This is a genomic window from Bacillus sp. B1-b2 (assembly GCF_009183415.1).
In the GTDB taxonomy this organism is placed as follows: Bacteria; Bacillota; Bacilli; order Bacillales; family Cytobacillaceae; genus Niallia.
In genome coordinates, this window is the sequence record NZ_WEHU01000006.1 from 115,344 (window position 1) to 173,014 (window position 57,671).

The 57,671-nt window shown below is 34.2% G+C and carries 50 protein-coding genes (2 of these 50 cut by a window edge); 24 read left to right on the top strand and 26 right to left on the bottom strand.

The features are described 5' to 3' along the window. The 8 genes from F9279_RS07760 to F9279_RS07795 form a co-directional block, all read left to right on the top strand. On the top strand, positions 1-702 hold the 3' portion of the coding sequence (locus tag F9279_RS07760) for a hypothetical protein (protein ID WP_152112225.1). It extends 36 nt beyond the left edge of the window; 702 of the gene's 738 nt are visible here — the last part of the coding sequence; its start codon lies beyond the left edge, outside the window; it ends in the stop codon at positions 700-702. Between the two features lie 19 nt (positions 703-721). Further along, complete coding sequence (locus F9279_RS07765) at positions 722-1,168, top strand: hypothetical protein (protein WP_152112226.1); 447 nt, start codon at positions 722-724, stop codon at positions 1,166-1,168. 356 nt (positions 1,169-1,524) lie between these two features. After that, complete coding sequence (locus F9279_RS07770; protein ID WP_152112227.1) at positions 1,525-2,964, top strand: FAD/NAD(P)-binding protein; 1,440 nt, start codon at positions 1,525-1,527, stop codon at positions 2,962-2,964. Positions 2,965-3,228: 264 nt separating this feature from the next. Further along, complete coding sequence (locus tag F9279_RS07775; protein ID WP_319020750.1) at positions 3,229-3,558, top strand: MarR family winged helix-turn-helix transcriptional regulator; 330 nt, start codon at positions 3,229-3,231, stop codon at positions 3,556-3,558. Positions 3,559-3,572: 14 nt separating this feature from the next. Then, positions 3,573-4,787, top strand: a complete 1,215-nt coding sequence (locus F9279_RS07780) for an MFS transporter (RefSeq protein ID WP_152112230.1) — start codon at positions 3,573-3,575, stop codon at positions 4,785-4,787. Between the two features lie 135 nt (positions 4,788-4,922). Next, complete coding sequence (locus F9279_RS07785) at positions 4,923-5,585, top strand: SIMPL domain-containing protein (RefSeq protein WP_152112231.1); 663 nt, start codon at positions 4,923-4,925, stop codon at positions 5,583-5,585. Between the two features lie 594 nt (positions 5,586-6,179). Further along, complete coding sequence (guaC, locus tag F9279_RS07790; protein ID WP_152112232.1) at positions 6,180-7,163, top strand: GMP reductase; 984 nt, start codon at positions 6,180-6,182, stop codon at positions 7,161-7,163. Positions 7,164-7,350: 187 nt separating this feature from the next. Beyond that, positions 7,351-8,160, top strand: a complete 810-nt coding sequence (locus tag F9279_RS07795; protein WP_193224508.1) for a hypothetical protein — start codon at positions 7,351-7,353, stop codon at positions 8,158-8,160. Positions 8,161-8,236: 76 nt separating this feature from the next. Here F9279_RS07795 and F9279_RS07800 read toward each other — a convergent pair whose 3' ends face one another. Continuing rightward, positions 8,237-10,183 (bottom strand): carbohydrate-binding domain-containing protein, encoded by a 1,947-nt coding sequence (locus F9279_RS07800; RefSeq protein ID WP_152112235.1) that lies wholly within the window; start codon positions 10,181-10,183, stop codon positions 8,237-8,239. Between the two features lie 240 nt (positions 10,184-10,423). On the opposite strand from F9279_RS07800, the gene F9279_RS07805 reads away from it, so the two are divergent. The 3 genes from F9279_RS07805 to F9279_RS07815 all read left to right on the top strand — a co-directional run bounded on the left by F9279_RS07805 (position 10,424) and on the right by F9279_RS07815 (position 13,170). Next, complete coding sequence (locus F9279_RS07805; RefSeq protein ID WP_152112236.1) at positions 10,424-11,122, top strand: polyphosphate polymerase domain-containing protein; 699 nt, start codon at positions 10,424-10,426, stop codon at positions 11,120-11,122. A 24-nt stretch (positions 11,123-11,146) separates the two neighbouring features. Next, positions 11,147-11,830 (top strand): DUF4956 domain-containing protein, encoded by a 684-nt coding sequence (locus F9279_RS07810; protein ID WP_152112237.1) that lies wholly within the window; start codon positions 11,147-11,149, stop codon positions 11,828-11,830. A 203-nt stretch (positions 11,831-12,033) separates the two neighbouring features. Then, positions 12,034-13,170, top strand: coding sequence for a fused response regulator/phosphatase (locus tag F9279_RS07815; RefSeq protein ID WP_152112238.1), 1,137 nt, complete (start codon positions 12,034-12,036; stop codon positions 13,168-13,170). A 56-nt stretch (positions 13,171-13,226) separates the two neighbouring features. On the opposite strand, the gene F9279_RS07820 is transcribed toward F9279_RS07815, so the two are convergent. The 8 genes from F9279_RS07820 to F9279_RS07855 all read right to left on the bottom strand — a co-directional run bounded on the left by F9279_RS07820 (position 13,227) and on the right by F9279_RS07855 (position 25,705). Then, positions 13,227-14,084 carry a CheR family methyltransferase gene (locus F9279_RS07820; protein WP_152112240.1) on the bottom strand — a complete coding sequence of 286 codons (858 nt, stop codon included), beginning with the start codon at positions 14,082-14,084 and terminating at the stop codon, positions 13,227-13,229. 10 nt (positions 14,085-14,094) lie between these two features. Continuing rightward, complete coding sequence (locus tag F9279_RS07825; RefSeq protein ID WP_152112326.1) at positions 14,095-16,851, bottom strand: ATP-binding protein; 2,757 nt, start codon at positions 16,849-16,851, stop codon at positions 14,095-14,097. A gap of 229 nt (positions 16,852-17,080) precedes the next feature. Continuing rightward, positions 17,081-19,567 (bottom strand): helicase-related protein, encoded by a 2,487-nt coding sequence (locus F9279_RS07830; protein WP_226793352.1) that lies wholly within the window; start codon positions 19,565-19,567, stop codon positions 17,081-17,083. A 231-nt stretch (positions 19,568-19,798) separates the two neighbouring features. Continuing rightward, on the bottom strand, positions 19,799-20,731 hold the full coding sequence (locus F9279_RS07835; RefSeq protein ID WP_152112241.1) for an ABC transporter ATP-binding protein: 933 nt from the start codon (positions 20,729-20,731) through the stop codon (positions 19,799-19,801). 2 nt (positions 20,732-20,733) lie between these two features. Beyond that, positions 20,734-21,783 (bottom strand): ABC transporter ATP-binding protein, encoded by a 1,050-nt coding sequence (locus F9279_RS07840; protein ID WP_152112242.1) that lies wholly within the window; start codon positions 21,781-21,783, stop codon positions 20,734-20,736. Positions 21,784-21,800: 17 nt separating this feature from the next. Next, positions 21,801-22,955, bottom strand: coding sequence for an oligopeptide ABC transporter permease (gene opp3C / locus F9279_RS07845; RefSeq protein ID WP_152112243.1), 1,155 nt, complete (start codon positions 22,953-22,955; stop codon positions 21,801-21,803). Between the two features lies 1 nt (position 22,956). Continuing rightward, positions 22,957-23,886 carry an oligopeptide ABC transporter permease gene (opp3b, locus tag F9279_RS07850; protein ID WP_152112244.1) on the bottom strand — a complete coding sequence of 310 codons (930 nt, stop codon included), beginning with the start codon at positions 23,884-23,886 and terminating at the stop codon, positions 22,957-22,959. 154 nt (positions 23,887-24,040) lie between these two features. Further along, positions 24,041-25,705 carry a peptide ABC transporter substrate-binding protein gene (locus F9279_RS07855; protein WP_152112245.1) on the bottom strand — a complete coding sequence of 555 codons (1,665 nt, stop codon included), beginning with the start codon at positions 25,703-25,705 and terminating at the stop codon, positions 24,041-24,043. A 387-nt stretch (positions 25,706-26,092) separates the two neighbouring features. Between F9279_RS07855 and F9279_RS07860 the strand changes: the two genes are divergently transcribed. The 3 genes from F9279_RS07860 to F9279_RS07870 all read left to right on the top strand — a co-directional run bounded on the left by F9279_RS07860 (position 26,093) and on the right by F9279_RS07870 (position 29,569). Continuing rightward, a complete protein-coding gene (locus tag F9279_RS07860; protein ID WP_152112246.1) occupies positions 26,093-26,458 on the top strand; it encodes a DUF3899 domain-containing protein in 366 nt (121 codons plus the stop codon). Between the two features lie 175 nt (positions 26,459-26,633). Continuing rightward, positions 26,634-28,352 (top strand): acetate--CoA ligase, encoded by a 1,719-nt coding sequence (acsA, locus tag F9279_RS07865; protein ID WP_152112247.1) that lies wholly within the window; start codon positions 26,634-26,636, stop codon positions 28,350-28,352. 299 nt (positions 28,353-28,651) lie between these two features. Then, entirely contained in the window at positions 28,652-29,569 is a 918-nt protein-coding gene (locus F9279_RS07870; RefSeq protein WP_152112248.1) for an aldo/keto reductase, read from the top strand. A gap of 61 nt (positions 29,570-29,630) precedes the next feature. Here F9279_RS07870 and queF read toward each other — a convergent pair whose 3' ends face one another. The 8 genes from queF to F9279_RS07910 form a co-directional block, all read right to left on the bottom strand. Continuing rightward, a complete protein-coding gene (gene queF, locus F9279_RS07875; RefSeq protein ID WP_152112249.1) occupies positions 29,631-30,131 on the bottom strand; it encodes a preQ(1) synthase in 501 nt (166 codons plus the stop codon). A gap of 234 nt (positions 30,132-30,365) precedes the next feature. Next, positions 30,366-30,743, bottom strand: coding sequence for a monovalent cation/H(+) antiporter subunit G (gene mnhG / locus F9279_RS07880; RefSeq protein ID WP_152112250.1), 378 nt, complete (start codon positions 30,741-30,743; stop codon positions 30,366-30,368). Next, positions 30,724-31,005 (bottom strand): Na(+)/H(+) antiporter subunit F1, encoded by a 282-nt coding sequence (locus tag F9279_RS07885; protein ID WP_152112251.1) that lies wholly within the window; start codon positions 31,003-31,005, stop codon positions 30,724-30,726. The genes mnhG and F9279_RS07885 overlap by 20 nt, the downstream gene beginning before the upstream one ends. After that, positions 30,998-31,480 (bottom strand): Na+/H+ antiporter subunit E, encoded by a 483-nt coding sequence (locus F9279_RS07890; RefSeq protein ID WP_152112252.1) that lies wholly within the window; start codon positions 31,478-31,480, stop codon positions 30,998-31,000. The genes F9279_RS07885 and F9279_RS07890 overlap by 8 nt, the downstream gene beginning before the upstream one ends. Before the next feature lie 84 nt (positions 31,481-31,564). Beyond that, a complete protein-coding gene (locus F9279_RS07895; RefSeq protein WP_152112253.1) occupies positions 31,565-33,046 on the bottom strand; it encodes a Na+/H+ antiporter subunit D in 1,482 nt (493 codons plus the stop codon). Then, on the bottom strand, positions 33,039-33,377 hold the full coding sequence (locus F9279_RS07900) for a Na(+)/H(+) antiporter subunit C (RefSeq protein ID WP_152112254.1): 339 nt from the start codon (positions 33,375-33,377) through the stop codon (positions 33,039-33,041). Before F9279_RS07900 ends, F9279_RS07895 begins: the two co-directional genes overlap by 8 nt. After that, positions 33,377-33,802, bottom strand: coding sequence for a Na(+)/H(+) antiporter subunit B (locus tag F9279_RS07905; RefSeq protein ID WP_152112255.1), 426 nt, complete (start codon positions 33,800-33,802; stop codon positions 33,377-33,379). Before F9279_RS07905 ends, F9279_RS07900 begins: the two co-directional genes overlap by 1 nt. Next, positions 33,789-36,203, bottom strand: a complete 2,415-nt coding sequence (locus F9279_RS07910) for a Na+/H+ antiporter subunit A (RefSeq protein WP_152112256.1) — start codon at positions 36,201-36,203, stop codon at positions 33,789-33,791. The genes F9279_RS07905 and F9279_RS07910 overlap by 14 nt, the downstream gene beginning before the upstream one ends. Positions 36,204-36,416: 213 nt before the next feature. Here F9279_RS07910 and F9279_RS07915 point away from each other — a divergent pair, with 213 nt between their 5' ends. Further along, positions 36,417-37,106, top strand: coding sequence for a universal stress protein (locus tag F9279_RS07915; protein ID WP_152112257.1), 690 nt, complete (start codon positions 36,417-36,419; stop codon positions 37,104-37,106). A 50-nt stretch (positions 37,107-37,156) separates the two neighbouring features. Here F9279_RS07915 and F9279_RS07920 read toward each other — a convergent pair whose 3' ends face one another. After that, on the bottom strand, positions 37,157-37,714 hold the full coding sequence (locus tag F9279_RS07920) for a tyrosine-type recombinase/integrase (protein WP_152112258.1): 558 nt from the start codon (positions 37,712-37,714) through the stop codon (positions 37,157-37,159). 558 nt (positions 37,715-38,272) lie between these two features. Here F9279_RS07920 and F9279_RS07925 point away from each other — a divergent pair. Further along, entirely contained in the window at positions 38,273-38,914 is a 642-nt protein-coding gene (locus F9279_RS07925; RefSeq protein ID WP_152112259.1) for a copper homeostasis protein CutC, read from the top strand. 123 nt (positions 38,915-39,037) lie between these two features. On the opposite strand, the gene F9279_RS07930 is transcribed toward F9279_RS07925, so the two are convergent. Both F9279_RS07930 and F9279_RS07935 read right to left on the bottom strand, forming a co-directional pair. Further along, positions 39,038-40,060: a polysaccharide pyruvyl transferase family protein gene (locus tag F9279_RS07930; RefSeq protein WP_152112260.1), complete on the bottom strand. Its 1,023-nt coding sequence runs from the start codon at positions 40,058-40,060 to the stop codon at positions 39,038-39,040. A 70-nt stretch (positions 40,061-40,130) separates the two neighbouring features. Continuing rightward, on the bottom strand, positions 40,131-40,601 hold the full coding sequence (locus tag F9279_RS07935) for a hypothetical protein (RefSeq protein WP_152112261.1): 471 nt from the start codon (positions 40,599-40,601) through the stop codon (positions 40,131-40,133). A 582-nt stretch (positions 40,602-41,183) separates the two neighbouring features. Between F9279_RS07935 and ahpC the strand changes: the two genes are divergently transcribed. The 7 genes from ahpC to F9279_RS07970 all read left to right on the top strand — a co-directional run bounded on the left by ahpC (position 41,184) and on the right by F9279_RS07970 (position 47,983). Next, positions 41,184-41,747 carry an alkyl hydroperoxide reductase subunit C gene (gene ahpC, locus F9279_RS07940; protein WP_152112262.1) on the top strand — a complete coding sequence of 188 codons (564 nt, stop codon included), beginning with the start codon at positions 41,184-41,186 and terminating at the stop codon, positions 41,745-41,747. A gap of 11 nt (positions 41,748-41,758) precedes the next feature. Beyond that, a complete protein-coding gene (gene ahpF, locus F9279_RS07945) occupies positions 41,759-43,288 on the top strand; it encodes an alkyl hydroperoxide reductase subunit F (RefSeq protein ID WP_152112263.1) in 1,530 nt (509 codons plus the stop codon). Between the two features lie 219 nt (positions 43,289-43,507). Further along, positions 43,508-44,338, top strand: coding sequence for a sensor histidine kinase (locus F9279_RS07950; RefSeq protein ID WP_152112264.1), 831 nt, complete (start codon positions 43,508-43,510; stop codon positions 44,336-44,338). Between the two features lie 44 nt (positions 44,339-44,382). Then, on the top strand, positions 44,383-44,850 hold the full coding sequence (locus F9279_RS07955) for a hypothetical protein (protein ID WP_152112265.1): 468 nt from the start codon (positions 44,383-44,385) through the stop codon (positions 44,848-44,850). A gap of 82 nt (positions 44,851-44,932) precedes the next feature. After that, on the top strand, positions 44,933-45,568 hold the full coding sequence (locus tag F9279_RS07960; RefSeq protein WP_152112266.1) for an accessory gene regulator ArgB-like protein: 636 nt from the start codon (positions 44,933-44,935) through the stop codon (positions 45,566-45,568). Beyond that, positions 45,552-45,680 carry a cyclic lactone autoinducer peptide gene (locus F9279_RS07965; RefSeq protein WP_152112267.1) on the top strand — a complete coding sequence of 43 codons (129 nt, stop codon included), beginning with the start codon at positions 45,552-45,554 and terminating at the stop codon, positions 45,678-45,680. Before F9279_RS07960 ends, F9279_RS07965 begins: the two co-directional genes overlap by 17 nt. A gap of 200 nt (positions 45,681-45,880) precedes the next feature. Then, complete coding sequence (locus F9279_RS07970) at positions 45,881-47,983, top strand: RNA degradosome polyphosphate kinase (protein WP_152112268.1); 2,103 nt, start codon at positions 45,881-45,883, stop codon at positions 47,981-47,983. Between the two features lie 51 nt (positions 47,984-48,034). Here the strand turns inward: F9279_RS07970 and F9279_RS07975 are convergent, their stop codons facing one another. Further along, positions 48,035-49,567 carry a Ppx/GppA family phosphatase gene (locus F9279_RS07975; protein WP_193224509.1) on the bottom strand — a complete coding sequence of 511 codons (1,533 nt, stop codon included), beginning with the start codon at positions 49,565-49,567 and terminating at the stop codon, positions 48,035-48,037. Positions 49,568-49,931: 364 nt separating this feature from the next. Beyond that, the gene (locus F9279_RS07980; RefSeq protein ID WP_152112270.1) at positions 49,932-50,390 is read right to left on the bottom strand and encodes a GNAT family N-acetyltransferase; all 459 of its coding nucleotides are present in this window, start codon (positions 50,388-50,390) and stop codon (positions 49,932-49,934) included. A 298-nt stretch (positions 50,391-50,688) separates the two neighbouring features. Here F9279_RS07980 and F9279_RS07985 point away from each other — a divergent pair, with 298 nt between their 5' ends. Continuing rightward, positions 50,689-52,353 carry a peptide ABC transporter substrate-binding protein gene (locus F9279_RS07985; protein ID WP_152112271.1) on the top strand — a complete coding sequence of 555 codons (1,665 nt, stop codon included), beginning with the start codon at positions 50,689-50,691 and terminating at the stop codon, positions 52,351-52,353. 24 nt (positions 52,354-52,377) lie between these two features. Here the strand turns inward: F9279_RS07985 and F9279_RS07990 are convergent, their stop codons facing one another. From F9279_RS07990 to F9279_RS08005, 4 genes are all read right to left on the bottom strand, one after another. Continuing rightward, positions 52,378-54,276 (bottom strand): diguanylate cyclase, encoded by a 1,899-nt coding sequence (locus F9279_RS07990; RefSeq protein ID WP_152112272.1) that lies wholly within the window; start codon positions 54,274-54,276, stop codon positions 52,378-52,380. 297 nt (positions 54,277-54,573) lie between these two features. Continuing rightward, positions 54,574-55,449 carry an N-carbamoylputrescine amidase gene (gene aguB, locus F9279_RS07995; RefSeq protein WP_152112273.1) on the bottom strand — a complete coding sequence of 292 codons (876 nt, stop codon included), beginning with the start codon at positions 55,447-55,449 and terminating at the stop codon, positions 54,574-54,576. A 21-nt stretch (positions 55,450-55,470) separates the two neighbouring features. Further along, positions 55,471-56,505 carry an agmatine/peptidylarginine deiminase gene (locus F9279_RS08000; RefSeq protein WP_152112274.1) on the bottom strand — a complete coding sequence of 345 codons (1,035 nt, stop codon included), beginning with the start codon at positions 56,503-56,505 and terminating at the stop codon, positions 55,471-55,473. 329 nt (positions 56,506-56,834) lie between these two features. Further along, positions 56,835-57,671, bottom strand: partial view of a BglG family transcription antiterminator gene (locus tag F9279_RS08005; protein ID WP_226793355.1) — the 3' portion only. 1,080 nt of this gene lie beyond the right edge of the window; the window shows 837 of its 1,917 coding nt (coding positions 1,081-1,917); its start codon lies off the right edge, out of view; the stop codon is at positions 56,835-56,837.

Consider the following 57,671-nt stretch of genomic DNA (forward strand, 5'->3'; position numbering starts at 1 on the left):
AGTACAGCTGGTATTACTCATCTCATGGATCATAATCCATATATGATAGCATGGTGGTCTGCTGTATTTCCAGGTTTTGGACACTATATGCTCAATCAATACTTGCGTGCAACTTTACTTACATTAGTAGAAGTAACCATTAATACTTGTGCACATATTAATGAAGCAATGGTTTATTCTTTTTGTGGAGAAATAGAATTAGCCAAATTAACACTCAACATAGATTGGATGCTTGGTTATTTAATTATTTATCTTATTACAATCGGAGATAGCTTTCGAAGTGCAGTAGAGCTTAATAAGCTAAATGCTCTAGCAAAACCAACTATTACAAACTTAGAAATATTTCCTAGTGAGGTCCACTATTTAAAAAAGAAGAAGCCACTTATTGGTGCATTATATTCTTTTCTATTTCCTGGATTTGGGCAGTTCTACACCCACAGAATATTTCTTGCCTTTTATGCTATTTTTTGGTGGTGGGTCTACATATTACTTTCTCATTCCCATCGTTCTATTGTTCTCTTATTATTAGGAGAAATAGAGCATTCCATAACTGTTCTTCACCCACATTGGCTTTTATTTATGCCTTCTGTCATAGGTGGGTCTATATATTTCGCACATCTTACCTGCCGCAGTCACAATGAATTACTTTTGGAATCACAAAAAGTAAGATTAGGCAATAGATATGCTGGTTCCAAACTTTAACTCTTAAGAGGTGCCTTTTATGTTTCTTGTCGGTTCTTTTAATCAATCAGTTGAGTTAGAGATAGCTCTATCTAAAATAGAAGAATTGGGTGTTACTCCTGAAAAGATACTTATTGTTTTCATGAATGACCATCTGCCTAGTAGATCTAAAAAAAAGTCCTTAGAGGAGGTCCAATCCACTGCATTTGAAATAGGGATTGCAATTGCTACAGGATTGTCTGTAATTGGCGCAAGTATCGGCTTCAAGCTTCCTATTGGTCCCATTTTCACAGGATTATTATTCGCTTTGGTTGGCTTCCTACTTGGCTTTATCACTTATTATTTCACCAATCGAAAAAAATCTTTAAAGCATCCTAAAGGTGGGCATGATGTAATATTAATTATTCAATGCCCTAAAGAACACTTAAACGAAATAAAGGAAATATTATGGAAGAACCACGCATTGAGCATTGGGGTAAGAAATTAATTAGACTTTTCGTATTCTTTCAAACAACGTATAAACTATCTGATAACGCCATTCCCTTTCCAAAGCACCTTATTACTATCCTTGAAAATGGAAGAACCACGCTTAACGACTAATTATGACCTATATCCCCCTAAAAAAAATTTTTTACATTATATCCACAGATGCCTTTTTACATCAGTGGGTATTAAACATATAACCAAAAGTTTTTAGAAAATTTAGATATATTAACCATACAATAAGAAACATAACATGATACTATATTGACATGACATGAATTGTAATAAAACATAACATAAACTTATAATTGCAGAGCCACGAAAGGAATAAATGATAAGTAGAAAGGAAGGAATTTATATATGAGTTTAAGTAAATTAAATAAAAGAGTTGAAACAGATCTTTCTTATCTAAATTTTGGTGGTCCAGATTGGGTAACTCCAACAGAACATCCTGAGGGACATGTTTATGATGTGGTTATCATCGGTGGTGGTCAGTCTGGTTTAGGCTTAGCCTTTGGCTTATTACGTGAAAGAGTCTCTAATATCTTGGTTCTTGATGAAAATGAAGAAGGCTTGGAAGGTCCATGGGAAACATATGCAAGAATGATCACCCTTCGCACTCCTAAACACTTATCATCTATCGATCTAGGCATTCCATCTCTAACGTTCCGCTCGTGGTGGGAAGCACAGTTTGATGCAGAAGGCTGGGAGCAAATAGATAAAATTCCAAAGGGCGACTGGATGAATTACTTAAAATGGTATCGCCAAACGCTTCGAATACCTGTACAAAATAAAGTTAAGCTTACCAAGATTGAACCAATTCAAAAAGGGCTACACCGCTTGCATATTAAGGGCGATGGTACATCTAGTAACACACTTTTAACTCGTAAGGTGATTTTAGCAACAGGAATACAAGGTGGCGGAGAATGGCATGTACCATCCATGATAACAGATAATCTTCCGAAAGACTTATATGCCCACACATCAGAATCCATCGATATAAATAGATTAAAAGGAAAGACAATCGGTATTCTCGGCGGCGGTGCATCTGCCTATGATAATGCCAACTACGCCTTATTAAATGGAGTACAAGAAGCTCATGTATTTGTACGAAGAGAAAAATTACAACGCATTAACCCTATACGTCAAATGGAGGTTTCTGGCATGATTGAACACTTCCCAGCACTTAGTGATGAAGAGAAATACGCAGGAATCGCTCATTTTCTTCAACATAATCAGCCTCCAACAAATGATACCTATACACGCGCATTCTCCCAGCCTGGTTTCCATTTACATTTGGGCTCTCCTTGGCTAAATGTCGAGGATGATGGTAGTAAAGCTGTTGTAACAACACCTAAAGGAACTCACTATTTTGACTTTCTCTTCATAAGCACAGGTTTATTAACAGAACCTAAGTTGCGACCAGAGCTAAAGTTATTAGAAAAACACATAGCCAGATGGTCAGATAAATATTCAGCTCCTGAAAATATAGCATCTCCTATTCTAGATGCTCACCCCTACTTAAGTTCTGGCTATTCCTTTATTAGCCGAACAAAAGAAGGGGAGGATTTATTACATGGTGTTTATGCTTATAATTATTCAGCCTTAATCAGTTGTGGTTTAACTGCTTCTGCGTTATCTGGTATGAGATACGGAATACCTAAAATTGTTTCTGCTATAACAGATGAGTTATTTCTTGACGATAAGGATCAAAAGCTACAGGATTTCTTTGACTATAAGGTCGAAGAATTTATAGGAGATATACCTACTGCAGAAAAAGATTCCTCTAAAGTTGGATAATCGTAGCTTCTTCAAAAGAAAGTCTAGAATGTAATTTCCACATTCTAGACTTTTTCTTATCTATTATCCCCTGTATGTTTTAACCTTCGTAGACAACAGTGCTATTCTTCTGTTATAGTATTAGTTATCATGAGTAACAGTTATCATCAGTAACTATTTATTGGAGGGATTCCTATAAAAAATTCACAACGCTTTTTCCATCAATTTTTATTACTCTATCGCCCATTTGAAAATAAGCTTATTCAGGTTCTTGCAACACATAATATTCAAAGAGCTCAATGGACGATCCTTTTTTATTTGTACGAAAAATCGTCCGCAACCCTTGTTGAACTATCTCAATACCAAGGTGTGGAGAAGCCTACTATCACAAGAACAATCCAACAATTAGAAAAGCTAGGCTTGGTAGAACAAGTATTAAGTAAAGATAAAAGAGAGAAAAAAATGCAACTTACAGAATATGGAGAAAAAGTATATTTAGAAGTTCGTATAGCAGTAGATGAGTTTGAAGAAAGAATATTACAAGGATTGTCAGAAAAAGAAGTAGAACAGACTACAGACATTCTGAGTACTATTCGAAATAATTTATTACAGTAGGAGGATTATCTATTGTGAACCAATCAAAGACGAAGTTATGGACGAAGGATTTCATCATTGTTTCCGCCGTTAATTTCTTTTTAACACTTGTATTTTACTTATTGATGGTTACTATTGCTGTATATGCTGTTCAAGCGTTTCATGCATCCACTAGCCAAGCTGGACTAGTAACGGGTATTTTTATAATTGGTACATTAATTGGGCGGTTATTTATTGGGAGAACTATTCATATGATTGGAAGGAAGCGAACTCTAATCTTTGGACTGATTCTATTCAGCATAACTACTAGCTTTTATTTTATAAATTTAGGCATTGGATTTTTGCTCTTCAATCGCTTTCTGCATGGAATTATGCTTGGTATTGCTAGTACCGCATCTGGAACCATTATTGCCGATCTTATTCCTAGTTCTAGAAGAGGAGAAGGCATTGGGTATTTTAGTATGAGCACTACCTTAGCAACTGCAATTGGACCTTTTATAGGCCTTTTCATGAGCGAACATACTACTTTTCCAGTTATATTTAGCTTTTGTGTTATTTTAGGTCTTCTTTCTCTTTTTATTGGATTATTAGTAAAGGTACCTGAAATAGAGCAGATCAAAGCACTAAGCTCTCACTCGGCAAAGAGCGGCTTCCATGCTTCTTCATTCATTGAACCAAAGGCATTGCCAATTGCTATTATCATTCTTTTCGTTTCTCTTAGTTATTCTGGAGTACTATCCTTTATTAACTTTTATGCAAAAGAAATTCATTTAGTAAATACAGCTAGCTTCTTCTTTATTGTTTATGCATTAGCCATATTGATATCTAGGCCATTTACAGGGAAATTAATGGATGCTAAAGGCGCTAATTATATTATGTATCCTGCGATTATTCTTCTAAGCTTAGGTCTCTTCTTATTAAGTCAATCTCAGAGTAGCTTTACTTTTCTTTTATCCGCTATATTAATTGGACTGGGATTCGGTAATATGCAATCCTGTGCACAAGCAGTTGCTATCAAGCGAACTGCAGCACATCGATTAGGGCTTGCTACTTCCACCTATTTCATCTTCTTAGATGCAGGCTTAGGTTTTGGACCATATTTACTAGGATACGTGATACCTATAACAGGTTACGCACATCTTTATATGATACTTGGAATCTTTTCCTTTGCTGTCATTATCCTATACTATTTATTACACGGAAGAGTGGAAACCAAAACGAGAGAACCTATATCTCCTTCCTCTCTGTAAACAAACAAGTAGTCTTAAAGGCTGCTTGTTCTCTTTTTTTTTCATTTCACAAAAACAATACAATAAATAAAAGTAGCTTATCATATAATGGTAATACTAAATTATTTTCATTACATTAAATGAGGTGACGATTAGATGCAAATGTATAGAGCGAACACTGTAGTGCCTACACCCCCAAGTAAAAATAGCATCACTGTCTTTGGCAATGGCTCCATTCAGGTTGAACCTGAATTAAGCAAAGTAACCATTGGCATTGTTACTGAAGATGATAACTTAACCACAGCTCAAAGTGAAAATGCCGCTATTCAACAAAGAGTTAGAGACAGCCTAATACGGTCTGGCATAGAAAACAAAGACATTCAAACAGTTGATTACACCATTTATCCTAAGTATGACTATATAGATAATAAACAAGTCTTTAATGGATATGAGGTTACACATATGTTAACAGTTCAAGTAAACAATATACAGCAAACCGGGAGCATAGTAGACACCGCCACACAAAGTGGAGCTAATCGTATTACATCGATAGAGTTTGATGTAATAAATCGGAATGTCTATTATCAACAGGCCCTTCAAATAGCATTACAGGATGCTCTACAGAAAGCAATTACATTAGCAAATACTTTACAAATCAACTTGAACCAAATACCAACAAAAATTTTAGAAATCCCTCCAACTACAAATCCCGTACCATTAGCCAAATATAATGTTACAGCAGTAAATGCTTCCTCAACAAATATCGAAGCCGGACAATTGATAATAGAAGCAAAACTTGAAGTCAGATTTCAATATTAAGTTATATGACAACTTTAAAAATGTAATGGAACTTAAACACCCTTACATACAGGAGTTATTAAGGGATCATATACTTTCAAACATTTTCAATTAAAATATGTAGAAAGTCATTAGCTCTTCTAAACGATACTGAATCAGCTTTCATGCTTAGGCGTCTATATTAATAGACGCCTAAGCTTTTTGACAAAAATGATATAGGAAGAATAAAAGAAATTTTTATACTGCTGATTGAAGTGGAAGGGGTGAGACTCCTACGGGATTAGCGAGACAACCCTAAACCATACAGGCTTTTAAGCCGAAACAGCCCAGCTCAAGCTCCACGGAAAGCGAACCCCTGGTAGCGGAAATTATCCCCCTATTCAGTTAGTTCATTACCTATACAAGAGTTCGACACACTGATCCCACAAATATTAGTGACATTTTCATGGACATAATTTTTTTATACTACAAAAACTTCCGCCCTTGCTATGAAAATAATGATACATACATAAAAAAGAAAATCTTTGACATACTGATAAAAATGCTGTAAAGTACCTAATGGTCGAACATTTTCAATCAAATCGACCTTAATATTCGTGTTTGGGAGTGTATTTAATGGATAACGTGTTTGATTACGAAGATATTCAATTAATTCCGGCTAAGTGTATTGTAGATAGCCGTTCAGAATGTGATACAACTGTAAGTCTTGGAGGCCATACATTTAAGCTTCCAGTAGTACCTGCCAATATGCAAACTATTATTGATGAAAAAATTGCCCTTTATTTAGCTGAAAATGGCTATTTCTATATTATGCACCGCTTTCAACCTGAAACACGCGAAGCATTTATTCGCGATATGCAGTCACGTAAGTTAATCGCATCTATCAGTGTTGGTGTAAAGACGGAAGAATATGATTTTGTTTTACAATTAGCAGAACAAAATTTAGTACCTGAGTTTATTACTATTGATATTGCACATGGACACTCTAATGCGGTTATTTCTATGATTAAGCATATTAAACAACACTTACCTAACAGCTTTGTCATCGCTGGAAATGTTGGAACTCCAGAAGCGGTGAGAGAATTAGAAAATGCTGGTGCTGATGCAACTAAGGTTGGAATTGGACCAGGAAAAGTGTGTATTACAAAAATTAAAACTGGATTTGGAACAGGTGGCTGGCAGTTAGCAGCTCTTCGTTGGTGTGCAAAGGCTGCTAGTAAACCAATCATAGCAGATGGTGGAATTCGCACAAATGGAGATATTGCCAAATCTGTACGTTTTGGCGCATCCATGGTTATGATTGGTTCTCTATTTGCTGGTCATGAGGAATCACCTGGTGAAACAACAGAGAAAGACGGAAAGTTAGTGAAAGAATATTTCGGTTCTGCATCTGAGTTCCAAAAAGGCGAAAAGAAAAACGTAGAAGGAAAGAAAATGTTTGTTGAGCATAAAGGTCATTTACAAGATACTTTAACAGAAATGGAACAAGATCTTCAATCTTCTATTTCTTATGCAGGTGGCAAGAAACTAGATGCTATCCGCAATGTTGATTATGTTATTGTAAAGAACTCTATCTTCAATGGTGATAAGGTTTATTAATAGGTGCCTCCCTCTCATATTTCATGAGGGGGATTTTTATTGCAAGAATGGTTAAAAAGTTAGTGACTTTGTCTTGGAAAGCCCATTATAATAAAGATAACCTCTAGAATTTCTCATCCCCAGATGCACCTTCATTACTCCCACTATAGAAAGGTTTGATTTCCACATGAAAAGTAACCCATTTTTTATGAACCAACAAAAGAAATTTTCTCCCGTAAAAGTTCGATTGATTCCTCTTGATGGTACACAAAATAGGAGCCAAATATTAAAGAAGATTGAAATTAGTTCCTCTTTTAATATGAAGTATAAAGCTCTTTTTGAATACTATGGAGATGATCTCATCGAATATAAAAAGCTAGACTTAGATAATAAACAACGTAATGATTTTCTTCGCATTTTCTCTAGCTATTTAACCGATTTTTTAGAGGATACTATGCCTACTTCTTGGAAAAAATGTTCTACCTCCTTCCTCAAGCAACTTTGCTACTTGTACTTACCTTCAACCGTTCAAATTTCACAAAACAAGAACCACATAACCCTTTTTCTCGAAGAATTTAGACACTTTGCCACATGGCTTGATAAAAAAGAAAATACGAAATGGATGGAGTTTATAGATAAGCATCTTACTACTCTTCAAACATTACAAACATGTGAAGATTTGCACCATACCCTTTTCCTACAACTCTATCCAACATACCTTCATTCCACTAGAAATGATCAAAAACACATGGAAAAAGTAAAACAATTACTAAATCAATGTCAAGAAGTAGAGGATGGACTCTTTCAAATTAGAGCTATAAACACTCAAACTGTCTCGATATCTAATATATTTACTAATAGAATATATGACATTCATTCTACTGAAATACAAGAGAAGCATCTTGGTATAATTCTCGATGTCTCTATTGGTATTTATAAAAATCATTCCACTTGGACTATACTCGTCCCCCTAGGTATCTACCCAAAAGAAGCAAAGAGTTGCTTTACTAACCTTTAATCATTATAAATAAATAAGAGCACCATCTAATTCTTGTAGATGGTGCTCTTAAACTATTTACATAAAAATATAAAGATTAATTGTTCTGAGATGTATTATTAGAAGAATTTCCGTTTTGTCCCCGATCTCTACCAAAACCGCCACTAGGAGGTGTTCCACCACCACCAGGAGCCATTTGGTTTGTAGGAGCTTCTGTCACACCAGATTCATCTACATAAGTTACTGAATTTGATATAGTAAACTCTACTACTTTCTCTCCTTTTGCATATGTTCCATCCGATAAGCCATTGCTTTCTACTTCTAATACACTACCACCAGAATAGATAGAATACATGGTATCCTTACTAATGGATGGGGAGCTGATAAGGACAGATTGATAATCTTTAGTAGGTGTAAAGGTAGCTACCGTATTTCCTTCACTATCCTCAATATGAATAATGGTTCCTCCAATTTGTGCTTCTGAGTAGGTCATTAAAATGGCGTTTTGTGTAGAAGTATCAGAAGTTGCCTGTGCCATGCCTGAACTTCCTGCAGCAATTAAAGTACCTCCACTTATATTTAATGTTCCATCATAATCAAGGGAACCATTTCCATCATTTGTCGGACCGTTAACAATTGTTGTTCCACCTGTAACAACAATTGAACCATTCGAATCTAGTCCGTCCCCACCTGCATTGACTAAAATAGTACCGCCATTGATAGTTAGTAAGGCGTTCCCAGCAGATTCCATTCCCATTCCGCCACCAGTTTCTTTACCACTTGTTCCCTCACTAGCATTAATTCCATCATCACTAGTAGCTAGACTAATATTTCCGTCGTTAATTGTTATTGCAGCAGCTTCTAACCCTTCATAGCTTTTCGTTACATCTACTGACCCTCCTGATATATATACATTGTTTACTGCATCTAATCCATCATCACCAGTAGCAACCGTTATGTCCCCACTCATAATCATGATATTTCCGTCACTCTTCATTCCATCTCCTAAAGCATCTAAGTCATAGGTTCCTCCACCAATAGCAATATCTAGATTTGCTTTAAGACCTCTAGTACTTAGAGTATCCTCTTCTGTTTCCACTTCCTCATTATCTCCCCAAGGCTGACCTCCCATCATGCCTTCTTGAACTTGGACAGTTTCTGGACTACCTCCACCAGCATTTATGTTAAAAGTGCCATTAGCTATATAAAGAGAGGATTCTGCTTGAATGCCATCTGTTCCTGAAGTAATAGTAAAGGTTCCTGATTCAATTGCTACTATCCCTTTTTCTTCATTGGTATTTGTCGATTTAATTCCATCTCCTCCGACTTCCAAATCGAAGGCTCCATCTTTAATAGCCACTAAATCTCTACCTAATATTCCATCATCAACAGCTGTTACTTTAATATTCCCATTTATAATTCGAAGATCATCTTTTGAAACAATTCCGTTATCATAATTTCCAGTTACCGATAATGTTCCTGTACCATTAATAGTGAGATCATCTTTACTGAAAATGGGCGCATTAGGTTCTCCAGATCCATCATCTTCTGTATAAGTCTGTCCATCTTCTACTGAATTCTCTGTTCCATCAGCAAGTGTAATAATGGTATTTTCTGCTTCTTTAATAAAGATAGCCGAAGACTCACTATTTGTTATATCCACTCCATTTAATACTAATTTAACTGTTCCCGTATCAGGAGCATCTACAACTACTTGCCCATCATTTATTTCGCCACTTAGAACATATACCCCACCAGAGCGAATGGTTACAGTAGAGCCTGATGTCATGATAGATGCCGATTCATCATACGTGATATTTTCACCGTCTAATGTAATATAGATGGGATCTTCATTCTCCCATTCTGTTGTTAAATCTTCTTCCTCATAACTAATATTTTCACTAATATATGCGCTAACATTTATATCTTTTAATGTACTTGTATTACTTGTTGTAGAATCACTTGTATCTTCCTTACTGCATGCAAATAAAAAGAGAGTGCAGCAGATAGGTAGAGCAAGCTTTTTATATTTTGAGAAGTTCATTCTAAGTACCCCTTTCCTAACTCTTGCATTCATTATGAAAGAGAAACCTTAATAATTCCTTTAAAAAACATTTACAATCCCATATTGAATTCTTTTAGTCAAAATCTCTATAAGATGAAAGAATTTTTCTACGCTACCTTCACTTTACAAAAAATTAATATTAACTTAAAAATCTTAAGGATAGATTAAGGTTTCTGCGTAATAATGTGTTCAAGCAAGTGAAGGAAAGGAGCATATTAAATGGCAACACTAACTTTAAATGGCCTAAAAGGCAGAACAGAACTTAAACATGAATTAAATAAAATAGATTGTTTTCTATTAAGAAATAAATTAAAGCATGTAATGGAAGTTGATCCTCATGCTACAAAAGATGGTAAATACCTCATTCGAAGTGTTTATTTTGATAACTTTGAAAACAAAGCTCTGCAACAAAAAAAAGAGGGTCTCTTAAGTAGAGATAAATTTCGGGTTCGACTATATGATTACAATACCACTCTACTTAACTTAGAGAAAAAAAGTAAACGAAATAACATGACCTATAAAGATAAGTGCAGAATTACTGCAGAAGAATATGAAAAAATCCGTTTAGGAGACATTGAATGGATGGAAAACGACACGAGAGAATTAATTAGAGAATTATATATTCAAATGTATTTATATCAATTAAAACCACTAACAGTCGTTGATTATGAAAGAGAAGTTTTTATCTATCGACATGGAAATGTAAGAGTCACTTTCGATAGTTCCATAAAAACTAGCTTTCGTAATAATGATGTTTTGAATAGAGATTTACCTATGATTGAAACAAATCCAGATATCACCGTTCTCGAGGTTAAATTTGATGAATATCTACCAGAAATCATAAGAAATCTTCTACAAATTAATGATCGCAGAAAAGGAACTTATTCTAAATATCAAATTAGCAGAATGTATGGTTAATAACAACATTAGGAGGAAATTATAATGAGCAATATTAGTTTTGAGGATATATTTAAATCAAGCATTTTAGAGAAAACCAGTAATTTTTCAATAGTGGATTCATTAATAGGACTGTTAGTAGCTTTTGGTGTTGGTCTATTTATCTACTATGTATATAAAAAGACTTTTTCTGGTGTTATTTATTCCAATACTTTTAATATATCCTTAATAATAATCTCTATGGCAACTGCATTAATTATTATCGGTATATCATCTAATGTACTGTTATCACTTGGTATGGTTGGGGCATTATCTATTGTTCGTTTTAGAACACCTATCAAGGATCCAATGGACTTAGTTTATCTTTTCTGGTCAATCGTATCAGGAATTCTATGTGGAGCAGGTTTTATCATTCTTGTTATTATCGGCGCTATTCTAATTGGATTAGTCTTAATTCTTTTCACCAACCGTATTAAAGTAGAAAACCCCTATTTATTAGTCGTGAAATATTCAAATGAAACACTAGAAGAAACATTAACTAAAACCATTTCAGAACATGCTAAGAAATTCTCTGTCAAATCAAAATCAGTTATGGCTGGAAATGATTTTGAATTAACCTATGAAATTCGCATAAAAGATAATAATTCTAGCTTTATTAACACTATTTCTAAGTTAAATGGAGTGCAATCTGCTATTATGCTTAGCTATGATGGAAACTTTACTGCGTGAAAATGGAAGGCTATTTAGAGAAAAAAATCTCTAAATAGCCTTTTTGTTTCTTTCCACCTATTTTTTAGATTAAATCATACTTATTATTATTGTTATCCCACAAAGTTCTGTATAATTATCCATATATATACCTCATATCTTACATTTCGTTATATATACATAATGTAATGCTATCATTCTTTTAAGAAGGAGATCTATGGAAAATGACAATGCTTCTTGTAGATGACAACTCTGTTAATCTATTTGTAATGGAAAAAATACTAAAAAGTGCTGGATATAATGATTGTGTTTCACTCGCTTCAGCAAATGAATTATTTGATTACCTTGACCTTCATGGTTCTTCATGCAGAGCAGAATCTGTTGATTTAATCCTTCTAGATATTATGATGCCAGAAATTGATGGTATCGAAGCTTGTAAGCGTATTAAACAAGTAGATCGTTTAAAGGATATTCAAATTATTTTTGTGACAGCTTTAGAAGATAAGAACAAACTGGCAGAAGCTTTAGATATAGGTGGTGTAGACTATATCACTAAACCATTGAATAAAGTAGAACTTTTAGCCAGAATTCGAGTAGCTCTTCGTCTTAAAGCAGAGCTTGATTGGCATACTCAACATGAAAAGAAAATACAGTTTGAACTGGATTTAGCTACAAATGTGCAGAGAAGCCTGTTAAGCCCACCATTAAATGATCAACAGGTACACTTAGAAGTGTCCTATCTACCGAGTTTTAATCTAGCAGGCGATATGTATTATTGGCATAAGATCAATGATCATCGCTATGCAGTTATTCTACTGGATATGATGGGCCATGGCATTTCCGCATCCTTAGTCTGCATGTTTATTTCTTCCGTATTAAGAGAATCAGTAAAACAAATAGTGGAACCAGAACTTGTTATTAAGGAACTGAATCGCTATATGTCTTTAATTAAAAATGAGAAAGACGGAATTCCTTTTTATTTCACCGCTATTTATTTAGTCATTGATACGAAGGAAAAAACGGTTGAATATGTAAATGCTGGCCATCCATCTGGATTCGCTCTTTTAGATGATGAAAAAGTCGTTCCTTTAGATAAAAGTGGTCATGCTGTCGGATTTTTTGATGAAATGAAGATAACAAAAAGCGTTATTTCATACGAAAAAAATGTTCAGATAATCCTCTATACAGACGGTGTATTAGAAGCAATAGGTCCAAATGAAATGGAAGCAGAAAAGAAAATATGTGATATTTCTTCTAGAAAATGGGATCATACCACTTGTGTTATTGATCATCTTTTATCAAAAGAGCAGCAAATAGATCAACCTGATGATATGTGCGTGCTATTATTACAAACAAAATAAAAAAGCTAGAGCCTCTGTTTATTTAGAGGTTTCTAGCTTTTCTTATTACGAAAGAGTTAATATACCTTCTGATAAATTCTTTCTGCACCAACTAGTTCTTGGTATTTAGACATAACCTCCACAAAGCTCAAGGTTTCTTTATCCCCTAGCCCAATAAAACCGTTCTTACTCAGGCTTTCATAAAATAATTGATGTACTTGATTTTGTAGAGTTGGATTAAAATAAATTAGAACATTTCTACAAACAATCACATGAAATTCATTAAATGATTGATCTGTTACTAGGTTATGCTGAGCAAAGATTATATTCTTTAATAAGTTAGGATGAAAGTAAGCAAATTGATGATCTGTCTTATAATATTCTGAGAAAGCATTTGTTCCACCTGCAAGCATATAATTTTTTGTATAAGCTTGCATTTTATGCAAAGGAAAAGCACCTTTACTAGCTTTTTCAAGAACATTTTCATTCATGTCTGTAGCATAAATAACAGCCTTATCCTTTAATCCTTCTTCTTCTAATAGAATTGCCATAGAATATACTTCTTCACCTGTTGCACAACCAGCATGCCAGATTCTAATTTCATTATATTGTTTTAATAAAGGTACTACTTCTTCTCTAAATGCTCGAAAGAAGCTCGGGTTGCGAAACATCTCTGTCACGTTGATGGAAAAATCATTTAAAATCTGATATAAGTAGGATTCTTCATGTACGATCTTTTCTAATAATCGAGTAATAGTTGGGATATTATCCATTTTCATTCGATAAAATATTCTACGGTTAATAGATGCTCGATTATATTGTCTGAAATCAAAACCGGATAAACGGAATACCCCTTCAAGTAGTAAATCTACTTCTAACTCCATATTATCTTGTATATCTACCTCTTGATTTATACCTAGAGACGAATAATCCATTTTATCCCCCTTATTTCACTAACCAAACTCTTAACACTGAATATAATTGATCTAAGTCTAATGGTTTGCTTATATAATCTGAAGCACCAGCTTCTATACATTTTTCTCGGTCATACTTCATTGCTTTAGCAGTAAGAGCAATTATAGGAATTTCTGTTAAATGCATTGAGTTTCGAATGATTTTCATTGTGTCATACCCATTCATATTAGGCATCATAATATCCATTAGAATAACATCAAATTCCTGCGATTGTTCTAAAATACTAAGACAGTCCATCCCATTTTGAGCAACTGTGACTTCCATTCCTAATCTCTCTAAGGTTATTCTTAACGCAAATATATTACGATTGTCATCATCTACTATTAACACATTTTTCCCTTTAAACTCCTCTTGCTCTTCCTTTAAAGGTAATGTACCTTTTTCAATTGATTCTAAAACTGGAATTTCCTGCTCATCCAGCTGCTCTTCTATAGTTTCTTCATTTTCCGAAGTAGCTACTTCCATTGTTACCTCTGAGATTCCTTGAGGTAAACTTGGGATAGAAAGAGTAAACTTACTTCCTTTACCTTCCTCACTACTTAGTGAAATCCATCCACCTAACAACCTTGCAAATTCTCTACAAATGGATAATCCAAGACCAGTTCCACCATATTTACGTACTGTTGCTCCATCTGCTTGCTGGAATGTTTCAAAGATAAGTTTATGCTTCTCTTTCGGAATACCAATCCCAGTGTCTGTTACGATAATTTCTAGCCAATCACTGCTAATGCTTTTCATTCCACTAGTTAGTAATTTTTTCTTCTTAACATGTAAGGATACAGATCCTTTTTCCGTAAATTTAAGAGCATTTGATAAAAGATTCTTCAGTATTTGCTGAAATCTCTTTTCATCTGTATAGACAATTCCATCTAGATCTTTCTCCATTTCTATTTCAAAGCTTACATTCTTTTGATTTGCTACTGGAGCGAATACTCTTTCTAATTGAGAAGTAACTTCCTTTATACTTACTTCACTAAAATGTATATCTAGCTTACCTGCTTCCACCTTAGAAAGATCTAGAATATCATTTATTAAAGATAATAAATCTTTTCCCGAGGAATGAATTACATTAGCAAACTCTGTTTCTTCTGCTGATAGATTATTCGAATCGTTTTCTGCAAGCATTTCAGAGAGAATTAAAATACTATTTAAGGGTGTTCTAAGCTCATGAGACATATTAGCTAAAAACTCTGATTTATAGTTAGAGTTTTTAATAACTTGTTCCGTTCTCGCCTCTAATTCTTCTTTTGCCTTCTCTAGCTCTATATTTTTTCCTTCAGCTTCTTTTGAACGTTCTTCCAACTGCTCGTTTGTAGCCATCAGCTCTTCTTTTTGCATTTGTAATTCTTCCGATTGTGATTGTAATTCCTCTGATTGAGTTTGCAATTCTTCTGATTGGACTTGTAACTCTTCTGTCATGGTTCTGGACTCATTTAATAGACGTACAATTTCCATCCTAGTAAGAATACTATTAACCGTAACTCCAAATGAACTAGCTAATTGTTTTATTAAGTCTTGTTCAAGACTTGTAAATTCAGTAACAGATGCAAGTTCTGCTACTGCAATAACCTCTTCTTCGAAAAGAATAGGAATAATCATTATACTTCTTGGCAATACTTCCCCAAGTCCTGTAGATATTAAACGGTAATCCTTTGGAATGTCTTTCATATATAAAACTGTTTTTTCCTTTGCACATTGCCCCATTAAACCTTGGCCAAAGAGGAAATTATCTCTACCAACTTGATTTTCTCCTTCTGCAAAGGAAGCTACTTTTACATAACTAATTTGATTATGTTGATTATCTTTTATATAAAAAGCTCCAAAATTAGCATCTGTTTTCTTAGCAATTTCTGAGATAAATAAGTCTGATAGTGTTTCAAGAACAGATATACCCTGAAATTTAGTAACAATGTCTGCTACATTTGATTGTAACCAGTTTCGTTCCTCTAAATTATCAAGTAACATATTGGTAGCTTCTGCAAGCTCTTTAATTTCATCATTTGATTTTACCTTAATTCTCGTGCTTATCTCTCCTGTTGAAGTTGCAATCGTTTGAATAGAGCCCGTAACTTCTTTAATGGTTCTAACAATCGATTTCGAAATTTGATTAGCAATAAGGATGGAACCAACCGAAATAAGAACTAGTGCTCCAAATAACAACAAGGTTAATTGATTATTTTGACTATCAAGTTGATTTGCTCTTGTGTCGGAAGTTTTTCTTTCGTCGGCTCGAAAGGAATTAAACTTTTCTTTTATTTGATCCATGTCTTCTCTACCCGGATCTGTTAGGAAGAAATCGTTTATTGCTGCCGTATCATTTTGTTGTTTATATTCGATAACTGGTTCCCCTGCTGTTTCAATCCAGTGCTCTATATTCACTTTCACTTTCTCTAAATCCGCTAGTTGGCTTTCATCTTGTACTAATTCATATAGCTTATTATATGTATCATCCCAATTTTCTAAGCCAACATAATAAGGATCCAAGTAGCTCTGTTCACCTGTTATAACATACCCCCGCTGTCCAGATTCCATATTTACTATATATTTCTCAATAGCAGTAGTTAGTTCATGAATGTTTGAATCATAGTCAATGATTGAATTTCGTTCCTTCTGCAAGGCTCTTATTTGATCATTAAGTATAATTACAGATATTAGCAAACAAAGTACGATAACGATATACCCAAGAATAATCTTAGATCTAATTCCAATTTTCAATTTTGATTGCATCATTTATCCTTCCTTAACTATATTTATATATTAATAGTATAGTATTTAACTAGAAAATGAAATAAACCTGACCATAAAAAAAGAATGCTTTTTGAAAAATGTTGTGAATATAACAGGTTAAAAACTCATGAAAAAACCGAACTTATCGGAGGTTATTAAACTTAACCTAATGATTAGTTCGGACTATTTTAGAAAATAAAAGTCGTGAGGGACCTTCTAATCAAAGCACTTACCTTTTGGAATAAAAACAATCATTACAAATCCTGTGCTTAAATCTTGTTGGTAATTCATTTCCACAAGAAACACAGCTTCTAATTCTAGATTTCACTTTAATTCCCGTTTTGAGGCGTTCATTTATTTGATCACTAATATCTTCTCGCCATCTTTCCCAATAGTATGCTTCTGTTCTTTTGTCTAAACGGTATAAAAACAACAAATGAAGTCCGATTGATTTATAAGATAGCTCTAATTCTTCTAATGTGGTATTTTTAGTCTTTGGTTCTGGTAAATCTCTATTTTCTACTATTGCTTCCATGTTTGTTTTCCACTGAGCTCTTAGAGTTGGTTCACTAACGGAAAAAGGAATTCTTAGAAAATGAAATAAATCTAACAGATTCATCCTTGCTTCGACCATCGTATCCATAATCATTTCATACAGCAGCATTTCATCTGCTAAAGTCGCCTTTTTGGTGCCAGTCGGACTTTTAAAATGCCCCCATAAATAAAAGAATAGCCCTAAATTATTGGAATATCGTTGAAATCTCTCTATAACCGTTGATGTTGGAGCAATTGTAAAACTTTGTATCCCTTCATCCTTCTTTTCTAATAGGTATGTCATTTTCTTCAACTCATTGGAAAAAGCTACTCTTCCTACTTCATAAATTCCTTTTCTTCCCGCTCTTCCTGCAATTTGTTTTACTTCTTGAGAAGAGAGAAATCTTTTCTTTGTACCATCAAATTTGTCATTTTCCAAGAAAACAATTCTTCGAATAGGCAGATTTAATCCCATACCTATTGCGTCAGTTGAAACGATGACGGTTGTCTCTCCGTTAATAAATCGCTGCATCTGCTTTTTTCTTGTTTCAGGTGGCATGCTTCCATAAATAACACTTACAGACAATCCTTTTTTTTGTAAAAAGGAGGCTGTCTCCAAAACTCCTCTTCTTGAAAAACAGACTAGTGCATCCCCTTTTTTTGTATGATCTAATTTAAAAAGGGTATTTTCTATATGCAACGGTATATCTCTTACATATTCGTTGATTTCAATATTTCCCTCACCAATTAATTCTATTATGGTCTGTTTTGCATGTAGGCTACATATAATATGCACCTCTTTTGCATTCGCTTTTGTAATAGCTCTATACCAAGAAAATCCCCGATCTTTATCAGCAATTAGTTGGGCTTCATCTATTACAAGTACTTCATAATAGTCTTTCTCATGAAACATCTCCACGGTACTTGATTGATGGTTAGCACCTTCTACTAATTTTTCTTCTTCTCCTGTTTTCAACGAGCAAGGAGTTCCATCTTCATTCAACCTCTCGTATATCTCTAAAGCCAGTAAACGTAATGGCGCCAAATATAATCCACTTTCGGCCTTTTTCATTCTATTTATTGCATGATGCGTTTTCCCTGTGTTTGTTTCTCCTACATGCAAAATATAACGAATGCTACTATTAGCTCTAGGAAAATACTCTTGCCCAAAGATATCTTCAATCATCCTTGCTTCTTGTTCTTTTCGTTGTCTTTGCTCTTCTAAATCTTCTGCTTCTTTCTGTTTCTTCTTTTGTACATCTTTTTCCATTATTTCTTTATGAACATCTATATCAAATGGTATATCTAATAGCTTTTCTAGATCTATCACATATTCAGTCAATAAATCATTTAAAAAATCTTCCGCTACTTCTCTTAATAAGGAATTGCTCACTTCCTCTAAATAAGTATTTGAAAGCGGCTTATGAAAAACAGTATCATAATCTAATAATAAATGACTTGGTAGCTTTCCTCTTAACCAGCTTGGAACATAATCTTGTAATTGTTGAAAGATCAGTTCTTCATAAGCTTCCGTTCGATCTTCAAGGAAATAAAACTGATTATATGGCATATCCATTTCATTTGTAATATATTCCTCAAATGTCACTTCCATAGAGGAAAGCACAATACCGTTTCTTTCAATTTCAATAGCTAAGCGTGAACCAATTAAGTACCTTATGTATAAGAATAACTCCTCATAGCTATCATCTAAGAGCTTTTCAATATAGTACGTAAATTTCAAATAGCATTTGCGTTCAAGTTCTATCTTGGTATTCTTTTCAAGTTTTTTTATATATCTTTCTCTTTGGCTAACATAGCGCTTTTTCCAAGAATCTTCTAATACAAATAATCCTTGTAACCAACTCAAATAATCAAAGCTATTTACTGTTCGTATATCATTTTGAAACAATCGATTAATCATTTTCTTATTTAAATCGGTTATATCAAACCCTCTATCTGTTAAGTATTGCTTTTTATCAGAATAGGGAATATGACTGGTTGCTGTATTTAGCCATGTATTCAGCCATATTTGAGTTATATATACCTCTCTCTCCCTTAGATACATCTCTAATGATGCGAAGGTTTCTTTCCCTTCCAAATACCTATCTATGTCTTCTAATATCAAATTCTGTGTCTTCTGTATGGCTGTATCGTATTGGGTCTTTAATAGTTGATTAATCATGTTTATACTCCTATACCCTAATCTATATTTATTCCATTTTATCTTAGTTATATAAATATTTTAAGTATAGTATCTTATATATCCCTTATTTTTAAACTTTAGGATTATATATGTAATATATGGGAATATATCTTGTATAGTATTAAATATTTCCTAAGAAATGAAAAAACCCTTGCACATCGGCAAGGATTATTTGGGGAGTCTTCTTTAATTGATATAATATAACGAAAATTAGCTGTTTAGTTCATTTTTATATTTTTCTAATTCCTTTGCTGTACAACGAACAAAGTGTCCAGGAGTAACTTCTCTTAGTTCTGCAGGTTCACTTGTATCGTGAATAGAAGGATCATAAGCAATTCTCTTACGCTCGCGCTCATATCGAGGGTCTGGAAGAGGAATAGCTGATAGTAAGGATTTCGTATAAGGGTGGATTGGATTATCATATAATTCATCTGCAGTTGCCAATTCAACCATATTACCCATGTACATTACACCAATACGATCACTAATGTACTTAACCATAGAAAGGTCATGAGCAATAAATAAATACGTAAGTCCACGTTCTTTTTGCAGTTTTTTCAATAAGTTAACAACCTGTGCTTGGATGGACACATCTAGTGCAGAAATAGGCTCATCACAAATGATGAAATCTGGCTCAACTGCTAATGCACGAGCAATACCAATCCTTTGACGTTGACCACCACTGAACTCGTGTGGGAAACGTGTAGCATGTTCTTTATTTAATCCTACTACTTCCAGTAATTCCTCAACTCTTTGACGACGTTCTTCTGGAGTTTTCGCAAGCTTATGGTTATCAATACCTTCTGCGATAATATCCATTACTGTCATACGAGGATTTAAAGAAGAATGCGGATCTTGGAAAATCATCTGCATTTTTTGATTAAATTTGCGTAGCTCAGCTTTTGATTTCTTACCATGCACATCTTCGCCATCGAATTTAACTTCTCCGCCAGTAGCATCATAAAGTCGAATGATTGTTCTTCCAGTTGTTGATTTACCACAACCAGATTCACCAACTAGACCAAAAGTTTCTCCTTTGAAGATATCGAATGATACTCCGTCTACTGCTTTGATTACACGATCTCTTCCTGCTGAAAAGTGTTTTTGTAGATTTTTAACTTCTAGTAATTTTTCGCTAGTCAACTTTAGATACCATCCTTTCTACCAGTTTGAGAGAAGCCTTGCATTCTTTGTTTAACAGAATCTGGCGGCTCAATTTTAGGTGCATCTTCGTGTAATAACCAAGTTGCAGCATAATGAGTATCAGATACTTTAAACATAGGTGGTTCCATCACCTTATCTATTTCAAGCGCATATTTATTTCTTGGAGCAAATGCATCACCTTCTGGTGGCTTTAACATATTTGGTGGGCTACCAGGAATAGCAAATAACTCTTCATCATCACTATCTAATGTTGGCATAGATCCAATAAGTCCCCAAGTGTATGGATGTTTAGGATTATAGAAAATATCATCAACTGTACCAATCTCTACAATTTTACCAGCATACATAACCGCAACACGATCTGCTACGTTTGCAACAACTCCAAGATCATGGGTGATGAAGATAATAGCACTATCTGTTTTCTTTTGAATATCCTTCATTAACTCTAAAATCTGTGCTTGAATCGTAACATCAAGTGCTGTTGTTGGTTCATCAGCAATTAGAATTTTAGGGTTACATGCAAGAGCAATAGCAACTACTACACGTTGGCGCATACCACCTGAGAATTGGTGAGGGAATTGGTTTATACGAACCTCTGGTTGAGGAATCCCAACAAGCTCAAGTAACTCTAGCGCACGTTTTCTTGCATCTGCTTTACTCATGTTTTGGTGCAAGATTAAACCTTCCATGATTTGATTTCCAATTTTCATGGTTGGGTTAAGAGAAGACATTGGATCTTGGAAAACCATAGAAATTTCTTTCCCACGAATTTTCTGCATTTCTTTTTTTGTCTTCTTAACAATATCTTCGCCTTCAAAAAGGATTTCGCCTGTTTTAATAACACTTTGAGGTTCTGGCAGAAGTCTCATTAGTGCATTAGAGGTTACAGATTTCCCGGAACCTGACTCACCTACAATTGCTAGTGTTTCCCCTTTATTTAGATCGAAGCTAACACCACGAACAGCTTGTACTTCACCATTGTAGGTGTTAAATGATACTCTTAAATCTTTGACTTCTAATAATTTACTCATTTATAAACACCTACTTTCTATTTATGCATTTTAGGATCAAATGCGTCACGAAGACCATCACCTAATATGTTGAACGCAATCATAAGAACAGATAATACAACTGCTGGGAATACAAGTAAATATGGGTATAGTCTTATGTTAGCAAAACCAAGCTCAATTAAAGCACCTAATGAAGCATTTGGAGGTACAATACCTAAACCAATAAAGCTTAAGAATGCTTCGAAGAAAATTGCTCCTGGTATAGAGAACATTGTGTTAACAATAATGATACCACTAATATTTGGAACTAAATGTCTTCTGATAATTGTTCCATTAGGGGTTCCTAATGTTCTTGCAGCTAAAACAAATTCTTGATTAGTCAGTTTTAAGACTTCTCCACGAACAATACGTGACATTCCTATCCAACCAGTAATGGCTAATGCAATAACAATAGAAACAATACCTGGCTGTAAAATAAGCATCATTAGTAATATGATAACTAAGTTTGGAATACCCACTAGTACCTCAGCGATACGCTGTAAGATGTTATCAACTCTTCCACCGTAGTAACCAGAAATACCACCATATGCTACACCAATTAGTAGATCAAGTGCTGCAGCTACGAATGCGATGATTAACGATACTCTTGTACCTTCCCAAAGTCTTGTCCATTGGTCACGTCCTAATGTATCTGTACCAAACCAAAAATACGTATCATCTATCCCTTTTTCTTCATAAATATGGAATGTGGCTTTAACAGCAGCCGAATTTCTAGAGCCATCGCCCTGTTCCAATTCTTTAATTTCAATAAACTCAGCATCACTCTTATATCGTGCATATGCTTTATTTGTTGCGTCTTCTACTGATGAACCTTCATAACGTCCAGATAAAGTTCCATCTAAACCTAACCATGAGATATTCTCTAAAACTGGCACTCTAGGTGGTAATTTAGCGCGTGATAAATCTTGACCATCATTACCATACTCATTCATATGAGGACCGATTATACTTAAGATAATAATTAGTAGGATAACAAAGATACTAATAATAGCTGGTTTATTTTTAAATAAAGTCCTTCTAGCATCTTGCCCAAACGTTCTACTTGGAGCAGTAATTTTCTCACTAACATTTTCTTCTTGCTTAAGAGGCTTAAATAAATTCTTATCTATTTTATTTAGATTATTTTTATCCATTTTATTTCTTTCCTCCTGCAATTCTAATTCTTGGATCGATTAATCCATAAAGGAGGTCAATGATTAAAATGATAACAACAAAGGCAAATGCATATAATAATGTCGTTCCCATAATTGTTGGATAATCATTTACTGTAACAGATGATACGAATTGCTCACCAATTCCTGGAATAGCGAAGATTTTCTCAATAACTAAGGAACCTGTCATTAAACCTACCGCCATTGGACCAATAACTGTAATTAGTGGAATCAATGCGTTTCTTAATCCATGCTTAAAGATAATACCTGCTTCAGATACCCCTTTTGCTCTAGCAGTTGTAATATAGTGAGAATGAAGTACTTCAATCATCTCAGTTCTTGTAAATCTCGCAGAAATGGCTAAAGGCGTTATAGCCAATGCAATAGTTGGTAGAATGGTATATTCAAATCCACCCCAAAGTGCTACAGGTAATAGATCCCATTGCACAGCAAAGAAGTATTGTAATAAGCCCGCAAAAACAAAGGACGGAACAGAAGTCCCTAATACTGCTATTGTTGTAGATGTAAGATCAATTGGCCCGTTTCGATAAATAGAAGCAATTAGTCCAAGTAAAATCCCTATAACTGTCCCTAACACCAATGCCTGTCCACCTAGTAACGCAGAAGGACCAATTTTTGCAGTCAAAATATCGGTAACTGGCGTGTTATCAAATGCAAATGATACACCCAAATCCCCTTGCACTAGTTTTCCTAAATAATTTACATATTGAACAGGTATCGGGTCGTTCAACCCATATTTTTCCAAAATAATAGTCTTTTGTTCCGCACTTAATTTATCATCAGCTTTCAAAGGACTTCCTGGAAGAAACTTCATAAGGAAGAAAGACACTGTTGCTATGATGAAAAGAGTTAAGAACATATACCATAAACGTCGAAGTAGATATCGAGCCATCTGTGCACCTCCTAATTTTCATTTTTTTATTATACCATAATAATTTATTTTTTCTATAATCAGAATTTTCCTAATGCAAAATATAAGAGAGTATATGCTATAAAAGCATACACTCTCTTTTCATTTCATAGCATGAATTTCATAGTAATTGAAATTATTCAGCAGATCCTACGCTAACCCATTTATATTCATATGTTGCACCAAATGGATTCTCAATTAAGCCTTGAATTTTTTGAGATGATAAGAATGCACCACCACGTTGGTAGATTGGAGCAATTGCACCATCTTCAAATAGAATTTTTTCAGCTGCTAAGAAGTTTTGGTAACGAGCTTCGTTATCTGTTGCAAGAGTTGTTTTAGTTTCTTCTAGTAACTTATCATACTCAGTATTAGAGTAGCCCATTTGGTTATTTCCACCATCAGTAATCCATAGGTCTAAGAATGTGTATGGATCTAGGTAGTCAGGTCCCCAACCAGAAATTTGAAGATCGTAATCCATATTTGTATCTAAGTCTAAGCGTTGCTCAAATGGTACTTGTTTTAACGTTACTTTTAAACCAGGTAGGTTTGTTTGTAATTGGTTTGCAAGGTATTCGTTCATTGTTTTAGATACATCAGTGTCTCCACCAAGTAATTCTACTTCTAATGAATCTACTCCTAATTCAGCTAAACCAGCTTCCCAATATTTTTTTGCTTCTGTAACATCATAAGTTACAAGGTCGCCACTTACTTCACGGAAATCACCGCTACCATCTGGCATTGGAGTGAAGTTAGCAGGCAATAGACCATTTGCTACTAGAGATCCATTGTTTAAGATTTCATTTACTAAAGATTCTTTATCAAATGCACGGCTAATAGCTAAACGAATGTTTTTGTTAGCAAGTGCTTCGTTTCTAGTTTGGTTCATTTTGAAATAGAATACTGAGTTATCTGGCTTAATAGTATAATCTTCATCTGAAGAGTATTGATCTACTAAGTCAGAAGATAATGATGCACGATCTACTTCACCTTTTTCATAAAGGTCAACCATTGTTTGGTTATCTTTTACTACTACATAGTTAATTTGTTCTAACTTAACTGTGTCAGCATCCCAATAGTCTTCGTTTTTCACGATATCCCATTTTTGAGAAGTACTTTCCCAGTTTTCAAGAATGAATGGTCCGTTAGCAAGTAAGTTGTCAGAGCTAGTTGCGAATGCATCGCCTTTTTCTTCAACAAACTTTTGGTTTAACGGCATGAATGTACCGAAAGTAGTTAATGATTCGAAATATGGAGTTGGATTAGCAAGAGTAACAACTAAAGTATGGTCATCTTCAGCTTTAACACCAAGCTCTTCTAATGGTAATTCACCTTTACTTACTTCTGTAGCATTTTTGATTACGCCACCCATCATGTATGGACCATATTCTGAAGCAGTGTCAGGATTTACAGCACGTTGCCATGCATATACGAAATCATTTGCTGTTACAGGGTCACCATTTGACCATTTTGCATCTTCACGTAATTGGAAAGTCCAAGTTAATCCGTCTTCAGAAACTTCATGGTCTTCTGCAATACCAGGTTTTACCTCTGCGTCTTCACCTAAACGGTATAAACCTTCCATTGTTGTACCAATGAATTGGAAACCATATTCGTCAGTAGCTTTAGATGGATCCATAGATGGAATCGCATCACCGTTGATTAAGTTTAATACTTGTTTTACATCTTCAGATGACGAACCGCTATCATCACTAGCGTTATCGTCTCCACCAGAACATGCTGCTAAAAATACACTTAGTACTAATGTAAGAGAAAGCAGCCAAGTCAATTTTCGCTTCATTAAAAAGACCCCCCATTGTTATATTATTCTGTAAATTACACCTAAAAAAGAAGCTAAAGAGAGTATACTATTATTCTAATAGAGTTGTAAAGACTAAATAGAAAGATAATTTGAAAAATTAATCTAGTATGATAGACTACTATCGTGTGGTTGCAACAAAGACAACGCTTTCTATAGGTAAAAAAACTTAATAAATTTTCTTTAAAAGTAATATTTGTACGCGTTTAACAGAGGTTTTTTATGCAATAATTTCCATATAAATTCATATGTCAGTATATTATTTCTCCATAGGGTTAATAGTGAGTTCCCTCTTACTAGATGTACTTTCTAATCATATTAGGGTAAAATACGATTATTCGATAACTAAATTATAAAGGTGAAAATAGCATGCTTCTTAAAAAATGGGGTTTACTTTTCGTTAATATCGTTCTAACTTTTATTTTATTCTTTATCTTTTCCTCAGAATATAACTTGTTACATTATATAAATGCAGTATTTTATCTTTCATTTTTCTACTTAGTTCTTTTTGTTTTTATGTACATTGCTAAAGGTGGATTTTTCGATGGTGTCACTTTCAGTTTTAGAAGATTTAATCATACTATGTTTAAAAAAGATGATTATTTAGAAGAATGGAAAGAGAAACCATTACCATCCGAGATGATGAATAAGACTTTTTATGCATCACTTCGATTTCAAGTAATTGTACTAGTTCTATTTTTACTAGTATTATTAGTCACTTTTTATAATCTTTAATAGAGAATTTTGAAAGTGTGAGTCCAAAATGGGGCTCACACTTTTTGTTTATATTTAGTGGGGTTCTATCCATTATTTTTTTAGCATATTTTTGTATTAATAACATTAAAAATGTGTATATAATGTTTTTTCTCTCTTGTATTCTCCATCATTCTAAAATAAAGGAGTTTTGCGCATGGAATTGGAAGCGTTACCAAGTATAGCAACTAATCCAAATATGGTTAATTATGAGGATGTTTATCATGAGTTCAATTGGAAACAAACGGAACAGCAATTTTCCTGGTATCAAACTGGTCTCCTAAATCTTGCTTATGAGGCAGTTGACAGACACGCTGAAGGCTACCGTGCAAAAAAGGTTGCTCTCCATTATTTCAGCTCATCCAGAAAAGAAACATACACCTTCAAGGATTTAAAAAAATTTTCTAACAAGGCTGGTAATGTTTTAAAAGATTTTGGTCATGTAGAAAAGGGAGATCGAGTATTTATCTTTATGCCTCGCTCACCTGAACTATATTTTTGCCTACTAGGTGCTATAAAACTGGGTGCTATCGTTGGACCTTTGTTCGAAGCCTTTATGGCGGATGCAATTAGGGATCGACTTTATGATAGTGACGCAAAAGTAATTGTTACAACAAAGGAATTAGTACCAAGAATTCCAATTGATGAGCTGCCTGCATTAGAAACTATATTTGTTATTGGTGAAACTGTTGAGGAATCTGGAAAGATAAAAGATTTTTATGCATACTACCAACAAGCATCAGAGGAATTAGACATAGTGTGGGTAGATCGGCAAGATGGGCTAATACTTCATTACACTTCTGGTTCAACAGGAAAGCCAAAAGGAGTGCTTCACGTACACAATGCCATGATACAGCATTACCAAACAGCTAACTGGGTTCTCGACTTAAAAGAAGATGATGTGTATTGGTGCACAGCTGATCCTGGCTGGGTCACAGGTACATCCTATGGAATTTTTGGTCCTTGGTTAAATGGAGCTACCAATGTTGTTGCTGGGGGCCGCTTCAATCCAGATACTTGGTATAAAGTCATTGAGCTTTTCGGTGTGACTGTCTGGTATAGCGCCCCTACCTCTTTTCGAATGTTAATGGCTGTTAATGAAGATATAAGCAAAAAATACAGTTTAACTTCTCTGCGGCATATTCTTAGTGTTGGAGAGCCTTTAAATCCTGAAGTCATCCGCTTTGGTCAACAGGTATATGGCCTTCGGATTCATGATACTTGGTGGATGACGGAAACGGGAGCTCAGCTAATCTGTAACTTTCCATGCATGGATATAAAGCTTGGATCAATGGGTAAACCAATCCCAGGAGTTGAAGCTGTAATATTGGATGATAACGGAAATATTCTTCCTGCTAACCAAATGGGGAACCTTGCCATAAAGAAAGGGTGGCCTTCCATGATGCATAGTATCTGGAATAATGAGGAGAAATTCAAATCTTATTTTCAGAATGACGATTGGTATGTTTCTGGAGACTGTGCCTATATAGATGAGGATGGTTATTTTTGGTTTCAAGGTCGTATTGATGATGTCATTATGACTGCTGGAGAGAGAGTTGGCCCATTTGAAGTGGAAAGTAAACTCCTTGAGTTTCCAGCAGTATCAGAAGCAGGAGTGATTGGAAAGCCAGATCCACTTCGGGGTGAAATTATTAAAGCTTTTGTATCATTAGTAGATGGATATTTACCTTCAGATGCATTAAAAGAAGAAATAAGATTATTTATAAAAACAGGCTTATCAGCACATGCAGCTCCAAGAGAAATAGAATTCTGTGAGAAAATCCCTAAAACCCGAAGTGGAAAGATTATGCGGAGAGTGTTAAAGGCATGGGAGCTTGGCCTACCAACGGGTGATTTGTCGACAATGGAAGATTAATACAATTCTTTTAAAGAGAGTAAGTGGCTTTTAAACTGTTTAAAACCACTTACTTATTAACGCTTTTGCACCTTCTCCGCACTACTTCAAATATGTATCTCTTCATTTATATTTCCCCAAATGATCACATGTTTCTTCTATAATATAAGTAGTGCTAATCATTCTATTAAACCCCTAAACTGAAAACCCTTACTTTAAAGTTGTCACCTGTTCCTATCTATGTCAAAATGAAAGAGATGGAAAATGTATATACGAAAAAGTATATGCTCTATACATATCCATATGGGAGGGTAAAGACTATGAGAACAATGAAGCTGGGTAGTAGTAACTTAGAAATTCCTGTAGTGGCTGTTGGCTGTATGCGTATTAATTCTTTAGAAAAAAAGGAAGCCGAAAAATTTGTTCAAACAGCTATGGAGCAAGGAGCAAACTTTTTTGATCATGCAGATATTTATGGTGCTGGAGCATGTGAAGAAATTTTCTCAGAGGCTATTCATATGAATTCTACTGTTCGTGAGAAGATCATTCTACAATCTAAGTGTGGTATTCGAAAAGGACAATTTGACTTTTCAAAGGAACATATTTTAACTTCGGTAGACAGTATCTTAAAAAGACTGCAAACAGAATACTTAGATGTTCTTCTGCTTCATCGTCCAGATGCCTTAGTAGAACCAGAAGAAGTTGCAGAGGCATTTGAATTATTGGAAAGCGCTGGAAAGGTTCGTCACTTTGGAGTATCGAACCAAAATCCTATGCAGATTCAATTATTACAAAAATATGTGAAGCAACCGATTGTTGCTAATCAACTTCAGTTGAGCATCACCAACTCCACTATGATATCTAATGGTATTAATGTAAACATGGAGAATGAAGCAGCAATCAACCGAGATGGCAGTGTACTAGATTTCTGCCGATTACATGATATTACTATCCAACCATGGTCACCATTCCAATATGGTTTTTTCGAGGGAGTATTTCTTGATAATGAGAAATTCCCTGAATTAAATAAACAGATTAATGAACTAGCAGAGAAATATAAGGTTAGCAATACGACTATTGCTATTGCTTGGTTATTGCGCCATCCAGCTAATATGCAACCAGTTATTGGAACGATGAACTTAGAGCGTTTAGTGGATTGCTGTAAAGCAAGCGATATTCATTTAACGAGAGAAGAGTGGTACAGTATCTACCGTGCAGCAGGTAATATTCTGCCTTAAAGTTAAAACTAACCATATAGCAAAAGGGCTACCCAACAAACTGGATAAGCCCTTTTTACTATTAGCGATTATCTACTTTTTCTGGATACATATCATGATTCATTAATCGATGTGTAGCCATTTCTTCAAATTTAGTACCTGGTCGACCATAATTACACCAAGGATCAATAGAAATTCCTCCACGCGGAGTAAATTTACCCCAAACTTCTATATATCTAGGATCTAGCAATTGAATCAAGTCGTTCATTATTATATTGACACAATCTTCATGGAAATCTCCATGATTACGGAAACTAAATAAATATAGTTTCAATGATTTACTTTCTACTATTTTCTTATCAGGTATATACGAAATATACATAGTCGCAAAGTCAGGTTGCCCAGTAATAGGACATAGGCTAGTAAACTCCGGACAATTAAATTTCACAAAATATTCTCGATTAGAATGGAGATTATCAACAGACTCTAGCACTTCTGGTGCATAATCACTTTTATACTGTGTATTTTGATTTCCAAGTAATGTTAATTCCGTTAAACCTTCTTCATTTTTTCTACCAGACATATAAAAATCCTCCTTATGCTATCTCTTACCAGTTACTATTTAGAGGGTCAATCCTTATCTAATGAAAAAACTACTAAATCCAAATAAAAAAGCCATGTCTTATGGACATAGCTTTTGATAGCATGAATCCATAGTTTTTTATAGAGGGTATCTGCTATGAACCTCTCCCCATTTATAATTCGGGTTAATAGTATTAACTATATAGATACACTTTCTAATCGTCAATGGAAATTATTAAACATGCTTTACATCGTTTGCCTCTAAGCCTTCCTCTTTCATTACTTTTTTCAAGTCATCTTGAATGGATATGTCTGCTAGCTTCACTTTTGATCGATATGCGGAGCGGACAATGACGTGAGAAGCTACTGGAGATGTAAGGAATACAAAGAATATACCTAGAAATAATCGAATACTAAATGTTCCTTCTATAATAAAGAATGCAAATGTTCCAATGAGAGTAAAAAGCACCCCCATTGTAGAGCTCTTAGATGCAGCATGTGATCTCGTATAGACATCTGGCAATCGAATTAAGCCTACTGAGCTAAGGAAGCTAAATATCGTCCCAATTAATATTAGTAGTACCGCAATTAATTCAATCGGATTTTCGTTCAATAACCACACCTCTTTCTATAAAACGAGCAAAGGCAATCGTTCCTATAAAGGAGAGAATCCCAATTAATAAAATTACTTCAAAGAAACCTGTATTTCTAAGTAATACAGAAAAGATGGCTACACCTGATATCATATTAATGCCTAAAGCATCCAATGCCTGTATTCGATCAGGGGTAGATGGGCCCTTTACTAGACGATATATAGTAGCAAGAATAGACAAAATAAGTAAGATTAAGGCACAAACTAGAATATTATCAATCAAAGCTAGTCACCTTCCTTATAGCCATTTCAAACTTCTCTTTTGATCGAAAAATGGATTCCTTCTGCACGGGTAGATCCATTGCATGTATATAAAACCTTTTGTTATCTCCTGATATCTCTACTACAACAGATCCAGGAGTTAAATTCATTAATAAGGCTAATAAGGATACTTCTAATTGCCCCTCTAATTTAGTCTCTAAAGAAAAAATTCCTGGGGAAATATTTAATTTCGGCCTAATCACATGTCTTATTACTCCTAAACTAGAAGTAAATAGCTCTTCAATAAATACAAGAAATAATCGGACAACTGCTAATAGTGTTTCTAAATAAAACTTAGTCGGAAGAAATCTACGTAGTATAAATAGTACAAGGATACCGAATAGATAACCAGTGAAGAAGGTTAATACATTCCAGCTATCTTGAAGAAACATCCAGATAATACCTAATAATAAATTAGTTAATATTTGCATAGGCATAGGTACCACTCCTTCCTATCATTTTATTTAAGTGTTTCAAAAGCTTACTTCTCTTCTTCCATACTCACTTACATATACAGATCCTTAGCTATCGCCTAACACAGCTTCTACATAGAAAGAAGGTGTCATAAGATTATCTACAGCTATATCGACATAACTGTGTATTCCTTCTGTTCCAAGTCCGAGTGCGATGGTTAAAGCAGTTAATATAGTAATGGGTAGCATAAGGCCTTTTGTACTCCCTTTTTCTCTTTCAATCGTTAGATCTGTGTATCCCCAAAACACATTCATAAAAACTTTTATAATAGAATATAAAACCATGAGACTTGTAAGAAGACCTACTGCACCTAGCCAATAATATCCAGATGAAAATGTTCCTTCTGTAATAAAAATCTTTCCTAAAAACCCACTTAAGGGTGGAATACCTGATAAAGACAGGGCAGCAATGAAAAACATCCAACCAAGTGCAGGGTGAAGTCTAATCAGTCCACTAATTTTATCTAGCTTACTCGTTCCAGTTAAATGAATAATGGTACCTCCAAGAAGGAAGATCAATGACTTGATTACCATATCATGAATTAAATAATAGAAAGAACCCGTTAATCCAATGGTAGAATAGGATGCAAGACCTCCTAAGATAAATCCTACTCCAACAATAACGTTATAGGTTAGTACTTTTTGTATATCACGAAACGCTACTGCTCCAACCGCTCCAAGAATCATGGTTAATGCAGCCAATATCCCAATCAATAAATGCGTTGTTTGAGGTTCATGATAAAAAACCAGTGTAAACATACGAATAATTGCATACATACCTACCTTTGTTAATAAAGCAGCAAAGATAGCGGCAATGGCAGTAGGTGGTGCACTATAAGAACCTGGCAACCAAAAGAATAAGAATAAACCAGCCTTTAGGCTAAAGACAATTAAGAATAAAATGGCTACGGTTGTCATTAATCCATCCTGTCCCACTTCTGCAATACGGTAGGATAAATGAGCAAGATTTAATGTTCCTGTTATGGCGTATAAATACGCAATTGCAACTAGAAAAAGGAACGAGGAAATAACATTTATTAAAATATATTTAATCGATTCACGCAACTGAACTCTAGTACCACCATGTGAAATTAATACATAAGAGGCTACTAGCATGACCTCAAAACAAACGAATAAATTAAAAATATCACCAGTAATAAAAGAACCATTCACTCCGGAAATGAGAATGAGAAATAGGGGATAAAAATAGTATTCCTCTCTTTCTTTTCCAATGGAAGAGTAGGCATAAAGTAAACAACAAATAGAGACGATACTTGTTACAAGAATTAGGATACTTGCAAACATATCTGCTACCATACTCACACCAAATGGTGCTTCCCAGCCTCCTAATTGTAATACTTGAATCCCCTCTTTTTTATTCTGTCCAACTAAAATAATCGATACAATAGAGACAAGCAACAAAGCAAGAAAGCTAAGAATTCGATGTAGTCTAATTTTCCTTCTAAAAATCACCATAATCAAAGCTGCTATTACAGGCAGAATGATAGGTAAGATAATCATATTATTCATCTTCATTCCCCCTAAGCAGTTCTGTGTCGTCTGTACCCAATACTTTATGAGCTCTATAGCTCAATACTAAAAACAGTGCTGTTGTTGCAAAATTAATAACAATTGCTGTCAGCAGTAGTGCTTGTGGAAGGGAGTCAGCGTAGGAGTGATTCGTTATACCAAGTAATGGTGGTCCTCCCTTTTTTAATCCGCCCATCGTTATAATTAAAAGATTGACTCCATGACCAAGAATCGATGTTCCTAATATGATTCTCAGTAATGTTTTGGATAAAATTAAATAGATTCCTATTGAAAATAGTATTCCGACAAGGATGGACATTACTGTTTCCATTATCGATCATCCCCAATCGTCATAATAATGGTTAAGGCAGTACCTATAACAGCTAAAGCAACTCCTATGTCAAAAATTACAGCTGTTGCAAGCTCTGTCTTACCAAATATCGGGAGTTGAAAATAACCAAATGCCTGTGTTAGAAATTCTTCCCCATAGACCATTCCACCAACACCTGTAAGCACAGAAATTAGAACCCCCACAGCAGCTAAAACCTTAAAATCAACTGGTATATTCTTACGTACTGACTCAATATCAAATGCAAGAAATAGAAGAATAATAGCAGACGCAAACGTTAATCCTCCAATAAATCCTCCACCTGGAAAATGATGCCCTGATACGAAAAGGTTTACTGCAAAGGTAAGGATGATTACTACTGCTATCTTAGCGACACTCTGTATAAGTAAGTCGTTAGACTTCTTCATCTTTATCCCCCCTTGTTAGCTTCAATTTAATTAATGTATATACACCTAAACCAGCTACGGTAAGGACTAGTATTTCTAACATGGTGTCTATGCCTCTAAAATCAACTAATATAGCATTTACGATATTTTTTGCGCCTGCAAGCTCATATGAATTTTCATAATATACAGAGATAGAGTCAAATACATGGGTTCCATTGGCAGCTAAGGCAATAATTGTAACAATAGCACCTACTCCAATAGAGATAATGGCATTCACCGCTTTAAAGCGCACTCTAGTTATTTCCTTCTTTAACTGTGGCAAATGATAAAAGCATAATAGGAATAGAGCAGTTGTTACTGTTTCTACTACCAATTGAGTTAATGCTAAATCTGGTGCTCTAAATAATACAAAGAAGAAAGAAACCATATATCCTAAAGCTCCAACTGCAATAATAGAAGTCATTCTAGACTTAGAAACTAAAGCTGTTACAGCACAGATTATCATGCCAATGACTAATCCAATATCAAAGATACTTATAGGTGCATCTTTAGAGGTATCAATAGATATACCTTTAAATAGTAGAAGCGATCCACCAAGTATCAGAATGATAAATGCAAAGATATAAACTAAATAATCTCTAATATACCCAGTCATATACGTAGTTGTCACAGATTTCGAAGTACGCTCCATCCAACCTAGTGATTGATTGTAAGCATTACTAAGTGTTAACCATTGAGGGTATAAACGGTATAATCGGTACCATTTTCTTAGCAGCAGGTAAAGAACCGTACCGAATAAAACAACACCAATGGTCATCATGAGTTCTAGATTAAAGCCATGAAAAGCGCTAATTTTTTTATTTTCAACTACACTTGAAAGTGTTGGTAATACGGAAGCAAATGCTGGCTTAAGTAGCCACTTTGAAAGCATATTAGGAACGAAGAATAAAAGGATTACAAGTGTTGCTAATATGATTGGTGAGATAAGTAAGCCTATAGGTGCTTCATGTACCTCTTTATCTAGTTTTAGAACCTTGTGTTTCCCTCTAAATGTTTTAAACACTAAAATCATACAGTAGATAAAAGTAAACACACTTGCTATCCAAGCAATAATAGGAATTAGTATACCTATAGAGTTAACATGAAAGATTCCCATCTTAGAAGCTTCAATAACTGCAGTCAAAAACATTTCTTTACTTAAGAAACCATTAAAAGGTGGTAGTCCAGCCATAGAGAAACCGCCAATAATCGTTAAGGTGAACGAAATAGGCATTACATGCATTAAGCCACCTAATCTCCTGATATCCCGTGTACCTGTTTCATGGTCAATAATCCCCACAACCATAAATAGAGATCCTTTAAAGGTAGAATGATTGACCAAGTGAAAGATTGCTGTAAAAATAGCTGCAGCATAAATAGAAGATTCTTCCACACTTAAACCTTTATATAAAGAAGCAGAGCCTAATCCAAATAAACTCATAATAAGACCTAATTGACTAATAGTAGAGTAGGCAAGCAGTGCTTTTAAATCCGTTTGCTTTACTGCATTGATGGAGCCATATAATAAAGTGAACAACCCAAATCCAGAAACAAGCCAGAACCATTCCGCCGTTCCACCAAAAATCGGAGTTAAACGTGCAACTAAATATATTCCTGCTTTAACCATAGTGGCGGAGTGTAGATATGCACTGATAGGAGTAGGAGCTTCCATTGCGTCAGGTAACCATATGCTAAAAGGAAATTGTGCTGACTTTGTAAAGGCTCCAACTAAGATTAAGATCATAGCAGCAAGAAATAACGGTTGCCCCTTATATAAATCCACAAGAGCAATCATTTCTCTAATACTCGTAGTATCAGAAATCATGGAAAGCATAATAAAGCCTGCTAGCATTGCCAAACCACCGAAAACAGTTATTAACATTGCCTTCTGTGCTCCATATCTTGATCTTTCTCTTTCGTACCAATATGCAATTAATAAAAAGGAGGAAACACTTGTGATTTCCCAGAAGACATAAAGAACAAAGATATTATCTGAGAAAACCAATCCTAACATTGCTCCCATAAACATCAGAAGATAAACATAAAAATTGTGTAGTGCCTCTTTATGTTGAGATAAATAAAAAATAGAATAGAGTATAACCAATGTACCGATCCCTGCTATCAATAATCCAAACACCAAACTTAGTCCGTCTAGATAAGTAGTAAAGTTCATATCATATGAGGGAATCCATTTAGCCGTTGAAAGGAATACTTCTCCTTTCGATATCTTTGGGATAAAGGAAAGCAAATAAATAAAAATAGCGAATGGCACAACTAACACAAACCATCCTGTGTGTAGCTTCGGGGTTACTTTTTTGTGTATAACAGGGACTACAATTGCAAAGATGAAAGGGAATAATATCATAAAGTGTAACCAAGACATCTTAGGCCCTCCTTTTTAATAGTTTTTTATAAGAGGTATTTATTTTTCAAACTATGTCTACCCTTACTATTAACTAGGGAAAACACGGGAATATCTGAGAAAATAGAACAATTTAACAAATCGATTGACTGATATGGTAGCATGCGTTATATTCATACATAGTTTATTATTAATGGTGTAAATCATTCACATCTAACAAGAGGTGAACTAATAATGGGAAAAAGTAAAGAACGCATGGACGAAAGTATTCTTGTCTGCGTTTATTATGGCCCAAATGGTGAGCGTCTCATCCAACGAGGCTGTAAAATAGCAAAAATGCTTGATTGTCCACTATATATCTTAACTGTCGATCCAAAACCTTTAGATGATTTGGATGCAGAAAAATCAAGTTATATCGCTAAATGGAAAGAATTAGCAGATAAACATGGTGCAGATGCCTTTATTATTAAAGACAATGAAACAAAACCAATCTCAAAAGTAATTGCAGGGGTTGCCAGAGAGAAAAGTATTACACAAATCATCTTAGGGCAAACGGCTCAAAGTCGATGGGAACAGATGACTAAGGGTTCGATTATCAACTCTCTTTTAAAAGAAATTCCTTTTGTCGATCTTCATATTATTTCTGTTGCACGCTTTTTAAAGAATCCTGAAGGAGCCTATGAAAAAGGAGTTCGTGCTTATTTAGTTAAAGAAGGTAACGGTTACCGTATTATCTTTAACCATACGAAACAAGTGGCATATGAAGGGATATTTTTTAAAGAATGCGGAACTGACTTTAATAATGGACTCTTTAAATTTATGAAAGACAACGAAACACTGCAAGTACTAGTACATGAGGACTTTATTACTGATTTAACTAATGTGAGTATGGATACTAACGTAGATAATGATGATTTTCTGTAATATCTTTACTTTGTAAACTCCACCTTAAATGGTGGAGTTTTTTCTTTACACTAAAGATTAACATCCACTCTTACTAATTTTTTATCCTCTTTATTGATGCCGATATATTTAAGTGTCTCAGAAGGGCTATGATGATTATAAATATCCATTAAAATGGATATTGCTATCCCTTTTCGATAAGCATGATAACCAAATGTTTTTCTCAAGGTATGCATTCCAATCTTACCTGTAATTCCAACCAACTTTGCCGCTTTATTAATAATTCTATAAGCTTGTTGGCGTGTAATCGCCTGAGCATTCTTCTTAGATTTAAAAAGAAAATCCTCTTCTAATAAAACCTGTTCTTTCATGTATTTTTCTAATTCTACATGAACCTTGCCATTTAAATAATATGCCTTTGTTTCTTCTGAATCAGTAATGTATAGAAATTCTTTCATTCCTTCGTCATCTATGACATCCTTAACTTTTAAAGAGAGCAAATCACTGACTCTTATTCCTGTATTAATCCCAAGTACAAAAAGCAATAAATCTCTTTGCGATTGCTTTCTCAATATCTCTTTAATAGCATTAATACTTTCTAATTCTTTTATAGGGTCGACGTACTCCATTTATTTGCCTCCAGATATGTTACATAACTCTATACTAACATCATTTAAGTAACATTACAATGTAGTTGTTTGATAATCAGAATCTTTTGCATGTCCCATTTTTCATACTTTGTTGTTTATTAATCGAGCTATGCTAGTCCCAGTACTTTTCAGATTACAACTCGCAGGGAGGAAGCTGAGCCTCAGTCTACCAGTAACTACCTATCTTTCTTCCCCTGTAATCACATATTTCAACTTGTAAATATTTCCTTTCATCCCTTCTGCTCCTATTATTCGGGATAGATAAAAAACCGCCATTGATAAGTAACTAATAACTTAATCAATAGCGGTTTTTGAGAAATAGCCTCCTTATTTTCGATTTTATAAAAATCTAAACAGCAAGGCTACTAGCTATGATGATGTAATTATGATGGGATTATTTCATTGATATCCAAGTCAATCACCTCTTATTTTTACACACTTTAACGTACTCCCCCTTAAACATGGCAATATTTTCAATCCCCATGGTAAAATATTAATAAAAATTAATATGCTCTATCATTATTAAAGGATGATATTATGATAAAAGAAGTCTGCGTAGAAAATTTCACACATATTCCAATTGCTGTTGAAAAAGGTGCTCAACGAATTGAACTATGTGACCATCTTTCTGTAGGTGGAACGACGGTGAGTCATGATGTAGCAGCCAAATCCCTTTCATATTGTAAAGCAAATAATGTGAAAGTAATGGCCTTGATACGACCTAGAGGGGGAACCTTTTTTTATACAGATGAAGAAATCAATATTATGCTAGAAGATATTATTCATTTTAAGAAATTAGGGATACATGGGGTTGTAATTGGCTGTTTAAATAGAGAAGCTTGGATTGATGAAGAATCTATGCATAAGCTACTCCATGTAGCTAACGGCATGGATGTTACCTTCCATATGGCATTTAATCATTTATCTCCTACTAGAAAGTTAGAAGCAATTGATTGGTTAGCTTCTAAAGGAATTAAGCGAATTTTGACTCATGGTGGACCTTTACATACCAAAATTGAGCAGAATATATCTATCCTTAAAGAATATATAGCCTATGCTTCAGATAAGATTATTATTATGCCTGGAGGAGGAATAACGAATCAAAATCTTCCAATGCTTTTAGAATCATTAGCAATAACAGAAATACATGGGACAAGGATTCTTGGGGATTTAGTATAAAAAAGGAATATATAAAGACATTGGAAAGAACCTTTCTTACAAATTCTTTATCTAAAAAAGAACATTAATAACACGAACCTATTGTCAGTTTGAGCTATTAATGTTCTTTGCGTTTATCGTTTACTATTGGGTAAAATAATCCTTCAATACTTGAAAATCCTCTGTTAAATTGATTCTATTAGGCTCTGCTTCTAATAATCGATCAATCATTACTTGTATATGCTCCACATCTTTACTATCTGTGTATTCAATAAAATTTAGTTCCTGTAACCAATCCTCATAAGAATGCTTAGCTTTACCATAACTATTTCCAAAAACTAGACATGGAGTTTTTGTTAGAATAGAGAAAATCATTGCATGAAGCCGATCTGTTATGATTAGTTTCTTGGAACCAATTTTGTCTAACATTTTTAATAGATTCTGTTCTCTATCCGCATAATCAATGGTATCAATTTCTGAAAGTACCGTGTCTGTTCGTTCTACAGAGTAATTTCCACTCAGAATATCAGTCAGTTTAGAAACAAAATTCTCTTCTGTTATTTTCTCTTTATCTTCTCTTAATACAAACATAACCCCTTCTCTCTCTAAATTTCTAGGCTCTATCTGCAAGGATAATACTAAATCAGGCGTATATAGTACATTTGCTTGGAAAGTTTCTCTTAATCTTTTCAAAGTTTGATGCTCTCTTGCCACAAGCGTTAAATGTTTATTTTGATTGTATGCCCTTTGACTTTTTTCTTCCTCACTTCTGCCGTGCTCTGTATCCTCAAAGAACGCAGATTGCGGAAAAACAATGGTTCGGTAGTCCTTGAACTCCTCAATAACCCTTCTTCTATCTTCCTCAATATCAACATAGAGACTACCTAAGTTACCTCCACCTGTAAAGCAAACTATATCATCTTGCTTTATAATCTGTTTGACTATTTCTATTCCTTCCACTGTCGCATAGTCCATAATTTCAATATATTCATAGTATGGAAAACAGTTTTTAATTAACTTTTCAATTGCATATGCAATTGCCTGATCCCCAATATTTGTGTAGCTTGGGGATCCAAATAAAAATACCTTTGGCTTATTATTAGTGAGTGCTTCTCTGCTTACATTAGGGGCTATCCCTTTTGTTAAAGTAGTAGATTGCGATAACATTATTTGATTCCTCCTGCCCTTTTTTACTTTATATTTTTTCTATACCCTAGATAGCTTGTCTTAATCTCCCTCATCTATTTTTGTAGTGATTCTTCCAAGCTAGATAAATAGACTTACCATCACTGGGATTATTTTCTCCATAATCACAAGGTATAATGGCAAAAAAGATATAGTAGACAGAAAAATAGACAAATTGATAGAAAATATGACTTTTTGGAAGTATACCTTGTATGATTAGAAAGTTTACCACTACAATAGCAATAAGATTAAAAAGTATCCCACCTGCATATATAACAATCTGCTTCCATGTCTTTTCTTTCTCCATTCCTTGTAGGTTGCAAGCAGAATCAATAAAATAGAGAACATGAAAATGAATGGATCCTAACTGAAATAGCTTCACTCCTCTTCCAATGATTAAATCTCCTTGCTCACCGAATATCCAAATAAAAAATTTATGCCCTACTACATGAATAAACGCAACAATTGGTAACAGCACAAAAAAAGCGATGGCAAACGTATCTAAATCATCCCAAGAAAACATCTTACTCCTCCTTTCTCATTAGAAATACCTCCTATAAGAACAAACAAACCATTCTTTTTCTAATTGAGATTATTTGGAAATATCATTTTTCCCTATGTATTAAGATGTATCATATTCATCTGCTAATCCTTAACAGATCTTATCCCACTTTTTCATGAATAATAAAGCTCCTACCAACCATACTATAGTCGAACTAAGTGAAATTGTTCACGAATAAACAATTAGCTATGTTCCACGTGAAACTTGTTGTTTTTTATCAGAATATGTCTTTTTCTATTTTTTTGTTTATCTATCTTTTTCATTTGTTATTACCCTTTCTCAATTAAGGAAGTTTTGCTTATAATTATTCATTCGATTCATATACTTCATAACCTCACTTGAATGTAAGGGTTTCCATATAAATACGCACCATTTATACGTATTTATTTACAAGGAAAATAAATATTTTAAACTGTATTTCTTGACAAAATAATAGTATTTATATAATAATTAATTTTGAATTGTAATTATTATTATTTGAATAAGTTTAGATATAAAAGTCTAAACTGCTAATAAATTTATAACTAGTAGGAGGAAAATAATATGTCAATTATCGGTAAACAAGTAGAACCATTTAAAGCTCAAGCATTTCATAACGGTGAATTTATTGAAGTAACAGATCAAAACTTACAAGGAAAATGGAGCATTTTCTGTTTCTATCCAGCTGATTTCACATTTGTATGTCCTACTGAATTAGAAGATCTACAAAATGAATATGCAACTTTAAAAGACCTTGGAGTAGAAGTATACTCTGTATCAACTGATACACACTTTACACATAAAGCATGGCACGATCATTCAGATGCAATTGGTAAAATTGAGTACATCATGATTGGTGACCCTACTCAAAAAATCTCTCGTGATTTCCAAATCTTAAATGAAGAAGAAGGTCTTGCTGATCGCGGAACATTCATCATTGATCCAGATGGTAAAATCCAAGCTGTGGAAATAAATGCTGATGGTATCGGCCGTGATGCTAGTACATTAGTAAACAAAATCAAAGCTGCTCAATATGTACGCAACAATCCAGGTGAAGTATGTCCAGCTAAATGGCAAGAAGGAAGCACTACTTTAAAACCTAGCCTAGATCTTGTTGGTAAAATCTAAGGGGTGTAAGTATGTTATTAGATAACGAGATTAAAGCTCAGTTAAATCAGTATCTCCAAATGATGGAGGGCGAAGTTGTACTTAAGGTAAGCGCAGGTTCTGACGAAGTATCTAAAGATATGCTAGCCCTAGTTGATGAACTAGCTACTATGTCCTCTCTTATTAAAGTGGAAAAAGTTCAGTTGGAGAGAACACCTAGCTTTAGTGTGAACCGTGTTGGTGAAGATACAGGAATCACTTTTGCAGGTATTCCTCTAGGACATGAGTTTACTTCCTTAGTATTAGCTCTACTACAAGTAAGTGGTCGTGCTCCTAAAGTAGATCAAAAAGTGATTGATCAAGCGAAAGCTATTAAAGGTGAATATCACTTTGAATCCTACATTAGCTTAACTTGTCATAACTGTCCTGATGTTGTACAAGCATTGAATGTTATGAGTCTTGTTAATCCTGGAATCACTCATACAATGATTGATGGCGGAGCATTTAAAGCAGAAGTAGAAAGCAAAAATATCATGGCAGTACCGACTGTTTTCCTTAACGGAGAATCATTTGGTAGCGGTCGTATGTCTTTAGAAGAAATCCTAGCAAAAATGGGTAATACTGCTGATGCTTCTGATTTTGCTGATAAAGAACCTTTTGATGTTTTAGTTGTAGGTGGCGGTCCTGCTGGTGCTAGTGCTGCAATCTATGCTGCCCGTAAAGGGATTCGCACAGGTATTGTTGCGGAACGTTTCGGTGGCCAAATCATGGATACACTTGCTATTGAAAATTTCATTAGTGTTAAGCAAACAGAAGGTCCAAAGCTTGCTGCTAGTTTAGAAGAGCATGTAAAAGAGTATGATATTGATATCATGAATCTACAACGTGCAAAACGTTTAGAGAAAAAAGATCTAATTGAAATTGAATTAGAAAACGGTGCTGTTCTTAAAAGTAAATCCGTAATTCTATCAACAGGTGCTCGTTGGCGTAATGTTGGTGTTCCTGGTGAAGCAGAGTTCAAAAACAAAGGTGTAGCATACTGCCCACACTGTGATGGTCCACTATTTGCTGGTAAGGATGTAGCTGTTATCGGAGGCGGTAACTCTGGTATTGAAGCAGCTATTGATTTAGCAGGTATTGTAAACCATGTTACTGTTTTAGAATTCATGTCAGAGCTTAAAGCTGACTCTGTATTACAGGATCGTCTATACAGCCTTCCAAATGTAACGGTACTTAAAAATGTGCAAACAAAAGAGATCACTGGTACTGATAAAGTAAATGGTATCTCTTATACAGATCGTGAAACAGGAGTAGAAGGTCATATTGAACTTGCAGGTGTATTTGTTCAAATAGGTCTTGTTCCAAATACAGACTGGCTAGAAGGTTCTGTGGAACGCAACCGCATGGGAGAAATCTTGGTTGATAAGCATGGTGCAACAAGTCTTCCTGGTGTATTTGCAGCAGGTGACTGTACAGATAGCGCTTATAAGCAAATCATTATTTCCATGGGTTCAGGTGCAACAGCATCTCTAGGTGCTTTTGATTACCTAATCCGTAACTAATAGAATACCTTTTTAATGGGTAGGACTACCAATTTCTTGGTAGTCCTATTCTTTTTTGTCTATATTATTTTCCTAAAACATAGTAAAATATAAGAAAGTGCAAAATATGTCGTAAATTGTCATCTGTCTTTAAAACTCAGATAGATTGGTTAAATTAATTAAGGAGACGGTCACTAATGTATTCCTACAGGAGTTATCATTAGTTTCCTAAAAGAGTCTATGCCTATTATCATACTCGTATTAGTTATCATGCTTCAGATTTTGTTTACCTGTCTATTTATTGTATCTACCGTAGTATTCAAAGATGAACCTTATATATTAGGAATTCCTGTACACTTGATATTTGTGGTTTTACTAAGTATTTTATCTCTAATATTGCTTGGAAAGATCTATCAGAGAGATACAGAACGGAAAATTAAACAAACAGAATCCATTCATGAAGAGCAATTTCGATCCTTAGTAGCATCTGTTCGTTCCGACCGTCATGATTTAAATAATCATTTAACTGTTATTTCAGGTTTATTAGCTATAAATAATTATGAAGCTTTATCGGATTATATAAAAAATCTGATAGGTGATACTCGTATCAATAATCAAGTTTTAGCTATTAAAGACCCTGTGTTGGCTTCGCTACTCTATTCTATTATGGAAAATTTTAAGAAAAAAGAAGTTATCTTTAACTTTATTGTATCTACAGAAGAAGTAGTACGCCTCCTAACATCAACGGATCTTATCCGAATCATTAGTAATCTTCTTGATAATGCCTTAGATGCTACCCTAGAACTGTCAGAGGAAAAGCGTTATGTTTGTCTTGAATTGCTAGAAAGATCGGACAACCTTGCTATTATCGTTAAAAATACTAGTATACTAAAGAATTTTTCTACTACTTTTATGGAAGCAGGCTATTCAACAAAGTCTCAGCAGTCAGAAAGGCGAAGAGGATTTGGACTATCTATTATACAAGAGTTAACAAAGAAATATCATGGTGACCTTCATATTTATATAGAAGAGGAACTAGTTCATTTTGAATTACTTTTTCCTAAACCTTAAGAATTTACAGTTACAATTGAACATCAAGAGAAGAGGGGAATTTTATGGCTTGGTACAGCTATTTTTTATTATGCGTTCCAGAAGCTCTAGCAGTAACTTTGTTAAGCTTTACACTATTGGGTATATCTCTAAAGGAGAATAAGAAATCCATTATTTACTTTGCTCTTACATATGGTTTAGTTGCATTTATACTAAATATATATCTAGTTAATTCATTAAAGCCCATTTTAACGCTTTTCTTTTTTTCTATTCTCATTTCTTTTCTATTTAAACGTAAATTAGTAGATGGTTTTATTATTGGGCTCACATCCTTTGTTTGCTTAATACTTTTTGAACTAACGTTTTCTTTACTATATACTGCCTTATTTGATTTGAATTATGATTATCTATTATCTCATGCGTGGCAAAGAATTCTTGTGAGTGCATCTACTACAACAATTCCAATGCTACTAGTAGCTCTTATTGTTTATAAAAAGAACTATTCTATTAAGATATCCTTGCTCAAAAGATAGTTGACAGAATATTTTTACATACTTTATAATTATTGGTAAAAGATGCTTGGTTTTCCATACTAAATTTAAGGTAGGATAAAGCATGATAGCTACTATTAGTCAAAAGTTAGCAAACTATCTAATTCACTACACAGAACAAAAAAGCGAAGTAGATTATTTACGATATGGACTAGAAATTATTATCAGCGGTTTCATTAAAGTAATGCTTCTATTTTTAGTTGCATTATTTTTAGGTGTTACCGCATCTACACTTATTGCTTTTACTACTTTTGCTCTTTTTCGAATTTTAACAGGTGGATATCATTACTCTACATACTTTCGTTGCTTAATTGCCGGATTATTTTTATTCATTGGAATTTCTATTTCCATAAGCATATTAGAACCGAGCACCCTTCAACATACGACTTCCTATCTTTTGTTTTTTTCGCTTATTGTCGGTCTAATAATGACATATAAATATGCCCCTTCCAATCACTTTTATCGAATTACAACGGATATTCTCAACAAAAAACTAAGAATAATCGCTTATATTGCTATAGTAATTTGGTATGTTATCTTGCAACTATTACTAGTTAGCCAATATCCTATGCCATATATTCTAGCTTCTATTTTTGCTTTTCTGTTTCAGTTTTCCAGCTTACACCCTTATTCCTATAGATTTGTTCATATGGTGGAAGAAATGATTGATAGGAGGAAAACAAGTGAAAAATCCACTTAAGTTAGTTGTAGGTATGATTGCAGGTTTTATTATTCTATTGGCTAAAGCCGAGGTAAGTTCTGCTTCTAGTATTATTTTCTACCAACCAAAGGCACCTAAAGATAGCGAATAAAAAGATAGCTCCCTCTTAAGTTTTCTTCACTTAAAAGGGGGCTATTGCTTAATTTCTTATGCTTATACTGCAGATACTATTACTATTTTCCGATAACTTTACAAAAAATTTACAATTCTCTATTAGCCATAGTATGGAAATTTAAGTATCATTAATAGAGAGTACAATTTTTTATACTTATTAATGCGAGGGAATATGTGATGAATTCAACAAGAAAGATGAACCATTCGGTAAACTTAGATAACCCACACTATTATAATAATCGTGAATTAAGCTGGTTAGCTTTTAATAAAAGGGTTTTAGAAGAAGCTATGGACGTACACAATCCATTATTAGAACGATTTAAATTTCTAGCCATTTTCAGCTCAAATTTAGATGAATTTTTTATGATTCGTGTTGCGGGACTAAAGGATCAAGTAAAGGTTGGATTTAGAAAACCAGAAAACAAAGCAGGCTTAACACCTAAAGAACAACTATCACTCATTTCCCAAAAAACTCATGAAATGACCGACTTACTTTATAACACTTATAACAAAACTCTTCTTCCGCTTTTAGAAAAAGAGGGTGTTTCATTTTTATCTATGAAGGAAGCATCCAAAGATCAACTTGCTTTCCTTGAAACATATTTTGATACCCAAATTTATACCGTGCTAACTCCAATGGCCATTGATGCTTATCGTCCATTCCCTAAACTTTTAAGTAAAAGTTTAAACTTGGCTATCCTTATCAATGATGAGGATCCTGATAGTATGAAGATTGGTCAATCGAAAGGTAAGCTTGCTATTGTGCCTGTGCCTGGCGTATTAGGGCGTATAGTAGAGCTGCCTAGTGAAAATTCAACTAAAACCTTCGTTCTAGTTGAAGAGATTATTGCACATTTTATCCATAAATTATTTAAAGGCTATGACATTAGAAGTATCACCCCTTTCAGAATTACTCGAAATGCTGACCTTACGATTGAAGAAGATGGCGCAAGGGATTTATTAAAGGTGATTGAACAACAATTAAAAAAGAGAAAATGGGGTGCAGAAGTACGTTTAGAAATTCAAGGAAACCTTCATGATAATGATATCTTATCCTACCTTCAAGATAAGCTTGAAGTACATGAGAAAGATACCTATCTTTCAGAAGGTCCACTTGATTTAACTTTCTTATTCTCTTTTCACAAAAAATTAGAAGGATTATATGAGCATTTAACATATGAAACCTTTCTGCCAAATGTACCAAGTGATTTACAATCTGATGATTCTATTTTTGACCAAGTACTTAAGCAGGATATTCTTCTTCATCACCCATATGACTCGTTTGAATACGTTCAAGAGTTAATCACTACCGCAGCGGATGACCCTAATGTGTTAGCAATCAAACAAACATTGTATCGAGTTAGTGGTCAATCACGGATTATTAAGGCATTAAAAAAAGCAGTTGAAAATGGAAAACAAGTAACTGTACTTGTAGAATTAAAGGCGCGTTTCGATGAAGAAAACAATGTGAATTGGGCTAAAGAATTAGAGCATGCAGGTTGTAATGTTATTTATGGGATGACTCATTTAAAAACTCACAGTAAGATTACCCTAATTGTTAGACGAAGAAATGGACAAAACGAGCTATTTGTTCACTTAGGTACAGGTAACTATAATGGTACCACTGCTAAAATTTATACAGATGCTAGTCTTATAACAGCTAATAGAAGAATCGGGCTTGATGCTACTAACTTCTTTAATTACTTAAGTGGATATACAGAGCAACCTTCCTATAATCATCTTTCGGTGGCTCCTAATAATATTCGTAATGAGTTTGTTGCTTTAATTGACAAAGAAATAGAATTTCATAAGAAGTATCAAAATGGACACATTATAGCTAAAATGAATTCACTTTCCGATAAGGTATTAATTACAAAGCTCTATGAAGCTTCTAATGCTGGTGTCAAAATTGAGCTCATTATTAGAGGGATTTGTTGCTTAAGACCTGGAATCAAAGGTGTTAGTGAAAATATCACCGTAAGAAGTATCTTAGGTAGATTTTTAGAACATAGTCGCATCTTCTTCTTTCATCACAATGGAGAAAGAAAAACCTTCTTATCTTCCGCAGATATGATGACAAGAAATATGGAAGATCGTGTAGAAATTCTATTTCCTATCTTTGATTATCGCTTAAAAGAACGTATTCAAACATGGCTTTCTATCATGTTAGCTGATAATGTAAAAGCACGTGAACAAGATTCTGATGGAAACTATCATTATGTAAAACGAAACGAAAATGACGCTATTATTCATAGCCAGCTTGATTTACTAGGAAAATAAGGACGTTCATAAATAAAACAAACGAGACCGAAATAAAAGGTCTCGTTTGTTTTATTTATTCATAGATTGGAATACTGGCTCTATTCTTACTTTTAAAAGCTTTTCTAGATGCTTTTTTTCTCTTTCTAGATGGTATTGCTCGAGAGCGTAGAACCCATTACAGCTTATCTTCATTTTCAACACATTATCATTTAAGGAAATCGTTATATTTTCGACTATCTCTCTCTCGGTTCTAGTGAGACATTGCGACATAATTAAGAGAGCGCCTAATAAACAAAGCTTTTTTCTTTCTTCCTTTGTAAACCAATTCCTAAATGGATAACTATACTCGCGGAATGTTCCTTTGCTCTTATAAGATGCTACTAATGCATATTTTACTCTTTCTTTATGAGATAGACCAATAATAGGTCGGTTGGCTAATAGAGAGAAGGTAAAAGGAGATGCTTCTTCCTTTCTATTTTTCCCAAAAAGATAGATATTTGCACTTCTACTTAATAAAGCAAAATCCTCTGGCTCTAATTTATATTCATCTTGGAATATTTCATCTACTTGCTGAATGAGCAAGTCTGCTATTCGTGCTCTTTTACTTCCTTTCTTCAAATCAATGGCATATTCTTGGGCAATGGCTCCTATATTCTCATCCATTCTAGTAGAGTAACTCATATCCGGTAGGTTCCACTTACTATATAATAAACCCTCTCTTAATCCATACCTACTCAATATAAAGCTAGGAGCCTTCGTGTATTCGCATAGCATATATAATGCTTCTATAGCAGGGATAATCGTATCTACTCGATCTTTAGAAAGTCCATCTAATTGAAGAAGATCTGGGTAGGTTAGTGGCGCAACTTGATTTTTCACCATTTCCATATCACTATAATTCATTTCATACTGATCTAAGCCAACTAATGGATAATGAATAAATTCTTGATGTATTTGTGCCATATTTCTTGCACTGCCGCCCATAGCAAAAATTGGAACTTGTCTATCTACCAACCAAGGTAGTGCTTGAAATTGTTTGCTTATATACTGACAAATCTTTGTCATTTCCTCTTCTGTAGGAATGTCACCTTTTACAAATAAATGCTTTAATGATAAAGAACCAAAAGGTAAGCTAATGTATTCTACTAGTTTACGATTTTTAAAATAGGTAATTTCTGTACTACCTCCACCCATGTCCACTGTTAGACCTTCATCAATGTCCAAGGAATGTATAACTCCTAAAAATCCGAAATAAGCTTCTTCATAATCACTTAATAAGGTGATTTCTAAGCCTATTTCCTCTTTTACTCGTTGTATAATGTCGCTTCCATTCCGAGCTTGTCTAATCGTAGCAGTAGCAACTACGTATACTTCCTCTATTTCGCTGTGTTGGATAATTGTCTGAAAACGTTGTAAGATACCTATTAACAGGACAATCCCTTTGTCACTTACTATATTTTGATCATCCAGATAGGAACGTAATCGTGTGGGGGATTTTATATTTTCTACTTCTTTAAAGCCCTTCCCATTCCCAGCACTCTCAAAAATAACTAGCCGAGTTGTGTTAGAGCCGATATCAATAATTGCTGCTTTTCTTTGCAATATTCTTATCACCCTTCTATGTATTGTTTATTTTCATATCCTATAGCTTGAAACTCTGTCTTTCAAGTAGATTTTGTAAAGTTTTTGTTAATATTATTACTACTAAAAGATTCATTAATAAAGAGTAGTTTCTTTGTAAATATGTTTACCTTCTTTTTACCCTTTAAATTGAAATAATATTCATTTATAAGCAAATAGAAATGATTGTATCTAACCACCATTTATCTATGGAAAAAAGTATTTTTTTATAGATAAAGGAAATAACGAATCTTAACAACTAAAAGATATTTTCCACTTCAAATTATAACAGAGTTTGACACACAAAATGTGAGTAACTACTAGGAAAATGGGGTGGTTGTTTACACTAGCTTTCTATCTCTAATTCCATCCATTCATCTGTTTCTTTAAAGCCAAACTTTTTATATACAGGTCGTCCAAGTTTAGAGGCTCCTAGCCACATTTTTTTAATATCTCGTTCTCTTGCTTCTTCGACAAGTTTTTTTAGTAAGTTTGTTGCTATTCCTTTTCCTCTAAATGCTTCTTCTGTATACATATTCGTTACATAAGCTTTTCTTCCACTGCTATTTGTATAGGTCGGAGGAAATTCATATATAACAATAGCTCCTGTAGCTATGATTTTTCCATGCTCTTGCTCTACTACTAGCATTTGGATAAGTGATTCAGATAGTAGATATTTTTGAAAGAATTGCTCCAAATCTTGATCAATATTTTGGTTTGCCTCTATCCCTTCATCTAATAATTGTTTCTTCCTTAGCTCTTTCAATAAAGGTATATCTTCTATATTAGCTTTGCGATATTCCACTTCGATCCCTCCCATTTTATATTTATCATAAGGTTTCTTTGCTTTGTTTGCTAATCGGAACACCTTCTAGAATATAAACTTATGTTTAGTTTCTTATTCAATATTGCTTCTATTCACCTACTATTATCCTGTTCTACTCTTCCAAAATAGTTGTCTAGAAAAATATTTTCTTCAACAATTGTCCAAAGAAAATCTTTACAAATAAATAATGTAGCGCTTATAATAATTTTTATAGTTCCAAATCTTCTATACATAGATAATATTCAGAAGAATTAAACAACACTTAGGGGGAGACTACTTGAAGAAAAGAAATTGGTTACTACTATTAACATTTGCATTTGTGTTGAGTGTACTAGCTGCCTGTTCTGGAGATGATACAAAAGAAACTACAGCAGGAACAGATGATAGTACAGCAACTGAAGGAGAAAAGGTTCTTAACTTTTTAAATCCAGAAGCAATTCCTTCTATGGATCCATCATTAGCTACAGATGAATCTTCATTTGTTTATTTATCAGCTACAATGGATGGACTATATCGTTTAGATAAAGATACGAAACCATCACCAGGTATAGCAACAAATCATACAGTAAGTGAAGATGGACTTACTTGGACTTTCACTTTACGTGAAGATGCTAAATGGTCTAACGGAGATCCTGTAACTGCTAATGACTTTGTATACGCATGGCAACGCGCTGTTAATCCTGATACAGGTTCTGAATATGGTCCTTACATGATGAATGGCGTTATTAAAAATGCTACTGCTGTAAGTAGTGGTGAACTACCTGTAGCAGATTTAGGAGTTAAAGCCGATGGAGATTATACACTTGTTGTAGAATTAGAAAATCCAACTCCTTACTTTGAAACATTAACTACATTTGGAACATTCTTACCATTAAATCAAAAATTTGTGGAAGAAAAAGGCGATAGCTTTGCAACTAACTCAGAAAACCTTCTAGCAAATGGTCCTTATACCATTACTGATTGGGATAGCACTAGCAATTCTTGGAACTTAGTGAAAAATGCTGATTATTGGGATGCTAGTACTGTAAAAATGGATCAATTAACATTTGAAGTGGTAAAAGACCCACAAACTGCTGTTGATTTATATGAGAAAGGTCAAGTTGATCGTGTAGACTTAACATCAGACTTAGTAGATCAATATTCTACAGATGAGGATTATGTTGTATCAGCTGATACATTTGTTTACTTCATCAAATTGAATAAAGAATCAAATGAAGCACTTGCAAACAAAAATATCAGACTTGCAATTAGTACTGCTTTCGATAAAGAAGCTTTAGTAGATGAAATTCTAAACAATGGTTCAATTGTTGCAAATGGGCTAGTTCCAAAAGACTTTACTCCAATGCCGGAAACTGGTGAGGATTTCCGTGAAGTAAGTGGCGATCTTGTTACGTATAACTTAGAAGAAGCTAAGGAGCTTTGGGCTAAAGGACTAGAAGAGCTTGGTACTGATTCAGTAGAACTAGAATTCTTAGCAGATGATGATGCAACAACGAAAACACTTATTCAATATGTTGCAAACCAACTTTCTACAAACTTAGAAGGATTAACAGTTAACATCAAACAAGTTCCAAAAGAACAACGTTTAGACTTAGATGATAGCATGGATTATGAAATGCAGCTTTCTAGATGGGGCCCTGACTTCCTTGATCCATTCACATTCTTAAACCTATGGACAACTGACAGTGGTAACAACTGGACTGGATATTCAAATGCAGACTACGATAAATTAGTTCAAGATACAGCAAATACGCTTGCTACTGACAATGTGGCTCGTTATGATAATTTCTTACAAGCAGAAAAATTATTATTTGAAGATGCTCCGATTGCACCTGTATATCAAGCATCAAGAGCGCAACTTGTTTCTCCGAAAGTTCAAGATGTTTTTGTAAATCCATTTGGACCAACATACGAATACAAATGGGCAGATGTAGCTGAATAAAAATTTTAGAAAAGGGAGAAATTGCTACTGTAGCAATTTCTCCCTTTTTTCTTTACTTAATGAATGATTATCCATATTTACTTTATATGTATTTCTTCCATGATCTTTTGCTTTATATAAGGCTTCATCTGCTTTCAAAATAAGGGAAGAGGATCCCATTCCCTCCTTTGGGAACATGGTGGCGACACCTATACTAACTGTTATATAGTTACTTACCTTTGAATAGGCATGCTCTATTTCCTCACTCGCTAGCTTCTTCATCAATTCTTCAGCCATTCTTACTGATTCATGGGTATTCTTATTTAGTATGAGGATCGCAAATTCTTCTCCTCCATATCTTGCTACAAGGTCTTTATCTGCTAATTCTAAGCTCTGCATAACAGCAGCAATTCTAGCAAGAATCTCATCACCCTTTAAATGACCGTAATTATCATTATATAGTTTAAAATAATCCACATCTATTAATAACGCGGAGAAGGGTAGCTTTAATTGAATAGCTTCCTCCCAATACTCTTCTAATTTCTTATTAAAATTTCTCCGATTGGCTACATTTGTGAGTCCATCCATAAAGGATAAATGCACTAATTGATTATTTACCTGAATTAATTTCTGCTGTGAAGTAATTAATTCCTTTGTACGTTCTTTTATCTTCCAATCTAGATTCTCATTCAACTCTAATAGCTCTGTTTGTACTTTATCTACTTCTTTAAATGCACCTGAAAATTTTGAAAAAGTAACATAAGATTGAGAGAGAACAAATATTAGTAAACCGAAAGCTGCTAATTCACGCCCTACAATTACTTTTTGTGCTACTAAAATATCATAAAGAATAGCAAAGGAATACACCGTCATACACAGTAAAACAAGCTTTGCTCCTGACCTTTTATGATAGACAGTCCTGACAATGGTAATCAGAACCGAAGCTAGTACGATTGGCATCATTCCATTAAAAAGGAATAGTATGCTAGAGTATATTCTTGCTGGAAATAGTATCACTATAGCAGAGAACAGGATGCCGAATATAGTAAAATATTTATTAATTCTCGGAAAAGCTTCCTCTTTATATAAGCTGGAAATAAATCGTAAAAATAGTGGGAGTGTTAAAAAGTACCAGAAAAAAGAGTTTTTCATCATTAGTTCCATTGAAATGGTAGGAAACCAATCTCCTAATATTCTTTCTCCAACAGCAGTAGAGCGAATACTTATGGTTATGCAACTTAAACCAAACCATAGTGGAATTATATCTGACCTGCGATTTAAGTATTGTCCAATATGAATGAAGCCAATAATAAGTAAAACGAAAAAGAGGATATATTCAAAGCCAATTTGCTTTGTTGTTCTATCATGGATTTGACTATCTTTTCCTAAAAGGAGTGGATACCAAATGCCGCCTTCTCGGTAGTGAAAATTCGATACTTGAATGAGTATATCAGTTGTTTCTTCTGAAGCGGTAAAATTTACGACTTGTGGATCAAATCTAGCAACTTCTTCCTTCATAGATGTTCCTACTATACCTGAAGAAGCAAGTTTTTTTTGATCTACCCATAGTTGAAAGGCTGAAAAGTAATCCATCATTTTTAATCCATAGATTTGTCCTTTCTCTAGGCCATTGATGGAGAGATGATAGGTAGCATAGCTATCTGGTTTATTTAATTTTTTCCATAAAAGAGGAACATCTATCTCCGTTTTATCAGTCGCTTTCGTTAACGAATCAGGTGTAAGTAGTTGATTCCAATAAATATCCCAAGATCCTTCCAATGTAATAACCCCATCTTGATCAAAATCCCAATGATCCAAAGAAAGGGAACCATTATCTACCCTTATATTATCTGGTTTATCTGCTTTTTGATGATAAAGAATTACTGCTGATAGTGCTATAAATAAAGCAAGAAAGGGGAAGATGCCTATTTTTATATACTTCATGACTTTACCTCACATAGATGTTGTACTATCTTTTATAGTAGAGAAAATTAGGTCATTAGTCACTAATATATATATAGGCAAATTTACTCATTATATGATCAGTTTTATTTTAAGATGTTTTCATGGAGATATACTATGACATGCTATTCTAAAAATAAGGGGAAGAAATCTAATTTTTGTGGAATATGAGTTGAGAGCACTATTGAAAAGATTTATACAGCCTCCATTATGAAGAAAACGAAGCACATATTTTTGGAAAACAAAAAAGACTAGCCCGTAAGCTAATCTTCTCTTCTATTAGATTAATGTACTTCCGTCATAAGAAGTTATTACTTTATATAAATCAGGACGGCGATCTCTAAAAATCCCCCATTCAATACGTTGTGTTTCTAGTTGATCTAAATCAAATTCAGCTACTAATACAGTCTCTTCAGTGCGTCCTGCTTCTTCAATTTTATTCCCCTGTGGTCCTGCAATAAAGGAAGAACCATAGAAGGTAATACTTGATTCTTCGTCACTCTCTAATCCAATTCTGTTTGACGCAATAACTGGCATTAAGTTGGAAGCAGCATGTCCAAGCATACATGTTTGCCAATGATCTTTTGAATCGATAGAAGTATCCTGTGGTTCTGAACCAATTGCAGTTGGATAAAGTAAAATTTCTGCTCCCATTAATGCCATAGCGCGTGCTGCTTCAGGATACCATTGATCCCAACAGATACCCACGCCGATTTTTCCAAAGCGTGTATTCCATACTTTAAATCCTGTATCTCCTGGATTAAAATAGAATTTTTCTTCATAACCAGGACCATCAGGAATATGACTTTTGCGGTAAGTTCCTAGAATGGTTCCATCTGCATCAATCATGGCTACCGAGTTATATCGTGCATAATTCTTTTTCTCATAGAAACTAATAGGAAGAACTACTTTTAATTCCTTTGCTAATTCTTTAAAGTGATTGATTGCTTTATTTGTCTCTACTTCTCTTGCATATACATAGTAATCGGACTTTTCTTTTTGGCAGAAGTATGGTGTTTCAAACAACTCTTGTAAAAGGATAACGTTTGCTCCTTTTGCAGCTGCTTCTCTTACTAATCGATCTGCTTTTTCAATATTTTCATCCATATTATTACTACAGCTCATTTGTGTTGCTGCTACTTTTACTTTTCTCATCTATTTCACCTCGAGTAAAATTTATTGATTACCTAAGACCATTTGCTGTGTTGTACAATGTACATTTCCACCCTCGCGGATAATCGCCATTCCATTGATTGTGCGGATTTTTCTATCTGGGAAGAAGTCTTGTAATACTTTTTCAGCATTTTTATCTGCTTCTTCGGCCGTACCACCGAAAACAGGTAAAATAATTCCATCATTCACAAAATAAAAATTGATATAGCTCAATGTTAATCTACTATCTTCATGCATAACTATTGGTGGTTGTTCAATTGGAATAATCTCTAGTTTACGCCCTAAAGCATCTGTTTCGCTTTCTAAGATAGCAATATTTTCTTGTGTAATAGTATAGTTTTCATCTGCTGGATCATTGCATACTTGCATCATAATTTTACCTGGCGCCACGAAGCAAGCGACATTATCTACATGACCGTCTGTTTCATCTCCACTTAAACCTGATTTTAACCAAATAACCTTTTTCACATTTAAATATGCTTTTAGCTGTTCTTCAATCTCTTCCTTTGACAGTTGAGAATTACGGTTTGTATTCAATAGGCATTCTTCTGTTGTAATAACAGTACCTTCACCATCTACATGGATAGATCCACCTTCCATCACTAGTGGTGCGTCAAACTTCTCTATTTGGAACTTTTCTAGAATCTTAGGAGCCACTTCATTATCTAAATCCCAAGGAGAATATTTTCCTCCCCAAGCATTGAATTGCCAGTTTACTGCAGCAACTTTTTTATCATCATTAATAAGAAATGTTGGGCCATTGTCTCTTAACCAAGCATCATTGTGTTCAATTGCTAAGGTATCAATATTATTCTTATCTTCAAACAATGCTTGAACAGCATCTGCTTCATCTGGGTTCACTACGATAGTTACTGGTTCAAATTCTGAAATCGCATGGATTAGTTCTGCATAGCCTTTGCTCACTGCTTCATAATCATCAGGAAAAACCATGGAATCTTTTACAGGCCAAGAAATAAATGTTCTTTCATGCTTATCCCATTCTGCGGGCATTCTATAATTTAATTCTATTGGTAGCATTATCTTCTCTCACTTTGCAATAATATTTTCAAGAACTTCTAACTAACATCATATTATAATGAAAGTCTATTATAAAGGGAAACTTATAGTAGTGGTAAATTTTTTCAGACACAGATAGATAGTAGAAATGAGCTGCTTTAAAGGGGTATTTCAACTAACTGAGTATGAATTCTAAAATGAGGACTCCTTTGAAGAACATTATATATCTATTATGTGCCTTAATTAGTAGAAATATTGCTAATTAAAAAAGAGAACGAAAAGAAGCCACTATTGTAAAGTTGGCTCCTCTCTTTTATTTTCTACTAAGCATTAGACAAGAGAAATAGAGACTATTCTTTCATCAACTCCATAAACTCCTCATAGTCACTTACTCTAACCATTTTTTGCACTCTTGCCTTATCCTCAATGATTTGTCCTAACATCTCATACATCTCTTGTAAATCTTCTTGGCTATTCTTTTTCACACATAAAAGGAGAATTAGCTGTACAGAATTATTATTCCAGCTAATAGGTTTCTCTAAAGTACATATACTTAGAAAGGTTTTTTCTGTCTGTGGAGTGATAGGATGTGGAATAGCAACTAAGTTTCCATATGAGGTGGAAGCGACTTTTTCTCTTGCATAAACTGCCTCTAAAAATGTTTGATCAACTAATTCCTTTTCAATCAATTGTTCATATAAAAACTGCAAAACCTGTTCCTGTGAATCGAACTTTTTCCTAAAGAAAGCTAGTTCTTCTAAGAAGAAGGATGGAGTCGTTTGGTTATTACTCTGGTGCATGATAAATTTTTCAATTGCCTTTAAATCACTTTCCTTCAAGATAGCATTAACTTGAATAACTGGCACATTAAAATTCTCACTTATAGGTATAGAGCTTACAATGAGATCAATATCGTTCAAATTATATTGCTCTAGCTTATAATACTCTGTGGTTTCTACTACCTCTAAATTACTTCCAAAATAAGACTTTAATCGATAATAAATGAGTTGAGCTGTTCCAAGGCCAGAGGCACATACTACTAAGCATCTTTTAGAGCCAGAGTTTAGCTTTTTTCTTTCCATTGCTGCACCAATATGAAGAGCCAGATAGCCAACTTCATTCTCGTCCATTTCAATTCCTGTATATTCTGTAATGGCAAGTCCTGCAATGATGCCTGCTTCATATGC

What these genes read in the sequence shown, in the direction of transcription:
- F9279_RS07910 (WP_152112256.1), bottom strand. Translation starts at nt 36,203, where the DNA reads ATGTCTTGGTTACACTTTATGATATTATTCCCTTTCATCTTTGCAATT.
- F9279_RS07810 (WP_152112237.1), top strand. Translation starts at nt 11,147, where the DNA reads ATGAGCAATATTAGTTTTGAGGATATATTTAAATCAAGCATTTTAGAG.
- F9279_RS08000 (WP_152112274.1), bottom strand. Translation starts at nt 56,505, where the DNA reads ATGCTACCAATAGAATTAAATTATAGAATGCCCGCAGAATGGGATAAG.
- F9279_RS07785 (WP_152112231.1), top strand. Translation starts at nt 4,923, where the DNA reads ATGCAAATGTATAGAGCGAACACTGTAGTGCCTACACCCCCAAGTAAA.
- F9279_RS07815 (WP_152112238.1), top strand. Translation starts at nt 12,034, where the DNA reads ATGACAATGCTTCTTGTAGATGACAACTCTGTTAATCTATTTGTAATG.
- F9279_RS07950 (WP_152112264.1), top strand. Translation starts at nt 43,508, where the DNA reads ATGCCTATTATCATACTCGTATTAGTTATCATGCTTCAGATTTTGTTT.
- F9279_RS07960 (WP_152112266.1), top strand. Translation starts at nt 44,933, where the DNA reads ATGATAGCTACTATTAGTCAAAAGTTAGCAAACTATCTAATTCACTAC.
- F9279_RS07935 (WP_152112261.1), bottom strand. Translation starts at nt 40,601, where the DNA reads ATGTTTTCTTGGGATGATTTAGATACGTTTGCCATCGCTTTTTTTGTG.
- F9279_RS07920 (WP_152112258.1), bottom strand. Translation starts at nt 37,714, where the DNA reads ATGGAGTACGTCGACCCTATAAAAGAATTAGAAAGTATTAATGCTATT.
- F9279_RS07860 (WP_152112246.1), top strand. Translation starts at nt 26,093, where the DNA reads ATGCTTCTTAAAAAATGGGGTTTACTTTTCGTTAATATCGTTCTAACT.
- aguB (WP_152112273.1), bottom strand. Translation starts at nt 55,449, where the DNA reads ATGAGAAAAGTAAAAGTAGCAGCAACACAAATGAGCTGTAGTAATAAT.
- F9279_RS07800 (WP_152112235.1), bottom strand. Translation starts at nt 10,183, where the DNA reads ATGAACTTCTCAAAATATAAAAAGCTTGCTCTACCTATCTGCTGCACT.
- F9279_RS07795 (WP_193224508.1), top strand. Translation starts at nt 7,351, where the DNA reads ATGAACCAACAAAAGAAATTTTCTCCCGTAAAAGTTCGATTGATTCCT.
- F9279_RS07925 (WP_152112259.1), top strand. Translation starts at nt 38,273, where the DNA reads ATGATAAAAGAAGTCTGCGTAGAAAATTTCACACATATTCCAATTGCT.
- ahpC (WP_152112262.1), top strand. Translation starts at nt 41,184, where the DNA reads ATGTCAATTATCGGTAAACAAGTAGAACCATTTAAAGCTCAAGCATTT.
- acsA (WP_152112247.1), top strand. Translation starts at nt 26,634, where the DNA reads ATGGAATTGGAAGCGTTACCAAGTATAGCAACTAATCCAAATATGGTT.
- F9279_RS07915 (WP_152112257.1), top strand. Translation starts at nt 36,417, where the DNA reads ATGGGAAAAAGTAAAGAACGCATGGACGAAAGTATTCTTGTCTGCGTT.
- opp3b (WP_152112244.1), bottom strand. Translation starts at nt 23,886, where the DNA reads ATGGCTCGATATCTACTTCGACGTTTATGGTATATGTTCTTAACTCTT.
- guaC (WP_152112232.1), top strand. Translation starts at nt 6,180, where the DNA reads ATGGATAACGTGTTTGATTACGAAGATATTCAATTAATTCCGGCTAAG.
- F9279_RS07930 (WP_152112260.1), bottom strand. Translation starts at nt 40,060, where the DNA reads ATGTTATCGCAATCTACTACTTTAACAAAAGGGATAGCCCCTAATGTA.
- F9279_RS07955 (WP_152112265.1), top strand. Translation starts at nt 44,383, where the DNA reads ATGGCTTGGTACAGCTATTTTTTATTATGCGTTCCAGAAGCTCTAGCA.
- F9279_RS07900 (WP_152112254.1), bottom strand. Translation starts at nt 33,377, where the DNA reads ATGGAAACAGTAATGTCCATCCTTGTCGGAATACTATTTTCAATAGGA.
- F9279_RS07830 (WP_226793352.1), bottom strand. Translation starts at nt 19,567, where the DNA reads ATGATTAATCAACTATTAAAGACCCAATACGATACAGCCATACAGAAG.
- F9279_RS07805 (WP_152112236.1), top strand. Translation starts at nt 10,424, where the DNA reads ATGGCAACACTAACTTTAAATGGCCTAAAAGGCAGAACAGAACTTAAA.
- F9279_RS07890 (WP_152112252.1), bottom strand. Translation starts at nt 31,480, where the DNA reads ATGCCTATGCAAATATTAACTAATTTATTATTAGGTATTATCTGGATG.
- F9279_RS07970 (WP_152112268.1), top strand. Translation starts at nt 45,881, where the DNA reads ATGAATTCAACAAGAAAGATGAACCATTCGGTAAACTTAGATAACCCA.
- opp3C (WP_152112243.1), bottom strand. Translation starts at nt 22,955, where the DNA reads ATGGATAAAAATAATCTAAATAAAATAGATAAGAATTTATTTAAGCCT.
- F9279_RS07905 (WP_152112255.1), bottom strand. Translation starts at nt 33,802, where the DNA reads ATGAAGAAGTCTAACGACTTACTTATACAGAGTGTCGCTAAGATAGCA.
- F9279_RS07895 (WP_152112253.1), bottom strand. Translation starts at nt 33,046, where the DNA reads ATGAATAATATGATTATCTTACCTATCATTCTGCCTGTAATAGCAGCT.
- queF (WP_152112249.1), bottom strand. Translation starts at nt 30,131, where the DNA reads ATGTCTGGTAGAAAAAATGAAGAAGGTTTAACGGAATTAACATTACTT.
- F9279_RS07870 (WP_152112248.1), top strand. Translation starts at nt 28,652, where the DNA reads ATGAGAACAATGAAGCTGGGTAGTAGTAACTTAGAAATTCCTGTAGTG.
- F9279_RS07765 (WP_152112226.1), top strand. Translation starts at nt 722, where the DNA reads ATGTTTCTTGTCGGTTCTTTTAATCAATCAGTTGAGTTAGAGATAGCT.
- F9279_RS07990 (WP_152112272.1), bottom strand. Translation starts at nt 54,276, where the DNA reads ATGAAGTATATAAAAATAGGCATCTTCCCCTTTCTTGCTTTATTTATA.
- F9279_RS07825 (WP_152112326.1), bottom strand. Translation starts at nt 16,851, where the DNA reads ATGCAATCAAAATTGAAAATTGGAATTAGATCTAAGATTATTCTTGGG.
- F9279_RS07770 (WP_152112227.1), top strand. Translation starts at nt 1,525, where the DNA reads ATGAGTTTAAGTAAATTAAATAAAAGAGTTGAAACAGATCTTTCTTAT.
- F9279_RS07855 (WP_152112245.1), bottom strand. Translation starts at nt 25,705, where the DNA reads ATGAAGCGAAAATTGACTTGGCTGCTTTCTCTTACATTAGTACTAAGT.
- F9279_RS07840 (WP_152112242.1), bottom strand. Translation starts at nt 21,783, where the DNA reads ATGAGTAAATTATTAGAAGTCAAAGATTTAAGAGTATCATTTAACACC.
- ahpF (WP_152112263.1), top strand. Translation starts at nt 41,759, where the DNA reads ATGTTATTAGATAACGAGATTAAAGCTCAGTTAAATCAGTATCTCCAA.
- F9279_RS07820 (WP_152112240.1), bottom strand. Translation starts at nt 14,084, where the DNA reads ATGGATTATTCGTCTCTAGGTATAAATCAAGAGGTAGATATACAAGAT.